Origin of the sequence: Rhodococcus sp. ARC_M6 (genome assembly GCF_022810305.1) — a bacterium.
Taxonomy (GTDB): domain Bacteria; phylum Actinomycetota; class Actinomycetes; order Mycobacteriales; family Mycobacteriaceae; genus Rhodococcus_F.
In genome coordinates, this window is record NZ_JALGQH010000012.1 from 56,225 (window position 1) to 113,895 (window position 57,671).

The 57,671-nt window shown below is 61.7% G+C and carries 52 protein-coding genes (2 of these 52 running past the window's edge); 23 read left to right on the top strand and 29 right to left on the bottom strand.

Translation table 11 applies throughout. The features are described 5' to 3' along the window. The 4 genes from MTX36_RS14790 to MTX36_RS14805 form a co-directional block, all read right to left on the bottom strand. Positions 1–326 carry the beginning of a lytic murein transglycosylase gene (locus tag MTX36_RS14790; RefSeq protein WP_243620494.1) on the bottom strand. Its footprint begins 532 nt before the window's first position, so 326 of the gene's 858 nt are visible here — the first part of the coding sequence; the start codon lies at positions 324–326; the stop codon falls past the left edge of the window. A 147-nt stretch (positions 327–473) separates the two neighbouring features. Continuing rightward, positions 474–1,871 (bottom strand): lytic transglycosylase domain-containing protein, encoded by a 1,398-nt coding sequence (locus tag MTX36_RS14795; protein ID WP_243620580.1) that lies wholly within the window; start codon positions 1,869–1,871, stop codon positions 474–476. 131 nt (positions 1,872–2,002) lie between these two features. Then, positions 2,003–2,545 carry a DUF1003 domain-containing protein gene (locus tag MTX36_RS14800; protein WP_243620495.1) on the bottom strand — a complete coding sequence of 181 codons (543 nt, stop codon included), beginning with the start codon at positions 2,543–2,545 and terminating at the stop codon, positions 2,003–2,005. Next, on the bottom strand, positions 2,542–3,828 hold the full coding sequence (locus MTX36_RS14805; protein WP_243620496.1) for a magnesium transporter MgtE N-terminal domain-containing protein: 1,287 nt from the start codon (positions 3,826–3,828) through the stop codon (positions 2,542–2,544). The genes MTX36_RS14800 and MTX36_RS14805 overlap by 4 nt, the downstream gene beginning before the upstream one ends. A gap of 97 nt (positions 3,829–3,925) precedes the next feature. Here MTX36_RS14805 and MTX36_RS14810 point away from each other — a divergent pair, with 97 nt between their 5' ends. After that, entirely contained in the window at positions 3,926–4,888 is a 963-nt protein-coding gene (locus tag MTX36_RS14810; RefSeq protein ID WP_243620497.1) for a CoA ester lyase, read from the top strand. Positions 4,889–4,995: 107 nt separating this feature from the next. Further along, on the top strand, positions 4,996–5,490 hold the full coding sequence (locus MTX36_RS14815; RefSeq protein ID WP_094274244.1) for a general stress protein: 495 nt from the start codon (positions 4,996–4,998) through the stop codon (positions 5,488–5,490). 46 nt (positions 5,491–5,536) lie between these two features. Here the strand turns inward: MTX36_RS14815 and MTX36_RS14820 are convergent, their stop codons facing one another. Further along, positions 5,537–5,824 (bottom strand): hypothetical protein, encoded by a 288-nt coding sequence (locus MTX36_RS14820; protein ID WP_243620498.1) that lies wholly within the window; start codon positions 5,822–5,824, stop codon positions 5,537–5,539. A gap of 98 nt (positions 5,825–5,922) precedes the next feature. Here MTX36_RS14820 and MTX36_RS14825 point away from each other — a divergent pair, with 98 nt between their 5' ends. Then, positions 5,923–7,287 carry a sensor histidine kinase gene (locus MTX36_RS14825; protein WP_374230488.1) on the top strand — a complete coding sequence of 455 codons (1,365 nt, stop codon included), beginning with the start codon at positions 5,923–5,925 and terminating at the stop codon, positions 7,285–7,287. Positions 7,288–7,306: 19 nt separating this feature from the next. Continuing rightward, complete coding sequence (locus tag MTX36_RS14830) at positions 7,307–8,401, top strand: winged helix DNA-binding domain-containing protein (protein ID WP_243620499.1); 1,095 nt, start codon at positions 7,307–7,309, stop codon at positions 8,399–8,401. Here MTX36_RS14830 and MTX36_RS14835 read toward each other — a convergent pair. Next, positions 8,394–9,257: a chromosome partitioning protein ParB gene (locus MTX36_RS14835; RefSeq protein ID WP_243620500.1), complete on the bottom strand. Its 864-nt coding sequence runs from the start codon at positions 9,255–9,257 to the stop codon at positions 8,394–8,396. The genes MTX36_RS14830 and MTX36_RS14835 overlap by 8 nt on opposite strands. After that, complete coding sequence (locus MTX36_RS14840) at positions 9,247–9,945, bottom strand: metallophosphoesterase (protein ID WP_243620501.1); 699 nt, start codon at positions 9,943–9,945, stop codon at positions 9,247–9,249. The genes MTX36_RS14835 and MTX36_RS14840 overlap by 11 nt, the downstream gene beginning before the upstream one ends. A 97-nt stretch (positions 9,946–10,042) precedes the next feature. On the opposite strand from MTX36_RS14840, the gene MTX36_RS14845 reads away from it, so the two are divergent. Then, positions 10,043–10,627 carry a suppressor of fused domain protein gene (locus MTX36_RS14845; RefSeq protein ID WP_243620502.1) on the top strand — a complete coding sequence of 195 codons (585 nt, stop codon included), beginning with the start codon at positions 10,043–10,045 and terminating at the stop codon, positions 10,625–10,627. A 2-nt stretch (positions 10,628–10,629) separates the two neighbouring features. On the opposite strand, the gene MTX36_RS14850 is transcribed toward MTX36_RS14845, so the two are convergent. Then, a complete protein-coding gene (locus MTX36_RS14850; RefSeq protein WP_243620503.1) occupies positions 10,630–11,082 on the bottom strand; it encodes an SRPBCC family protein in 453 nt (150 codons plus the stop codon). 137 nt (positions 11,083–11,219) lie between these two features. Next, positions 11,220–12,290, bottom strand: coding sequence for a magnesium and cobalt transport protein CorA (locus MTX36_RS14855; RefSeq protein ID WP_243620504.1), 1,071 nt, complete (start codon positions 12,288–12,290; stop codon positions 11,220–11,222). A gap of 116 nt (positions 12,291–12,406) precedes the next feature. Between MTX36_RS14855 and MTX36_RS14860 the strand changes: the two genes are divergently transcribed. From MTX36_RS14860 to MTX36_RS14875, 4 genes are all read left to right on the top strand, one after another. After that, positions 12,407–13,261 carry a PHP domain-containing protein gene (locus MTX36_RS14860; protein WP_243620505.1) on the top strand — a complete coding sequence of 285 codons (855 nt, stop codon included), beginning with the start codon at positions 12,407–12,409 and terminating at the stop codon, positions 13,259–13,261. Continuing rightward, on the top strand, positions 13,258–13,872 hold the full coding sequence (locus tag MTX36_RS14865) for a MarC family protein (protein WP_374230490.1): 615 nt from the start codon (positions 13,258–13,260) through the stop codon (positions 13,870–13,872). The genes MTX36_RS14860 and MTX36_RS14865 overlap by 4 nt, the downstream gene beginning before the upstream one ends. A 2-nt stretch (positions 13,873–13,874) precedes the next feature. Next, the gene (locus MTX36_RS14870; RefSeq protein WP_243620507.1) at positions 13,875–14,273 is read left to right on the top strand and encodes a hypothetical protein; all 399 of its coding nucleotides are present in this window, start codon (positions 13,875–13,877) and stop codon (positions 14,271–14,273) included. Positions 14,274–14,617: 344 nt separating this feature from the next. After that, positions 14,618–15,811, top strand: a complete 1,194-nt coding sequence (locus tag MTX36_RS14875; RefSeq protein ID WP_243620508.1) for an NADP-dependent malic enzyme — start codon at positions 14,618–14,620, stop codon at positions 15,809–15,811. On the opposite strand, the gene MTX36_RS14880 is transcribed toward MTX36_RS14875, so the two are convergent. The 4 genes from MTX36_RS14880 to MTX36_RS14895 are packed head-to-tail and all read right to left on the bottom strand — an operon-like array spanning position 15,808 to position 19,358. Continuing rightward, complete coding sequence (locus MTX36_RS14880) at positions 15,808–16,590, bottom strand: ABC transporter permease (RefSeq protein WP_243620509.1); 783 nt, start codon at positions 16,588–16,590, stop codon at positions 15,808–15,810. The genes MTX36_RS14875 and MTX36_RS14880 overlap by 4 nt on opposite strands. Next, positions 16,587–17,270, bottom strand: coding sequence for an ABC transporter permease (locus tag MTX36_RS14885; protein WP_243620510.1), 684 nt, complete (start codon positions 17,268–17,270; stop codon positions 16,587–16,589). The genes MTX36_RS14880 and MTX36_RS14885 overlap by 4 nt, the downstream gene beginning before the upstream one ends. Before the next feature lie 5 nt (positions 17,271–17,275). Then, the gene (locus MTX36_RS14890) at positions 17,276–18,421 is read right to left on the bottom strand and encodes an ABC transporter ATP-binding protein (protein ID WP_243620511.1); all 1,146 of its coding nucleotides are present in this window, start codon (positions 18,419–18,421) and stop codon (positions 17,276–17,278) included. Positions 18,422–18,425: 4 nt separating this feature from the next. After that, positions 18,426–19,358, bottom strand: coding sequence for an ABC transporter substrate-binding protein (locus MTX36_RS14895; RefSeq protein WP_243620512.1), 933 nt, complete (start codon positions 19,356–19,358; stop codon positions 18,426–18,428). Between the two features lie 173 nt (positions 19,359–19,531). Here MTX36_RS14895 and MTX36_RS14900 point away from each other — a divergent pair, with 173 nt between their 5' ends. After that, positions 19,532–20,422, top strand: a complete 891-nt coding sequence (locus MTX36_RS14900) for an ABC transporter substrate-binding protein (protein WP_243620513.1) — start codon at positions 19,532–19,534, stop codon at positions 20,420–20,422. Here MTX36_RS14900 and MTX36_RS14905 read toward each other — a convergent pair. The 3 genes from MTX36_RS14905 to MTX36_RS14915 are packed head-to-tail and all read right to left on the bottom strand — an operon-like array spanning position 20,416 to position 23,791. Continuing rightward, positions 20,416–21,357, bottom strand: coding sequence for an alpha/beta hydrolase (locus MTX36_RS14905; protein ID WP_243620514.1), 942 nt, complete (start codon positions 21,355–21,357; stop codon positions 20,416–20,418). The genes MTX36_RS14900 and MTX36_RS14905 overlap by 7 nt on opposite strands. A gap of 29 nt (positions 21,358–21,386) precedes the next feature. Beyond that, positions 21,387–22,217: an SDR family oxidoreductase gene (locus MTX36_RS14910; protein WP_243620515.1), complete on the bottom strand. Its 831-nt coding sequence runs from the start codon at positions 22,215–22,217 to the stop codon at positions 21,387–21,389. Further along, positions 22,214–23,791, bottom strand: a complete 1,578-nt coding sequence (locus tag MTX36_RS14915; RefSeq protein ID WP_243620516.1) for an NAD(P)/FAD-dependent oxidoreductase — start codon at positions 23,789–23,791, stop codon at positions 22,214–22,216. The genes MTX36_RS14910 and MTX36_RS14915 overlap by 4 nt, the downstream gene beginning before the upstream one ends. 71 nt (positions 23,792–23,862) lie before the next feature. On the opposite strand from MTX36_RS14915, the gene MTX36_RS14920 reads away from it, so the two are divergent. Next, on the top strand, positions 23,863–24,507 hold the full coding sequence (locus MTX36_RS14920; protein WP_243620517.1) for a TetR/AcrR family transcriptional regulator: 645 nt from the start codon (positions 23,863–23,865) through the stop codon (positions 24,505–24,507). 87 nt (positions 24,508–24,594) lie between these two features. Here MTX36_RS14920 and MTX36_RS14925 read toward each other — a convergent pair whose 3' ends face one another. From MTX36_RS14925 to MTX36_RS14945, 5 genes are all read right to left on the bottom strand, one after another. After that, positions 24,595–28,338, bottom strand: a complete 3,744-nt coding sequence (locus tag MTX36_RS14925) for a multifunctional oxoglutarate decarboxylase/oxoglutarate dehydrogenase thiamine pyrophosphate-binding subunit/dihydrolipoyllysine-residue succinyltransferase subunit (RefSeq protein ID WP_243620518.1) — start codon at positions 28,336–28,338, stop codon at positions 24,595–24,597. A 174-nt stretch (positions 28,339–28,512) separates the two neighbouring features. Then, positions 28,513–32,247 carry an ABC transporter ATP-binding protein gene (locus MTX36_RS14930; RefSeq protein WP_243620519.1) on the bottom strand — a complete coding sequence of 1,245 codons (3,735 nt, stop codon included), beginning with the start codon at positions 32,245–32,247 and terminating at the stop codon, positions 28,513–28,515. 38 nt (positions 32,248–32,285) lie between these two features. Then, positions 32,286–33,059: an ABC transporter permease gene (locus tag MTX36_RS14935; protein ID WP_243620520.1), complete on the bottom strand. Its 774-nt coding sequence runs from the start codon at positions 33,057–33,059 to the stop codon at positions 32,286–32,288. Then, positions 33,056–34,075, bottom strand: a complete 1,020-nt coding sequence (locus tag MTX36_RS14940) for an ABC transporter ATP-binding protein (protein WP_243620521.1) — start codon at positions 34,073–34,075, stop codon at positions 33,056–33,058. The genes MTX36_RS14935 and MTX36_RS14940 overlap by 4 nt, the downstream gene beginning before the upstream one ends. Before the next feature lie 53 nt (positions 34,076–34,128). Further along, positions 34,129–34,890, bottom strand: coding sequence for a hypothetical protein (locus tag MTX36_RS14945; RefSeq protein WP_243620522.1), 762 nt, complete (start codon positions 34,888–34,890; stop codon positions 34,129–34,131). Between the two features lie 131 nt (positions 34,891–35,021). Between MTX36_RS14945 and MTX36_RS14950 the strand changes: the two genes are divergently transcribed. Beyond that, positions 35,022–35,423, top strand: coding sequence for a VOC family protein (locus MTX36_RS14950; protein ID WP_243620523.1), 402 nt, complete (start codon positions 35,022–35,024; stop codon positions 35,421–35,423). Positions 35,424–35,460: 37 nt separating this feature from the next. Here the strand turns inward: MTX36_RS14950 and MTX36_RS14955 are convergent, their stop codons facing one another. After that, on the bottom strand, positions 35,461–36,489 hold the full coding sequence (locus tag MTX36_RS14955; RefSeq protein ID WP_243620524.1) for a glutathione S-transferase family protein: 1,029 nt from the start codon (positions 36,487–36,489) through the stop codon (positions 35,461–35,463). A 69-nt stretch (positions 36,490–36,558) separates the two neighbouring features. Continuing rightward, positions 36,559–37,254: a GNAT family N-acetyltransferase gene (locus tag MTX36_RS14960; protein ID WP_243620525.1), complete on the bottom strand. Its 696-nt coding sequence runs from the start codon at positions 37,252–37,254 to the stop codon at positions 36,559–36,561. Positions 37,255–37,366: 112 nt separating this feature from the next. Between MTX36_RS14960 and MTX36_RS14965 the strand changes: the two genes are divergently transcribed. Beyond that, the gene (locus MTX36_RS14965; protein WP_243620526.1) at positions 37,367–37,990 is read left to right on the top strand and encodes a PadR family transcriptional regulator; all 624 of its coding nucleotides are present in this window, start codon (positions 37,367–37,369) and stop codon (positions 37,988–37,990) included. Positions 37,991–37,992: 2 nt separating this feature from the next. Continuing rightward, complete coding sequence (locus tag MTX36_RS14970) at positions 37,993–39,495, top strand: MFS transporter (RefSeq protein WP_243620527.1); 1,503 nt, start codon at positions 37,993–37,995, stop codon at positions 39,493–39,495. Here the strand turns inward: MTX36_RS14970 and MTX36_RS14975 are convergent. Then, complete coding sequence (locus MTX36_RS14975; protein ID WP_243620528.1) at positions 39,455–40,813, bottom strand: FAD-binding oxidoreductase; 1,359 nt, start codon at positions 40,811–40,813, stop codon at positions 39,455–39,457. The genes MTX36_RS14970 and MTX36_RS14975 overlap by 41 nt on opposite strands. A 41-nt stretch (positions 40,814–40,854) precedes the next feature. On the opposite strand from MTX36_RS14975, the gene MTX36_RS14980 reads away from it, so the two are divergent. The 4 genes from MTX36_RS14980 (at position 40,855) to MTX36_RS14995 (ending at position 44,712) form a co-directional block, all read left to right on the top strand. Further along, positions 40,855–41,655, top strand: a complete 801-nt coding sequence (locus tag MTX36_RS14980) for an enoyl-CoA hydratase/isomerase family protein (protein WP_243620529.1) — start codon at positions 40,855–40,857, stop codon at positions 41,653–41,655. A 91-nt stretch (positions 41,656–41,746) separates the two neighbouring features. Continuing rightward, a complete protein-coding gene (locus MTX36_RS14985; protein WP_243620530.1) occupies positions 41,747–42,940 on the top strand; it encodes a class I adenylate-forming enzyme family protein in 1,194 nt (397 codons plus the stop codon). Positions 42,941–42,978: 38 nt separating this feature from the next. After that, a complete protein-coding gene (locus tag MTX36_RS14990; RefSeq protein WP_243620531.1) occupies positions 42,979–43,740 on the top strand; it encodes a crotonase/enoyl-CoA hydratase family protein in 762 nt (253 codons plus the stop codon). Positions 43,741–43,746: 6 nt separating this feature from the next. After that, on the top strand, positions 43,747–44,712 hold the full coding sequence (locus tag MTX36_RS14995) for an adenosine deaminase (protein WP_243620532.1): 966 nt from the start codon (positions 43,747–43,749) through the stop codon (positions 44,710–44,712). Between the two features lie 8 nt (positions 44,713–44,720). Here the strand turns inward: MTX36_RS14995 and MTX36_RS15000 are convergent, their stop codons facing one another. Further along, entirely contained in the window at positions 44,721–46,034 is a 1,314-nt protein-coding gene (locus MTX36_RS15000) for a D-arabinono-1,4-lactone oxidase (protein ID WP_243620533.1), read from the bottom strand. Positions 46,035–46,112: 78 nt separating this feature from the next. Between MTX36_RS15000 and MTX36_RS15005 the strand changes: the two genes are divergently transcribed. Beyond that, positions 46,113–46,760, top strand: a complete 648-nt coding sequence (locus tag MTX36_RS15005; RefSeq protein WP_243620534.1) for a TetR/AcrR family transcriptional regulator — start codon at positions 46,113–46,115, stop codon at positions 46,758–46,760. 71 nt (positions 46,761–46,831) lie between these two features. Then, entirely contained in the window at positions 46,832–48,007 is a 1,176-nt protein-coding gene (locus MTX36_RS15010) for an alanine racemase (protein WP_243620535.1), read from the top strand. A 24-nt stretch (positions 48,008–48,031) separates the two neighbouring features. On the opposite strand, the gene MTX36_RS15015 is transcribed toward MTX36_RS15010, so the two are convergent. After that, positions 48,032–51,475 (bottom strand): bifunctional RecB family nuclease/DEAD/DEAH box helicase, encoded by a 3,444-nt coding sequence (locus MTX36_RS15015; protein ID WP_243620536.1) that lies wholly within the window; start codon positions 51,473–51,475, stop codon positions 48,032–48,034. An 82-nt stretch (positions 51,476–51,557) separates the two neighbouring features. Between MTX36_RS15015 and MTX36_RS15020 the strand changes: the two genes are divergently transcribed. Further along, positions 51,558–52,199, top strand: coding sequence for an alpha/beta hydrolase (locus MTX36_RS15020; protein ID WP_243620537.1), 642 nt, complete (start codon positions 51,558–51,560; stop codon positions 52,197–52,199). Between the two features lie 18 nt (positions 52,200–52,217). Here MTX36_RS15020 and MTX36_RS15025 read toward each other — a convergent pair whose 3' ends face one another. Next, positions 52,218–52,835: a cysteine hydrolase family protein gene (locus tag MTX36_RS15025; protein ID WP_243620538.1), complete on the bottom strand. Its 618-nt coding sequence runs from the start codon at positions 52,833–52,835 to the stop codon at positions 52,218–52,220. A 114-nt stretch (positions 52,836–52,949) separates the two neighbouring features. On the opposite strand from MTX36_RS15025, the gene MTX36_RS15030 reads away from it, so the two are divergent. Together MTX36_RS15030 and MTX36_RS15035 are read left to right on the top strand one after the other, a co-directional pair. Continuing rightward, positions 52,950–53,651 carry a FadR/GntR family transcriptional regulator gene (locus MTX36_RS15030; protein ID WP_243620539.1) on the top strand — a complete coding sequence of 234 codons (702 nt, stop codon included), beginning with the start codon at positions 52,950–52,952 and terminating at the stop codon, positions 53,649–53,651. After that, positions 53,648–55,018 carry an FAD-binding oxidoreductase gene (locus tag MTX36_RS15035; RefSeq protein WP_243620540.1) on the top strand — a complete coding sequence of 457 codons (1,371 nt, stop codon included), beginning with the start codon at positions 53,648–53,650 and terminating at the stop codon, positions 55,016–55,018. Before MTX36_RS15030 ends, MTX36_RS15035 begins: the two co-directional genes overlap by 4 nt. A gap of 60 nt (positions 55,019–55,078) precedes the next feature. Here MTX36_RS15035 and MTX36_RS15040 read toward each other — a convergent pair whose 3' ends face one another. Together MTX36_RS15040 and MTX36_RS15045 are read right to left on the bottom strand one after the other, a co-directional pair. Further along, positions 55,079–56,866, bottom strand: a complete 1,788-nt coding sequence (locus tag MTX36_RS15040) for a long-chain fatty acid--CoA ligase (RefSeq protein ID WP_243620541.1) — start codon at positions 56,864–56,866, stop codon at positions 55,079–55,081. Between the two features lie 138 nt (positions 56,867–57,004). Beyond that, on the bottom strand, positions 57,005–57,671 hold the 3' portion of the coding sequence (locus tag MTX36_RS15045) for a heme peroxidase (RefSeq protein ID WP_243620542.1). The gene runs 32 nt beyond the window's last position; 667 of the gene's 699 nt are visible here — the last part of the coding sequence; the start codon falls outside the window, past its right edge; the stop codon is at positions 57,005–57,007.

Genomic DNA, 57,671 nt, shown 5'->3' on the forward strand with positions numbered 1-57,671 from the left:
CTGACGCTCGGGATACCGAGAGCGCCCTCTGCCATCGATGCAGGCAGTGGCGGAGTTTCCTGGACCGGTGCGAGCGGAGCAGGCTCCGGAGCTGCGACGGGAGTTTCGGCCAGGTCCGCGATCGGGAGGATCTGGGCCTGCGGTTCCTGCGTGGCCAGGGCGGCTGCGTCGGCAGATTGTGCGGCGCTGGTGTTGAAGAAGGGGATCTCGGATGCGGCGCCGGCAGAGTTGGCTGCTGTTACCAATCCGATAGGAATGAGTCCGGTTAGCGCGATGACCGAATTGCGACGGATGTGCGAATCTGTCTTCTGGTTATGCCGACCCACTGTTTAACGCCTCCTGAACCCCGGATTCGGGGTTTTCCGTCCGCTGACGGAATCGAGGCTACCTGATTTGTTGCAGTTCCGTTACTTAACCGTGATCTTCGAGGTCAGTCCGGTGCACAATGGTGTGGGTTCGTTACTTTTTGTTACCTAGAAGGCCGGCATGAACGGCAGTCCGGGGAACAGTGGTGCCGGAGGCGCAGGGGGTGCCGGCGGAGCCGGAGCGGCTTCGGGGGCGGGCGCGGCGGCCGGAGTAGTGGCGACGGGGGCCTCCGGAGTAGTCGTTTCTGCGGTCCTGTCGGTCGCCTGAGCCAGTCCCGGAGCGTCGGGGGTGGGAACCGCACACGGAAGTGCGATGCCGGCCGGCAAGGCTGCCAGGGCTGCGGGATCAAGAATCGTGCACATGTCGTCGGGCCAACGCCAGCCTTCGGCAGTCAGGAACGGCCAGACAAGGCCGCGTGACGTCATGACCGGGAGCGGGATGACGGGACCCCCGGCGGCGGCGTTGGGAACGGTTGTCGGGCTAGGTAGGAGGCCGGGCGGGATGAGTGCCTGAATCTCTGGCGACAGGGCAGGCATGTCCGGAAGTCCGGGAAGTAGAGGCGGCGTCGTCGGCGTCGTAGTGGCGGCTGCTGCTTCCTTCGCTTTGTCTGTGTCCTTTGCATCCGGTGCGACTGCGGCCGCCGCGGCCAGAATTGCGGAAGTTCCGCCGGCACTTCCGGTGTTCGCACTTCCGGTGTTGTTACCGCCGACGTAGGGAAGAGGTCCGGACGGAACGACGCCACTCTTGTAGGCCGTCGACCACATGATCACGTTCGCGGCGTACGCGGCGGAATTGTTGTATCGAAGAACAGCTTTGGTTTCCTGGTCGAGATTGCGGAGGTCGAGTCCGCCGCTGCAGAGGTACTTTGCCGACGACAATGCAGCGTCGAACACGTTGTTGGGATCGGCTACGCCATCGCCGTTGCCGTCGCTGGCATAGCCCTTCCACGTCGCTGGGATGAACTGCATCGGGCCGACTGCGCGATCATGCGTCGGGTCGCCGTCGACGGCGCCCTTGTCGGTGTCGGTGATGACCTCGTTGCCGGCGAGGCGTCCGTCCAGGACCGGCCCGAGGATCGGGGTCAGTGTTGTGCCGACGGAGTTGGTCCGTCCACCGTTGGCATGACCGGACTCGATTCGCCCGATACCGGCGAGGAGGTGCCAGGGGATCCCACACTTGGGCGCCTCGGTCATCATCACGAGTTCGGCGGAGCGATACGCATTGAGAACGATCTCGGGAATGCCGAGCGATGTCAGCACGATCGCGGCCGCTTCAGGGTTTTGCCCGGGACTGCCGGTGATCGCCGAACTAGGTGGAGCCGATCGTTGGGTGCGCACCGTTCGGGGTGTCGGTAGGAAGTCCGGTAGCGGAGCAGGCTTCGTCGATGCGGAACCTGCCAGGGCGATAGGTATCTGTGACCCGGTTGCGGGCGCGCTACTTGCAGTGAGAGCTGCCGGCCCGGTGACCGCCAACAGTCCCCCTACCAGCGTGGACACTGCAATCATTCCTCGTACGCGCACGATTCCCCTTTGCTGGTTCTCCGGTTCCGGAGTACCCACCGATAAATATATAAACGCCTGTGACTTACGTTACATATCGGTCACGGTGTGCGCACCAAAACTCAGTGAATTCTCAGTTATTGAGACTCGCGTTTCGAGGAACCTGACTCTCGATGCTTCTTCTTGGGTGTCGGTTCGTTGTCGGAGCTGAGCAACGACTTGATTTCGTCGAGTTCCCGGCGCAAGTAGTCGCGAGTTGCGACCTCGCCGAGTGCGATACGCAGAGCGGCCAATTCCCGGGCGAGGAACTCGGTATCGGCCTTGGTCTGTTCGGCGCGCGAGCGGTCCTCCTCCAGGGAAACCTTGTCCCGGTTCTCCTGCCTGTTCTGCGCCAGCAGGATCAACGGTGCCGCGTAGGCAGCCTGCGTCGAAAACGCCAGATTGAGAAGGATGAACGGATACGGATCCCATCGCAGGGCGACGACGAAGATGTTGATCAGAATCCAGACGATCACGATGATGGTCTGAATCGCCAGGTACCGGCCGGTCCCGAGGAACCGCGCAATGCGCTCGCTGACGCGTCCCACCGCTTCGACGTCGAAGTCGAAATGAAAACGACGGTTCCCTCGAGGGGTTTCCAGGCGTTGACGCGCCGAGGTGCTCGAGAATCGATCGCTCATCGTAAGAGTCCTCCGTCGTCCGAGTCGTCCTCGCGCCAGTCTTCGGGGAGGAGATGGTCGAGGACGTCGTCGACGGTTACCGCGCCGATCAGGTGATTCTGGTCGTCCACCACCGGGCCGCACACCAGGTTGTACGTCGCGAAGTATCGCGTCACCGCAGCCAGCGAATCGTCCGCACCGAGTGTCGGCAGGTCGCTGTCCAGAAGTCCGCCGACCAAGCTGGCGGGCGGTTCTCTCAGTAATTTCTGCAGGTGAACACAACCGAGATAGCGTCCGGTGGGTGTTGCGGTCGGCGGCCGCACTACGAAGACCATGCTCGAAAGCGCCGGTGTGACGTCGTAGTTTCGTGCCCGCGCGAGCGCCTCGGCAACAGTCGTCGACGCCGTCAGCACCACGGGTTCTGGCGTCATCAGACCGCCGGCCGTGTCAGGGGAGTGTTCGAGGAGCCGACGCACCGGTTCCGAATCCTGCGGATCCATCAACTGGAGCAGGGATTCGGCTTCGGTTGCGGGGAGCTCACCGAGGAGGTCGGCGGCGTCGTCCGGATCCATCGCCTCGAGGACATCCGCTGCCCGTTCTACTTCGAGGTGCATGAGGAGATCGGTCTGATCGTCGGCCGGCAATTCCTGGACGACGTCGGCGAGACGTTCGTCGTCGAGTGCCGCGGCAAGTTCTCGTCGACGCTTCTCCGGGAGTTCGCGCATGGCATTGGCGACATCGGCCGGACGCATGCCCTCGTATTGGAGAAGAAGGTGCGCGACTCCCTGGCCGGGTAACGAAAGGTCACTCTGTGTTAATCCCGCAACGTATTGCCACTCGACGACGTGGATTGCGGCCCGGCGACCCAGCCGTCCGCGATGGGCACGGACCGCGACCTTCGAGACCACCCAGTCGCGGGTCCGTCTCGATTCGATACCCAGATCGACCACCACCGCGTCGACGCCGTGAAGCTCGGTCAGCTCAGGGTCATCAACGCGCACATGTGAATCGAGCACCTGGGCGAGTGCCAGTACTTCACCGGGCCGTTGGGTGAAGCGACGGATACTGACGTTGCCGGTCGTTAGCGTGACCGCGCTCGGCTCGATGGCTGTCACACGCAGCATCGGTACGAAAATACGTTTGCGCGTGAACATTTCGATCACCAGGCCGAGTACGCGCGGTTGCTGGCGCCCGATACGAACAGTGATCACGACATCACGCACTCGCCCGATCGACTCACCGTCCGGACCGAGGACAACCAGGCCCGCCAGCCTGGCTGCAAATACCTTGCCTGCTGCTGCCATGATTGCAAGGCTAATTCGTCGAACGTAGAAATCTGCAACGGAGCCGTATTACACGTCGCAGAAAGCGCGAGACACCGATCACGAAGGGCACTCCGAGATGACTTCACGCAATCGTTCCCGCCGATCAGTCCTGGCTGTGCCGGGCAGCAGCCGCAAGATGATCGACAAGGCGAAGGGACTGCCGGCCGATGAGATCTTCCTCGATCTGGAAGATGCTGTCGCGCCCTTGGCGAAGCAGGCCGCGCGTGAGGCCGTAGGTGATGCGCTGGCTGAGGACGGGTGGGGCAAGCAGGTCAAGGTGGTTCGCGTGAACGACTGGACCACGGAATGGACGTATGCCGACGTCGTAGAGGTTGTCGGACGAGCCGGCGCGCACCTCGACGCGATTCTGCTGCCCAAGGTTCCCGATGCAAGCCATGTGCAGGCCCTGGACCTGCTATTGACCCAGGTGGAGAAGGCAAACGGACTCGAAGTGGGGCGGATCGGCATCGAACCGCAGATCGAGAATGCCATCGGCCTGACCAACATCGATGCGATCGCGACGGCGAGTCCACGCGTCGAGGCCCTGGTCTTCGGGCCGGCTGATTTCATGGCGAGCCTGAACATGCGCACCTTGGTGGTCGGTGAGCAGCCCGACGGCTACGACCGCGGTGACGCTTATCACCACATTCTGATGACGATTCTGATGGCGGCACGAGCCCACGGCGTCCAGGCAATCGACGGTCCGTACCTCCAGATTCGTGACGTCGAGGCGTTCACCCGAAGCGCCGCACGCACTGCGGCACTGGGTTTCGACGGCAAATGGGTGCTCCACCCGACGCAGATCGAGGCGGCCAACGAGGTGTTCAGCCCGCGTCAATCCGATTACGACAGAGCAGAATTGATCTTGGACGCCTACGCATTTCATACCTCCGCAGCCGGCGGTGGACGAGGCGCGGTGATGCTCGGCGACGAGATGATCGACGAGGCGAGTCGCAAGATGGCACTGGTGATTTCGGCGAAGGGGCGCGCTGCCGACATGGCACGTACCTCCGAATTCACTCCACCCGAACACGCCTGACGTTCGACATGTCGACCAATTCGAGTCGGCAAAGGGCACAATAGAGACCATAGGTATCGCGTTGTTCAGCCGTGGATTACGCGCCCGAAACGAGGAGCACTGTCGCCATGTCCAATCCGCTCGCACAATCGCCGAATGGGTCGCGCCGCGGCGGGTTGCCGACGCCGCCTTCGGGTTGGCCGATCGGCTCCTATCCGACATACGCAGAAGCGCAGCGTGCCGTCGACTACCTGTCGGATCAGGAATTCTCGGTCCAGGACGTCACCATCGTCGGTGTGAACCTCATGCAGGTCGAGCGCGTTCTGGGACGCCTCACCTGGCCCAAGGTGATCGGTGGTGGGTTGGTGTCCGGAGCGTGGCTGGGTGTCTTCTTCGGATTGGTGCTCGGCATCGTCACCGGCGGATTCCTGGCTCCGTTGATCACGGGCATCATCGGCGGCATCATCTTCGGCGTAATCACCACGACCATCCCGTACGCAGCGACGCGTGGTCAGCGCGATTTTGCGTCGACCATGCAGCTGGTTGCCGGTCGCTACGACGTGCTGTGCGAACCCAAAACTGCGGAGGCCGCTCGCGACTTGCTCGCGAAACTTGCTATCTGAGTTCTTCGCCGCGGAGGTGATGGCTTTTGTCGAAAGCTGCAGCAGCTCAGGATAATTCGCTTGCTATTTGGCCGTACTCGGCTGAGATGACGGTGAACGAATATGTTGGTCCCGCAGCGGTGGGAACCTGCACGGGGCCGGGCGCGGTGTAGCCCGGCTCGGGCAGGGGAGCCAGATCGCCCAGATCTTCGTGATGCGTGGTGGCCACCGGGGAGGCATGCGCAGTTCCGGTGATCAGAGCGATCGGGGCAGCCGCCAAAGCACCGGCGAGGGCAAAACGAGTAGCGAAGTGCCGCTTGTCTACTCGGTTCGAAACCTGTGTGGTGGTGTTCATGCCGTCTCCTCAGTTTGTAATGCTGTGCTGTCGGTCTTCACCGTATTCCGGCACCGGGGAAATATTGTCTGTGCGAAGCTGATTCCCAGGGAACTCGGATGATCGGCACAGGAGGACACATGTTCGGATCCGGGCCGTCGACAGACGATCTGCATGCTGGGCCGGAACTCGAACAGATACTGCGTGAACACGCGTACCGGGGCGCGTACCTCCAACTCGGGGTGCGTGGCGTGCTGGTCGTGTTCATAGCGTCGACGCTGATCGTTGTTCCGCCGGCTCACGGTTCCGGGTGGTGCTTTCTCATCCTCGGGTTGTACGTGAGCTGGTGTGTGGGCCTTGCTCTGTGGATCGGGCACACATCTCCCTTCGCTTCGCTCAACCGGCACACATCTCCCTTCGCTTCGCTCAACCGGCACACATCTCCCTTCGCTTCGCTCAACCGGCACACGGGTGCAGGCCCGGTGAACGCGCTCTGGCTCGGTCTTCTCGTCGACCTGGCAGTGCTCGCGACCCTGACCTTGTTGACGGGACTTACCGCGCAGGAAAGCTGGACCGCGGACATCCTCTGCAACGGACTCTTCGTGATTCCCGTTCTGGCCTGCACTCAACTGCGGACCGACATTTGCGCAGCGATCGTCGCCGCCACAATCGCAGTCTTCTTTGCCGCGAGTTGGGCGACGATGGCCTCCAACGAGGAACCGTGGGCGTCGATTCTGCTCAGCACCACGGCTCTGGCAGCACTCGGAGTAGGTGCCGTCGGGTTGACGCGAATCCAACGATCTCGGGTTCTGACAATCGCCGAGTTGGTGGGGCACCGTACAAGCCTTCTCGCGGAGCTGATGAGCCTCGAGCAACGTCAGCGTAGAGCGCTGTCGGAACAGCTGCATGACGGCGCTCTGCAGTACGTTCTTGTCGCCCGGATGGACATCGACGAGCTGGGAACAAGTGTAGATCCCCTTGTCCGGCAACGTGCACTTCAAGCATTGAGCGAGGCAACCACCTTGCTGAGATCCTCGGTTGCAGAGCTACATCCGACGGTTCTGGGTCACGTGGGTCTGGCACGGGCGATCGGAGACGTGGCGCGATCCGTGGAAGGCCGTGGAGGTTTGGCGGTAGCGGTCGAGGCGTCCCGCTGGAGGGACGACTTGCGTACCTCGGCGGACGATATCTTGTTCGGTGCGGCACGGGAGTTGCTGAACAACGTCGTCAAACATGCTGCGGCAGCGAATGTTCGCATCGAGCTTTCAGCGTCGGATCGGATAGCTGTTCTGACGGTGACAGACGACGGTCGCGGCATCAGCAGCGACAAGATTGCGGCCAGTCAGGGACGTGGCCATATCGGTCTTCTGTCACATCAACTGCGGGTTGTCGCGGCCGGCGGTTCATTCTCGATCGGACCGGGGGAGCCAACGGGAACCGTTGCGCGCGTGGAGTTACCGTTCGAAATTGTTGACGACCGATGAAAGGTGCACTGTGGTAGTGATGAACGACCGGGCTCTCGCGCGGGCAACTCTTGCTCGCCAGTACCTGATGGAGCGAGCAGATGTCAGTACGCTCGAAGCGGTCTCCCACCTCGCCGGTTTGCAGGCGCAGGCGCCGGTACCTCCCTATCTGGCGCTGTGGGCTCGGCTGAAAAACTTTGCGGCAGAAGATCTGTCAACTCTCATTGAAAACCGCCATGTTGTACGTCTGGTTGCCATGCGGGGAACGGTCTTTGCCCTCTCGGTTGCTGATGCCGCGACCTTCCGTGGAACGGTTCAGTCGATCATGGAACGAGACCTCCACACCAACACGGCACACCGCGCGGCACTGACCGGAATGGATTTCGAGGCGCTGGCGCAGGCCGGACGTGAACTGGTTTCGGAGGGTCCGCTCACTCAGATGCAGATGAGGCCTCTTCTGGCCGAGTGCTTTCCGGATCGTGCGCCCGAAGGTTTGGCGCATGCGGTTCGTGGATTGTTGCCGATGGTGCAGGTCCCGCCGCGTGGTCTGTGGGGTCGATCCGGCGCGCCCGCGTTGACCACGCTGGAGGACTGGCTGGGAACTGAAGTCGATCTGACGCCGCGGCCCGACGCGTTGGTACTGCGCTATCTGGCGGCTTTCGGTCCGGCCAGTGTGAAGGATGCGCAGGCTTGGTCGGGATTGACCAGACTCGGCGAGGTTTTCGAGCGACTACGCTCGAGCCTGATCACTTTCAAGAACGAGAACGGAACAGAACTGTTCGACTTGCCGGATGCGCCGCGTCCGGACTCGGGAACGCCCCCGGTCCGTATCCTGGCTCCGTTCGACAACATCCTGCTATCGCACGCCGATCGCTCTCGAATCCTGGACAAGCAGTACCGATCACAAGTATTTACCGTCAACGGAATCATCAAACCCGCTGTCCTCGTGCGAGGACAAGTCGCTGGATTCGCAACAGTGTCGACGACTGGCGAATCGGCACGGTTGGCAGTGACTCTCTTTGCGCAGCAACCGAAAACTGTGATCGCGGCGATCGAGAGAGAAGGTCGTTCGTTGCTGAAGTTCCTGCACCCCGCAATTTCGGCTCGGGACGTCTCCCTCGACCGGCTCACGTAGTGGGCTTGTACTTTCGGGGTGCGCGATCACGTAGTTCGGCCACGATCTCGTCGTTCCACATGTGACGCCGCACCAGACGGTATCGCTCACGGGCGATCCACAGATAGGCCTCGGCGTCAGTGTGCTCAGGCAGCATGTCCGCGTTTCTCAACATGCGGACGACGGGCAGAAATTCTTCTCCGAACCACCGGCGCGCCACGCTGTCTCGACCGAGAAACTCGCCCTTCTCCTGCATCAGCCGAAATCCCCACGCCTCCACGCACTCGCTGAGTTCCGCGTACTCCCACGGATCGGTGACTGTCACCGCTTCGCGTTGGGATCCGGTCAACGGAACTCTGGTCAGGAACAGGCGGCGATGATCCTTGATCAGGAGGTCCGCGCGCTGGGTGATGCCCTCCGGTGAGATGCGAGTGAGGATTTCGGTGACGTACGCGTCAATGGTCTTCTGGTGCATGGCACAGGCGATCGAGACCCGGTGATGGCCGTCGAGGACGAAGTGCATCGATCCGATGCGGTACAACTGGACCGGCGGAACAGATTCTCCACGACGTTGAGCGACGGCCAGGCGTTCCCAGCGTTCGCGGCTGTGCGTCGACGTGGGCCGGAAGTATTTGTCGAAATCGTTTGTCCGATCAACACTTCCGACTATCGACTCAACTGTGACCACCTGGAGACCCAAAGGTCGCTCGCCCACCTTGCCGAGAGCTGCGACGACTTCGTCGAAAGGCAGGATCGCATTGACGTCGTCAGGTTCGCGTCGTAGCCAACTGACCAGGCGCGCGACATCGGCGCGTCGACGTTGCCGCGCGAAGTCGTTCTCCGCGTCCGCCGTGGGAAAACCTGTGTCACGAGCCATGTCGGCGCCTCATGATCGTCGGAGGAATACCTGGTGAAATGTCCATCAGCGTGTAGCCGACGGTGTTGAGAACGAGAGTCCTGCCGATCTCCAGATCAGGTGGCGTCCGACCATGCGGGTGGATATGTCCGTGGATCATGACGGCGGGATCGAGCGAGTCGACGAGTGTATGGAAACACTCGAAGCCCCGATGCGGCTGGTCCTCGGCATCACCGACCCCACGGGCGGGGCTGTGTGTCAGCAGGACGTCGACAGCTCGTGTGCGCCCCGGCAACTGCGACTGCCAAGCATTGCCCCAGGCCAGGGAGCGTGCACGTCGACGCTGCTGACGTTCGGAGAACTGATTCGAGCCGGAGTTGTATCGGATCGAACCGCCCAGTCCGGCGATCCGCAGACCCGCTACCGATACTATGCGTCCGTCCGCGTTGACGGCACCGGTGGGCCCCGGCCATTGGGCCGGCATTCCCGCACGAGTCCACCCTGACGCAGATTCCGAATATCCGGACAGGTCGGCGTCGTGATTTCCGGGAACAAAAACACACGGAGCATTCAATTGGTCCGAGAGATATTCCAGATAGGGAAACGGCAGATCACCGGCGCCCAGTACGAGGTCGACGCCCAGATCGCGCACTCGGCTGCTCCACAGGAACTCGACAGTCTCGTCGCTGACGGCGAGTACGTTGACCATGCGGACTGACGCTACCGGTTTGCTCAGGTATCTGCCTGGGTAGCGGCCCGAGGACTCTGGACTGTGGACAAAGACGCCAGGATGATTAGATGGACGCGTGTCAGCCAGTGTTGTCTCCGCCGTCCGCGCTCATCTCGTTTCCAGCATCGAGGGGCCCGAACCGGCCGCTGCATCGGTGACATTCCTGGGCGTCGAGCCTCTGGACGTGCTGCGATTCGAATCACCCGACGGACTGGTTCGCTATGCGAGCGTCGGATGCTCGCGGCATCCAATGGGGGATCCGGGCGACTTGGTTGCCGATCCCACCCGTGGACCGCGCGCCGAGTTGGTGCTGACCTTGCGCGGCGGCACCGGAATCGCGTCGGGCGTCGCCCGGACACTCGCAGTCCTGGCCGCTGCACCGTCAGTCGAGGGAGTGGTACTTCTCGAAGATGCACTGCTCGATCTCGGCGAGCCGTTGTGGAAAGACACGGCCTTTACAGCAGTTCTGCTGGGGGACAGTGGGATCGAGGCATTGGAGCTGCCGGAACCGATGGATCCGGTTCGGTTCCTTGCAGTTGTCCCGATTACGGGAACCGAGGCTGCTTGGGTTCGGTTGCGCGGTGCGGACGCGCTACGCGAAGCCTGGGCTGAGGCCGGCATCGACATCCGAGATCCGCACCGAGCGGCCGCGTCACTCTAATTCTATTGTGATGCTTGGTGATCGAGAAGGTCGGCTAGGTTCTCCAAACTTGCCTGCACCGATCGTCCGTAGATCTTGGCAACAAGCGGGTCTGCCATCCGTCCGAACACTCCGCCGAGTCCGCTCTCCGTATCGAGGCGGTAGAGAACGCGGGTTCCCTGCTCGACTTCTTCGCACTTCGTGCTCAAGGTGAAGTTGATCGGACCGCCCACCGATTTGGCTGTACTTACTTTGGGCACATCGACTTCCGTGAACTCTGATGTCCAGTCGATACGCTTGCCGAGGATCCGGGTGACGCCGCGCCACTGGGTTCCGACGCCGAGGGGGCCATCGGTTGTCTGACGGCACTCGACCATTGAGTTCTCCCAGTTGGGCCAGTTATCGGCGTTGGTGAGGTAGCCCCAGACTTCGGCTACAGGACGTGAAATTACAACTGACTGTTCAACTACAGGCATCGCATTTCCTCCGAATTTGCTTGTGGCAAGGTTAATTTCGGGTTTTCATTCATCGATGCGAGGGGGATTTCGGGTAGCCTCCGAAAAAGTCGCTACCCAGTACTATTGTCCGCTGGCAGCGCGCCTAAGTACAGGCTCTAGAGCCAGTTGTTGCGGCGGAAGAGAAAAAACAGGCCAACGCACACCGATGCAATGAATGCCAGCACCATGGGATATCCGTACTGGGAACCCAGTTCCGGCATGTTCTCGAAGTTCATGCCGTAGATACCGGCAATTCCGGTCGGCACCGCGGCAATCGCGACCCACGCCGAAATCTTGCGCATGTCGGTGTTCTGCTGCACCGCAATTTTTGCCAGGGCAGCATCGACCAGAGAACTGAGAACCTCGTCGTACTCCGAGATGCGTTCGGCGACGATGGTGTGGTGATCGCGGACGTCGCGGAAGTAGCGTCGGATCTCTTTGGGAACCAATCCGCCCGCAGGTTGAGTGAGTTGCAGCAGTGGCAAACCAAGCGGTGTGACCGACCGTCGAAGCTCAACAATTTCACGTTTGAGCAGGTAGATGTGTTCGACCGCGACCGTGTTGCGGGGATTGAACACTAACTCTTCCATTCTGTCGACGTCCTGTTCCACCATCTGGGTCACCGACAGGTAGCTGTCGACGACGTGGTCGGTGATGGCATGGAGGACGGACCACGGACCCATGGCGAGTCGCTCGGGTAACTGTTCGAGCGAGCGCCGGACACTTGCCAGTTCGGAATGGTCGCCATGGCGAACGGTGACCACAAAATCGGGTCCGACAAAAACCATGATCTCGCCGGTCTCGACGATCTCGTTGGCCGTCTCCACCGACTCGTGCGGCACGTAGACGACGGTGCGCAGGACCAAGAACATGACGTCGTCGTAGCGTTCGAGTTTCGGTCGCTCGTGTGCGTGGACGGCATCCTCGACCATGAGTTCGTGGAGGCCGAAAGTTTCTGCCACATCCTGCATTTGGTTTTCGTCCGGTGCATGCATCCCAACCCAGGCAAAGCCGGTGCCGCGCTTTCGGACCTCGGCGAGTGCGGCGCTGTGCGTGTATTTTCCGGGAAGCCGCGCGCCGTCGACGTACACCGCGCAGTCCACGATGGCGCGCGCCGCGGGAATCGGGATCTTCGGGGTCGGGGTCTGCAGCGATTTGCCGTTCGGCCAACTCGGTAATGACGGCATGCGGGGCTCCCTTCGCGACAGGCGAATTGCACTGCTGCTGCGGCGCAATCGTACGTCAGCGTCCGCCGGTGCCACCGGACCGTGATGATCACGCGGATTGCTGACAGACTGTAGCGGTGCGAATAGACCTTCACACCCATTCCAATGCATCCGACGGCACGGACACCCCCGCCGCTCTCGTGCACGCCGCCCGTGACGCCGGACTCGACGTCGTCGCCCTCACCGACCATGACACCACCGCCGGCTGGACGGAGGCGGCCGACGCACTGCCGGCCGGGCTCAGTCTGGTTCGCGGCATGGAAATGTCCTGTGAAGGACGCGGCGAAAGCGGCTGGCCGGTAGCCGTCCACCTGTTGTCCTACCTGTTCGACCCAGCGCACCCCGAGTTCGCGAAAGAACGCGAACGGTTGCGTGGTGAGCGCGTCGAGCGGATTCGGGTGATGGCCTCCCTCATGGCTCGCGACGGCTTGCCCATCGATCCGGACAAGATTTTGGCGGACGCCGGTCCCTCTGTCGGCCGTCCCCATATTGCTGCGGCGCTGTTGAAAGCCGGAGTTGTGTCCAGCATCGGGGAAGCCTTCACCGATCTTCTGTCCACCCGTGGGCGCTATGACGTCCCCAAATACGACACACCGATCGAATATGCCGTCGAATTGGTGGCCGCCGCCGGTGGCGTGACCGTGCTCGCTCACGGACGGGCACGCTCACGCGGTGGTGTCCTCGCACTCGATCACATTCGCGATCTCGCCGGGTTGGGCCTCGGCGGCCTCGAAGTAGACCACCCGGATCATCGCGCTGATGACCGCGTCGTACTCCGCCGTCTTGCCGACGACCTCGGGCTCGCGGTCACCGGATCGTCCGACTATCACGGTGAAAACAAGACGATCGGCCTCGGTGACGAACTCACCGACGAGGCAGAGTTCGACAAACTGATTTCGGTGGCAACTGGCGTCGAGGTGCTTACGCGCTGATGCTCGATACCACGCTCTACCTCACCGTATTCATTACTCTGTTCGTCATCATGGACCCGCCCGGTGTTATTCCGGTGTTCCTGTCCTTGGTCGGACGCAAGAGCCGGGAAGACCGTAACCGCGCGGCCTGGCAAGCCCCAGCAGTTTCACTCGCCGTCATTTCCGTCTTCGCAGTCGGTGGGCAAGCGATCCTGAGCTATCTCCACATCGGCATCCCGGCACTGCAGGGCGCCGGTGGATTGCTGCTTCTGCTGATCGCTCTCGAGCTACTGACGGGCAAGTCGTCGAATCGCCCGGAGGGTGCCGACGACGTCAATGTGGCCTTGGTGCCGTTGGGAACTCCCATGATGGCGGGCCCCGGCGCAATTGCCGCTGTCATCGTCTTCGTCGCTCAGGCCGACGGGGAGGCGGCGTCGTATCTTGCAATCGCCTTGGCGATACTTTCCATTCACTTCGTACTGTTCATCGTTCTACGATTCTCGACAGTCTTGATTCGTGTGCTCGGTGTCGGCGGAATCTCGTTGCTGGCCCGTATCGCCGGTTTGTTGCTCGCTGCCATTGCCGTTCAACTCATTGCGGAGTCGGTCCGCGGATTCATCGTGGGAGCGTAACGATGACAAACAGTAGCGACGGGTATAGCTCGCACGGCGAGGGTGGGTACGAACCGTACGGTGATGATAAGTACGACGCGTACGACTACGACGACTACGACAGTTACCACGATTCCGACAAGCAGTGGGCATTGATTCGTGGTCTCCGCGCACTCAGCGGCACTGTCGCGGCGGGGATCGTGGTGCTCACCATCGTCGTGGCTGCTTCCGCCTATCTGGGAAGTAGCCGAGGATTCCCCGGGCCGGGATCGGCGTCGATCACCGCCCACATTGTGGCGTCAGTGGTGGCAGTGGCTGCGCAGATCATCTGTGACCGACGGCGCGGTATCAGTGCGGTCGCAGCTTCTGTCGTCGTCCTGGTGACGGCCGGGGCGCTCCTGGTGACGCAGTGGTGGGGCTGAAAAGCGCATCGATCGAAATCGGGATTTGATTGTGTTCCGGAACAAGTGGCAAACTGGAGGGGCTTCGTAGGCGGCGCCACAGCCCGGCCACGAGGTACCGGTTTTCTCGACTTGTTTCGAGGAACCAAGATTGCATGGATCTGCCAGGGCTCACCCGCCCAACACCATGACGCTTCGGACGTAATGCGGCCAACTTCTCACGCACCCCGAATGCTCTGCCTTCTCTGTAGTCGTTTGCGGAAGAAACGTTCTCCGACCTTTGTTAACGTCCCGTTTACACAGTCGAATCGCTACTTCCCAGTAACCCAGACCCGAATGCGGCTGGACTAATCAGGAGTGTCATTGTGTCCCTTGTGACTGAAGCCATCAACGTACCCAAGGTCGAGCTGACCGACGAAGAAATCTTTGCCGCTCACGTCGGTGGCAAGCTCTCTGTCGAGACCACCGCGCCGCTCGATACGCAGCGCGCCCTGTCCATCGCGTACACACCGGGCGTCGCCCAGGTGAGCCGCGCTATCGCCGCCGACGCGACCCTCGTGGACAAGTACACGTGGACCAACCGACTCGTCGTGGTTGTCAGTGACGGCACCGCGGTTCTCGGCCTCGGCGACATCGGCCCGCGCGCGTCGCTGCCCGTCATGGAGGGCAAGTCGGCACTGTTCAAGACCTTTGCCGGACTCAACTCCATCCCGCTCGTCCTCGACACCACGGACCCCGACGAGATCGTCGAGACGCTCATCCGTCTGCGTCCGAGCTTCGGCGCCGTCAACCTCGAGGACATCTCGGCACCGCGTTGCTTCGAGATCGAGAAGCGTGTCATCGAGGCTCTCGATTGCCCCGTCATGCATGACGATCAGCACGGTACCGCGATCGTGGTGCTGGCCGCGCTCATGGGTGCTGTCAAGGTCCAGGACCGCGACATCACCGCGCTGAAGATCGTTATCTCCGGCGCTGGTGCAGCCGGCGTGGCCTGCGCGAACATTCTGCTGGCCGCGGGTATCAAGGATGTCATCGTGCTCGATTCCAAGGGAATCATCTCGAACGAGCGTAATGACCTCAACGACGTCAAGGCCGAGTTGGCTGCTCGTACCAACCCCCGTGAGGTGCACGGCGGCTCCGCCGCTGCTCTCGAAGGTGCAGATGTTTTCCTCGGCGTTTCGGCCGGCAAGATCCCCGAAGAGTTCATCGCTTCCATGGCTGCCGATTCGATCGTCTTTGCACTGTCCAACCCGGACCCGGAAATCCACCCGGAGACCGCGGCCAAGTATGCGGCCATCGTCGCAACGGGCCGCAGTGATTTCCCGAACCAGATCAACAACGTCCTTGCCTTCCCCGGCGTGTTCCGCGGTGCGCTCGACGCCGGAGCCCGTCGCATCACCGAAGGTATGAAACTTGCTGCCGCCGAGGCGATCCTGTCGGTGGTCGGCGACGAGTTGGCCGTGGACAAGATCGTCCCCAGCCCACTCGACCCTCGCGTGGCACCCGCAGTAGCGGAAGCCGTCGCGGCCGCAGCGCATGCTGAGGGCGTGACCAGCTAAGAGGGACTACGGAAACCCCGATCGACCGCCCGCACACTTTGGCTGTCGATCGGGGTTTTTATGTTGGGGCGCTTGGCTTCTGGTATCGCCGACAGGCGGGCGAGATCCGGAGTGCGACGCAGTCGCCCGGTTCCCGGCACGGACGCCCACACGACAAGTGCAAGTAGGCCGTCGACGATCAGTGCGAGCACGGCGACGAGGATTGCCCCGACCATGACGCGGTCGTATTTGTAGAGAGCGATCCCGTCGAAGATGTATCGGCCGAGGCCCCCGAGATTGACGTACGCGGCAACCGTTGCGGTGGCGATGACCTGCAATGTGGCGTTGCGCAACCCACCCAGAATCAGTGGCAGGGCATTGGGAATTTCGACACGGAAGAGTACTTGCAGTTCGGTCATCCCAACTGCGCGCGCGGCCGAGGTGACGTCGCTGTCGACGTTCGCGATGCCGGCATAGGTTCCCGCGAGTAGCGGCGGAATACCGAGAATGACCAGCGCGAGAATCGGCGGCATCACGCCGAGTCCCATCAGCAGGACCAGGAAGGTCAGCAGACCCAGCGTGGGGATTGATCGCAGTGCATTGACCAGGCTGACGACAACGATCTGGCCACGGCGCCGATGCCCGATGATCAGCCCGGCGGGTACTGCGATCACCGCCGAGAGGGCAACCGCCAGCACGCTGTACCAGAGATGTTGGAGTATGCGGGTACCGATTCCGGTGTCACCACTCCAATTTGCGGGATCGGCTATGTAGTCCCAAGCGCCGGTGAAGATACTCATACCGGGTCTCCCTCCGCTGCGATGATTGCGGGTACCTTTGCCGCGGACGTTGTTCTGGTCCACGGGGTCAGCAGCCTGCCGACTAGGTACAGGATCAGATCGAGGGCCAGAGCCAAGGCGACAATCGCGATGATGCCGGCGATGATCTGATCGGGATAATCGCGGTCGTAGCCCTGTTTGAACAGAACACCCAGACCGCCGATCCCGATCAGTGACCCCACCGAAACCAGTGAAATGTTTGTCACCGCTATCACTCTGATGTTTGCGATCATCACTGGAAGTGCCAAGGGTAGTTCGACGGTCAACGCTCGTCGCAGCGGTGTGAATCCGACCGCAATGGATGCGTCGATCACGCTGGCCGGCACCGAATCCAAGGCCTCCGGGACAGCTCGAATGAGCAGTGCCGTGGAGTACACACTCAGAGCGATCACGACATTGAGCGGATCGAGAGTCTTGAGGCCGAAGACTTGGGGGATCGTGACGAACAGCGCGAGTGAGGGAATCGTGAAGGCAATACTCGCCAGAGTCAACGTGATTCGGCGCAGCCACTTGATATTGCGGATCACGGTTCCGATAGGAATCGCGATGATCAAGCCGATCAGCAGTGGAAGCAACGCCAGATACAGGTGAGTCTCGGAGTAGTCGACGACCGTCGAAAAATTGTCGATGAGCCAGCGCATTCCGCCTACGCCCCGAATCCCTCGGCGAACGCGACTCGGTTGCGTTCTTCGTCCTCGCGTCGACGTTGCTCGGCCAATTTGGCTACAACCTCGGAGCCGAAAATTCCGCCGATGACCGCGCCGTCGGCATCAACGGCAACCCCGATCCCGGAGGGAGACGAGATTGCCGCGTCGAGTGCCTGACGCAGATCGCCACCGGGTGCAAACAGGGAACCTCCCGCCGACGTCGATTGGGCGAGTGTCCGTCCCGCACGCAACCCCTCGACACCGGTGACGTCGATCCATCCTTTCGGCACACCGGAATCGGTGACGACGAGTACCCATTCACCCAACTCGAGTCGCAGAGACTTCAATTCGTTCTCGGTGGCAGTGCGGACGGAATGCACCGGCACTTCGTCGGCCGCGCGGAACGACAATCCGCGGTAGCCGCGATCGCGTCCGACAAATCCGGCCACAAAATCTGTAGCCGGAGCGGCCAGAACGTCACGCGGCGCAGCAACCTGTTGTAGGCGTCCACCGGGACCGAACACTGCGATGTGATCGCCGAGTTTGACTGCCTCGTCGATGTCGTGGGTGACAAAGACGATGGTTTTCTTCAATTCACTCTGCAACCTGAGCATCTCGGTTTGCAGATCCTCACGGACCACCGGATCGACTGCGCTGAAAGGTTCGTCCATCAACAGAATGGGGGGATCGGCAGCAAGAGCCCGAGCCACCCCCACACGCTGCTGCTGCCCGCCGGACAACTGGCCCGGATAACGCGTAGCGAGTGAGAGATCCAGACCCACCCGTTCCAGGACACCGAGCGCGGCTTTGCGTGCGGCGCGACGAGATTCGCCTCGAAGCACCGGAACGGTCGCGACATTGTCGATGACCGTGCGATGCGGAAGTAGCCCGGCATTCTGAATGACGTACCCGATGCCGAGCCTCAATTTCACCGCATCGGTCTGCGCGATGTCCCGGCCGTCGACAAGGATCTTTCCCGCTGTGGGTGTGATCATGCGATTGATCATGCGCAGGGACGTCGTTTTGCCACATCCGGAGGGGCCGACAAAAACCGTGAACGACTCGGCCTCGATTGTGAGGTCGAGTCGATCCACGGCACTGGTGCCGTCGGGATACTGCTTCGTGACACCTTCGAAGGTGATCACGTGGCTACGCGACCGGCTTGTCGAGGCCCTGCGCTGCTAGCCACGCCTTGGCCGCAGCAGCGGGCTCCGTCTTGGAATCACCCGACACCGACACATTGAGCGCCAACAACTCTTCGGTGGTCAGTTTCGCCGAAACTGCGTCGAGAACTGCGGCGAGCTTGTCCGAGGATGCCGAGGCGCGTAGGACCGGCACTACATTTTGTGCCGGAAAGTTGTTCTTGGGATCTTCGAGAACAACAAAATTGTTGGCCGGAATGGATGCCGACGTGGTGAAGATGTTTGCGGCGGTGATGTCGCCCGATGCTAGAGCCTTGACTGTTGCGGGGCCGCCGCCGTCGGCGATCGGAACAAAATTGGAGGCCGAGATGTCGAGTCCGTAGTTGGCCTTCAAACCGGGCAACCCGACAGGCCTCTCCTGGAACTCCGCGGGAGCACCGAACTTGACCTCGGCAGAGTGCGGCGCAAGATCGGCGATCGTCTTCAGATTCCACTTGTCCGCGGTTTCCTTGGTGACGACGACGGCGTCCTTGTCTTGTGCCGAGGCAGGTGTCGTGATGACCAGTTCGTTGCCCAAAGCTGCCGGGAGCGCTGCCAGGACATCCTCAGAACTGGTTGCGGTTGCACTGGTATCGAGATACTGAAGAAGATTGCCCGTGTAATCGGGGATGAGAGTGATCGACCCGTCCTTCAACGCCGGAATGTACGCCTCACGACTGCCGATGTTGAAGGAAGTCGACACGTCGAAACCGTTGACTCGCAGCGCCTCGGCATAGATATTGGCGATGGTTTCCGACTCCGTGAAGTTTGCCGAACCCACCACAATGCTGTTGGGATCGGAATTGCTGTCGCTACTGCCGCACGCGGTGAGAGCAGCGAGTGACAGTACTGTTGCCGCTGCTACGAGCAGGCGGCTGGAACGAAATCGTGAGGTGCGCATGTGCGTCCTTCCATGTTTCGGGCGTCGACAACCACTCCCGTCGCGACGAAGCCAACCGAGTGGCCACATCAGGACTGGTTACCGCGCATCGCCTGGCAAGTGTAACGATAGGTACCGACACGGCACGGGTTTCGATCAGTGAGATAAGAAATGTGAGGTTTTCGGTGGCGAGCATGCGCACGAAGTTTTCGACTGTTGTTGCAGCAGTGCTGGTCCTGCCGATTCTGAGCGGGTGTACCGACAGCAGTTCGGTGACGGAGAGCGGGGAAAGTGCAGCTTCGCAGTCGATCGTCGTTGCGTCGGGGGCGTCGCCGGAGAGTTCTGTGCTCGCGGAAGTGTATGCAACCGTGCTCGCGTCGTCGGGGGTGCCCAGCCGCGTCGAGATGCTCGGAGGAGATCGAAACGAATCACTCGCAGCCCTCGATGCTGCCCGTGTGACGTTGGTGCCTGAATTCACAGGTTCATTGCTCGCTCACTACGATCCCGCGAATACCGCGCGGGCCGCCGACGACGTCTTCGAGGCGCTGAGTCGTTCTCTGCCCGAGGGTCTTTCGGTATCCGACTACGCGAGCGCGGAAGACCGAGCCGTCGTGGCGCTCGAACACGATTCGGCAGCAGCCACCGGAGTACGAACGCTCGAGGCATTCGCACCGTCCTGCGCCGAAACCGTTGCGGTCGTATCGCCGCGATTCGTGGAAGACCGTGCGCCCGAACAGTTGGCAGAAGGTGTGGACTGCACTTTTGCGCGTGTCGACGTCTCTGAATCTGCGGACGCGCAGGAAACTGCCGTATCGGGAACCACAGCGTTCGGAACCACAACGCTGTCGCCGCTCGCGCAGTCCCACGACGTCACAGTCCTGGCTGATGCGGATCACGTTCTGGCAGCACAGAATGTGGTTCCGCTCTTTCGCACCGGGGCCTTGGACGATACTGCCGTCAAAGCGTTGAGTGTTGTCGCGGGCGAGCTGTCCACAACCGACCTGGCCGCCATGATCGAGCAGGTCAGAAGTGGTCAGGCTACGGCTAGCGCCGTTGCTCGAACGTGGTGGGATACACGTCAGTGAGGCGTAGCGTCAGCTGACGCGGTTGAACTTCCTTCGGTGTGACCAAGTTTCGATTCCAGGAACTGTCCGAGGTCGGCCACGGCATCTGCGGCTTCCTTGACGAGCGACGCCTGCGCGTGCGCGACGTGCCACAGTTTTGCGTATTCGACCAGTGAAACGTCGACACCCGCAGCGACGAGTTTATCGGCGAAAGCCACTACCTGCGGATACAGGACTTCTTCGGAACCGATGTGAATTCTTGTGGGCGGCAATATTTCGAGGTTGCCGTGCATTGGTGCATATCCCGGATCGGTCCGATCGCCGGTTCCGAGGTAGGCGTCGGCGGCATCGAACGACCAGGCGGTGTTGACCACCAGGTCGGCCTTCTTGCCGGCACTTCGATCACCAGGGTCGACCCACGGTGAGATCAGAGCGAGCGCACCGGGATGCACGCCGTGTCGTTCGATCAATCGAAGCGCGGTGGCCACAGCCAAACCCCCGCCGGCGCTGTCGCCGGCGATGGCGACACGCTGCGGTTCGTAGTCGAACTCAGTGACCAGTTGCATGTAGGCGGAGACTGCGTCGTCGAGAGCCGCGGGATACGGATTCTCCGGCGCCAGGCGGTAGTCCAATGTGTAGACAGCACTGGAAGATTCGCGGGCGAGATGAGCGGCAAGAGATCGATGGGTGTTGGGGGAACCCAACGTGTAGGCGCCGCCGTGCAGGTAGAGCACAGCCGTCGGGCGTTCGGTTACGCCCACCGTGATCTTTTCGGCGGGTCGGCAGGCCAGTTCCAGCGGGCGCACTACCGCGCCCGCCGGAACCTGCTGCAGTGGAGCGCCGGCCTCGAGCAAGATTCTCTGAATCCGGTATGGCAGCCGCGAATTGAAAGCGAGACGAAAATACGGCTTCAACAAAAATGCGACCACGGGCAGTGGAAGAGTGAACGTGCTCACCGGCAAGGCTCCTGATTTCTGTGAAAGTTCTAGCTGGACTTGGGCATCACGCGGCCGGCCACAAGGGCGACGATGCGCTGGTAACCCGAACCCACGAGCCGTACCCAGGCATCGAGAGCAATTGCGTCCATACCGATCAAGACCCGTGCCTTGCTCTTGCGGACACCATTGACGATGGTCTTGGCAGCGTCCTCCGGCGTGGTTCGCGCGAGCTTACGGTCGAAGAACTCGGAGAATGCAGCAAGATCCTCGCCGGGACCCGCAGTGGCGTTGCGGGCAATAGCGGTCTTGATTCCGCCGGGATGCACGCATGTCACCTTGACTGGATGCTTCGCGATCAACATTTCCTGACGCAGAGATTCGGTGAAGCCGCGCACCGCGAACTTGGCTGCGTTGTAGGCACTTTGGCCCGGCATCGACAGGATTCCGAACAAGCTGGAAACATTGACGATATGGCCGTCGCCCGAAGCGATGATGTGCGGCAGGAATGCTTTGGTGCCGTTGACAACTCCCCAGAAATCGACGTCGATGACGCGCTCGAAGTCCTTGAACTCCGACTTCTCGAAGGTGCCGTGGTAGGCGATACCCGCATTGTTGTAGATCTGGTTGACCTTGCCGTAATGAGCGACAACCGCGTCGGCATAGGCCAGGACCGCTTCGCGCTGCGTGACGTCAAGGTGATCGGACTTGACCTCTGCGCCAATGGCTTCCGCCAGGCGAGCAGTCTCGGCGAGGCCGACGACGTCGACGTCGGAGATCGCCAATTTGGCACCTTGGCCGGCCAGATTGAGTGCCAGTGCCCGGCCGATTCCCGAGCCTGCTCCCGTGATAACTACAACCTTGCCAACAAATTCGCTCACTGTGCTACTGCCTTCTCGTCGTCGATGTCGATCGTGGAGGTGATGGTGGTTCCGGTGACCACCGGAAGGTCCGAGGTGCTGACACTACGGTACGCCGCCAAGTCGAAATACTGTGTGGCCTTGCGGAACTGGAAGGTGAAGCCTGGCCACAGTGTGGTGTTGTTGCCGTGCTTGTCCATGTACCAGCTGGCGCAGCCGCCGTTACTCCAGACGCTCTTGGACATCGCAGCCTGCAGGTCCTTGTTGTACTTGTCCTGCTTGTCCTTGCGAACCTCGACGGTGCCGATGTCGTACTTGTCGATGGTGGCGATGGCGTCGACGAGGTAATTGATCTGCGACTCGATCATGAAGACCATGGACGAATGGCCGAGGCCGGTATTGGGGCCGACGAGGAAGAACATGTTGGGGAAGTTTGCAACCGCGGCACCCTTGTAGCCCTGCATGCCGGTCTCGTCGAAGACCTCGGCGAGCGAGCGGCCGTCCTTGCCGAAGATTCCGGCGAAGGTGGGGGAGTCGGTGACGTGGAAGCCGGTGGCCACGACGATCGCGTCGATCTCACGGGTGGTGCCCGTTTTGGACACGATGCCGTTGGCGGTGACTTCCTCGATGCCTTCGGTCACCAGGTCGACGTTGTCCTGAGCGAGGGTCGGGAAGTAGTTGTTGGAGATCAGCATGCGCTTGCAGCCGATCTGGAAGTTGGGCGTGACCTTCTTGCGAAGCGCCTTGTCTTTGATCTGCGCTTTGAGATGACGCTCGGCAGCAAACTGCAGAGGCTTCATGAAAACCGGAGCTTTGGCGAGTCCGACTACCTGTGTCTCACGCATCCAGTAGATGCCCGTGCGGCACAGCTTCTGGAATCCGGGGACGTACTTGAAAGCGAGGTGCTCGAGCTTGGTGTACTCGCGGTCTGCGCGAGGCAGGATCCACGGTGCGGTGCGCTGGTACACGTCGAGACGGGCGACCTTCTTGCCGATTGCCGGCACGATCTGGATTGCCGACGCGCCCGTACCGATGACGGCGACGCGCTTGCCGGTCAGATCGGCGTCGTGGTTCCACCGCGAGGAATGGAAGATCTCGCCCTTGAATCCTTCGATGCCCTTGATGTCCGGCAGGGACGGCTCACACAGTGCGCCGACGGCCGAGACGACGATCTTGGCGACGAACTCACCCTTGGTGGTGCTGACATGCCACTGCGACGATGCTTCGTCCCAACGGGCCGCGACGACATCGCAGTCGAAGATGTGCTTGTCCAATACCTTGTAGCGGTTGGCTACGGATTGGATGTACTTGTAGATCTCGGGCTGGGTGGAGAAGGAGCGCGTCCACTCTGGGTTGAGCGCAAACGAGTACGAATACAGATGCGAGGGCACATCGCAGGCTGCACCGGGATAGCTGTTGTCGCGCCAGGTACCGCCGACATCGCTGCCGCGCTCGACGACGACGTAATCGGTGATGCCGGCCTGGGCCAGTTTGATCGCCGCACCGAGGCCTGCGAAACCGCTGCCGATGATCAGTGTGTTGACGTAGCGCGTGTCCGCGGCAGATGCTGAAGTATCTGTAACTGGGAGACTCATGTAGGGAACGATAGGCGCTTATTGAGGAACGGTCAATAGCTTATTGACCAGTATTCAGTAGTCTGTCAATCATGGACGCAGCCAAGCGCACGCGACTGAGCCCCGACGAGCGTCGAGCTCAACTGATCGACCTCGGCGCTCGTATGTTGGCACAGCGACCACTCGAACAGATATCCGTCGAAGATATTGCCGACCAAGCCGGTGTCTCCCGGGGCCTGCTCTTCCACTACTTCGCGTCGAAAAGTGAGTTTCATCTGGCAATCGTTCGGCACACCAGTGGGCAGATGCTCAGCCGAACCGAACCCCCTCGGTCCGACAATCCGATGTCCGACAATCCGATCACGACACTGCGATCAGTCCTGGCGTCGTACGTCGACTACGTGAGCGAGAACCGAAACACCTACGTCTCGTTGTTGCGGGGAACTGCCAGCGGCGACCCCCAGATGCGTGAGGTGTTCGAGCAGACCCGCGATGTCATGGCGGCGCGCACACTCGAACAGTTGCCCAAGATCGGACTCACCAGCACCCCACAAGTGGAGCTTGCCGTGCGCGGCTGGATCGCCTTCGTGGAGGAAGCAACTATCAGCTGGCTCCGGGCGCCCGCCATCACCCGTGAAGAACTCATCGAACTCACAGTTCAAGCGCTACCCGCACTCGCGGGGGCTGCCCTCGGATTTGCTGCCGTGGCAGATCACCTTCCGCTGAGTGCAACCTGACACAGTGCACAACCTGACGTAGTGACAGAAAAAGCCGGGCCCCACACTCCTCGCGGAATGTGGGGCCCGGCCCCTTCTTGCAGAGAATCAGTTGGTCGGCAGGAACGCCTCGTCCAAAATCTCCTGCTGCTCAACGGCGTGAACCTTGCTCGAACCCGAGGAAGGTGCCGACATCGAACGACGCGAAATACGCTTGATACCGCTCAAGGTGTCAGGCAGCATTTCCGGCAGTGCCAGGCCGAGGAACGGCCAGGCGCCCTGGTTGGCCGGCTCTTCCTGGACCCAGCGGAACTCGGTCGCGTTCGGGTAGCGGTCCAGAGTTTCCTTCAGACGACGCTTCGGCACCGGGTACAGCTGCTCGACGCGCACGATCGCGACGTCGTTGCGGTTGTCCTTGTGCTTCTTGGCCAGCAGTTCCCAGTACAGCTTGCCGCTGACCATCAGAACGCGCTTGACCGGATCGCGTGACTCTTCGCCGCTCTCGATGTTGGGCTCTTCGAAGACCGAACGGAACTTGCCCGTGGTGAAGTCTTCGATGTTGCTGACTGCAGCCTTGTTGCGCAGCATCGACTTGGGGGTGAAGACCACCAGCGGACGACGGATGCCGTCCAGGTGATGGCGACGCAGCAAGTGGAAGTAACTTGCCGGCGTGGACGGAACGGCAACCGTCATCGAGCCCTCGGCGCACAGCTGGAGGAAACGCTCGATACGACCGGACGTGTGGTCCGGGCCCTGGCCTTCGTGGCCGTGCGGCAGCAGCAGCACAACGTCGGAAAGCTGACCCCACTTGGCTTCACCCGAGCTGATGAACTCGTCGATGATGGTCTGCGCGCCGTTGACGAAGTCACCGAACTGCGCTTCCCAGAGCACGAGTGCATCCGGATTACCGACGGAGTAGCCGTACTCGAAGCCCAGGCCTGCGTACTCGGTGAGAGCCGAGTCGTAGACCATGAACTTGCCGCCGTTGTCGGCGTTGGCCGCGATCTCCGCGATCGGGCTGTACTCGTTGCCGGTCTTGCGGTCGATGAGCACGGCGTGACGCTGCGTGAACGTGCCACGCTTGGAGTCCTGACCCGCAAGGCGGATCAGTGCGCCCTGCTCGGCCAACGAGCCGAATGCGAGCAGTTCGGCGAACGCCCAGTCCACGTGACCCTCGCGGGACATATCGCGACGCTTTTCCGCGACAGGCTTGACACGTGGGTGGGTGGTGAAGCCCTCCGGAACGTTGACAAACGCGTCGCCGATCCGCGCGAGAACCTCGGGAGCGACAGCCGTAGTCAGGCGAGCCGGGGGAGTCTGGTCGAGTTCGACGGACTCCGACGGTTCGGGCTGGAACTTCTCGAGCTCACGGACCTCGTTGAAGACCCGCTCGAGCTGGCCCTGGTAGTCGCGAAGTGCGTCTTCGGCTTCCTTGAGCGAGATGTCACCGCGGCCGATGAGGGACTCGGTGTAGCTCTTACGGACACTGCGCTTGGTGTCGATGACGTCATACATCGCCGGCTGGGTCATCGAGGGGTCGTCGCCCTCGTTGTGCCCACGACGGCGGTAGCAGATGAGGTCGATGACAACGTCCTTGCCGAACTTCTCACGGAAGTCGACAGCCATCTGAGCAACCCAGACACAAGCCTCGGGGTCGTCGCCGTTGACGTGGAAGATCGGTGAAGCGATCATCTTCGCGACGTCCGTGCAGTACTCGGACGAACGTGAATGTTCAGGCGCGGTGGTGAAGCCGACCTGGTTGTTCACGACGATGTGGACGGTGCCGCCGGTGCGGTATCCGCGCAGCAGCGACAGGTTGAGAGTCTCGGCAACAACACCCTGACCGGCGAATGCCGCGTCACCGTGAAGCATGAGCGGGAGAACGGTGAAGCCCTCTTCGCCCTTGTCGAGGATGTCCTGCTTGGCGCGAACCAGGCCTTCGAGAACCGGATCGACGGCCTCGAGGTGCGACGGGTTGGCCGTCAACGACACAGCAATGTCGTTGTCGCCGAACATCTGGATGTAGGTGCCGCTGGCACCGAGGTGGTACTTCACGTCGCCGGAGCCGTGGGCGGCCGCCGGGTTCATGTTGCCCTCGAACTCGGTGAAGATCTTCGAGTACGGCTTACCGACGATGTTCGCCAGAACGTTCAGGCGGCCGCGGTGCGGCATGCCGATGACGACCTCGTCGAGCTGATGCTCGGCAGCCTGGTCGATCACGGCGTCCATCATCGGAATGACGGTCTCGGCGCCCTCGAGAGAGAAGCGCTTCTGACCGACGTACTTGGTCTGCAGGAAGGTCTCGAAAGCTTCTGCAGCATTGAGCTTGCTCAGGATGTACTTCTGCTGAGCAACGGTCGGCTTGGGGTGACGAGCCTCGACGCGGTCCTGGATCCACTGGCGTTGATCCGTCTCGAGAATGTGCGTGTACTCGACACCGATGTGGCGGCAGTACGCATCGCGCAGCACGCTGAGCACGTCGCGAAGCTTCATCTTGTCTTTGCCGTGGAAGCCTCCGACCTTAAACTCACGATCAAGATCCCAGAGCGTCAGGCCGTGGCTGATGACGTCGAGGTCGGGGTGGCTGCGGAACTTGTCCTTGACGAACTGCAAGGGGTCCGTATCCGCCATGAGGTGGCCACGGTCGCGGTAGGCAGCGATCAGTTCGAGAACACGGGTGTTCTTGTCGACTGAGCCTTCCGGCACGTCCTTGCGCCAACGAACCGGCTCGTACGGGTTGTTCAACGCGTGGAAGATCTCGTCGTAGAACTCGTCGCTGATCAGCAGGTTGTGGATCGTGCGAAGGAAATCGCCCGACTCGGCACCCTGGATGATGCGGTGATCGTAGGTCGACGTGAGCGTCATCAGCTTGCCGACGCCCATCTCGGCGAGCTTCTCGTCGCTCGAACCCTGGAATTCTGCCGGGTACTCCATCGCGCCGGCACCGATGATGGCGCCCTGACCCTTCATCAGACGCGGCACGGAGTGAACCGTTCCGATTCCGCCCGGGTTGGTCAGTGAGATGGTGACGCCGGTGAAGTCTTCGCCGGTGAGCTTGCCTTCACGTGCACGGCGGACGACGTCCTCGTACGCGGCGTGGAACTGCACGAAGTTCATCGACTCGGTGTTCCGGATGGCAGCGACTACGAGTGAGCGGCTGCCGTCTTTGCCGGGAAGGTCGATTGCGAGCCCGAGATTGGTGTGCTCGGGTGTGATCGCGTTCGGCTTGCCGTTGACCTCGGCGAAGTGCCGGTTCATGTTCGGGAAGGCGTTGACGGCCTGAATGATCGCGTAACCCAGCAGGTGGGTGAACGAGATCTTGCCGCCGCGTGTGCGCGCGAGGTGGTTGTTGATGACGATGCGGTTGTCGAACATCAGCTTCGCGGGGATGGCGCGAACGCTGGTTGCCGTCGGAATCTCGAGCGACGACGACATGTTCTTGACGACGGCTGCTGCCGCGCCGCGAAGGACCTTGGCCTCTTCGCCACCGACCGGTGCAGCCTTGACCGGGGCCGCTGGTGCAGCCTTGGCCGGTGCTGCCGGTGCGGCAGCCTTGGGGGCGGGTGCCGCGGGTGCCGCGGCCTTCGGCGGAGCCGGGGGAACGGGTGGGGCGGATTTCGGAGCAGCCGGCGGGGCGAGCGTAGCTGCGGGTGCAGCCGCGTTGCCGTTTGCGGCAGTCCCGTTTCCACCTCCAGCCGTTCCACTACCCGGATTCGCCGACTCCGGCGAGTAATCGGTCAAGAATTCGTGCCAACTGGGATCCACGGACGACGGATCGTCCTGGAAGCGTTGGTACATCTCGTCAACCAGCCACTGGTTCTGTCCGAATTGGGATGTAGAACTGCTGCTCACGGCAGGTGTTCGCCTCGTTTCTATTTCGGTACCCGATCAGAGCGCCTATATACATGAGATTAGCCCGAGCGTGTGACAAGCAAATGTCCGGCACACGATTTGTGATCTGACTCACGGCAGTGTGTGATCTTTCGATCACCCATCACCTCTCGGCTGACAAATCTGCTCCATCTGTCATACGACGGGGTTTCCTTCGATGACAGTTCTCGCTGACAGATTATTCCCTTCGCGCGCCTGCGATGCATCCCAGAGTCGCGAGTAGTGACCACCGGCATACCGCAGGTGCGCGTGCGGGCCGCATTCAACGATACGTCCCCGGTCAACTACGACAATCAGGTCGGCACGGGCAGCCGTCGCGAGGCGATGTGCAACGACGACGGAGGTCCGTTTCCGAGTGACCGACCGGCTTGCCTCGAGGACCATCCGTTCGGTTGCAGGATCGAGTGTGGCTGTCGCTTCGTCGAGCAGCAGAATGTCTGGATCGACCAACTCGGCGCGTGCCAGCGCGATGAGTTGACGCTGTCCGGCGGATAGTCCTTGGCCACGCTCGCCGACCGGATGATTCATGCCGCCGCGCATCTCGGCGATCGAGAGCAACGCGCCGACGGACCGGGCCGCTTGCTCGATGAGCTCGTGGGAGGCATCCGGCTTTCCGAACGCAATGTTTTCCGCAACGGTGCCGGTGAACAGATGCGCTTCCTGCGGTACGACGCCCAGGCGGCCTCGGTACTGCGAGAGGTGGAAGTTGCGAATGTCGTTTCCGTCGACTCGGACGCAGCCGCTGCTCGGATCGTAGAACCGGGCGAGCAGTTTGACGACGGTGGACTTTCCGGCACCGGTTCGCCCGACGAGCGCGACGCTCGTCCCGGCGGGGATATGCAGTTCGACATCGGCGAGGGCGTCGACGTCGGCGCCCGAGTACCGGAAGCCCACCTCGCTCAGATGGACGTCACCGTCGAGGCGTCCCTCCAGCGGGATGAGGTTGTTGCTGTCGGCGGTTTCGATGGAACTCCGGGTGCGGAGCAGATCGCCGATCCGCTTCAGTCCGACATTTGCCTGTTGGTAACCGTCGAACACCTGCGAAAGCTGCTGGATGGGTCCGAACAGCAAACCCAGATACAGAACGAACGCGATCAGTACACCGACCGACGTCGAACCGTCGGCTACCTGCCGGGCTCCGACGAAGACGACTCCGGCAAGCGCGATGTCCGAGAGGAAGGCGATGAACGGGAAGTACAACGAGATCGCACGTTGCGAGCGCATACGTGATCGGCGATAGCTTTCGGACCGTTCCGCGAATCGTCGTGCCGCTCCCTCTTCGCGTCGATAAGCCTGGGATGCCCGCAAACCCGTGACGTTCTCCTGGAAATCCGCATTGACGACGGAAATCCGCTCACGAGATTGGGTGTACGCCACCGAGGAGATTTTGCGGAAGATCACTGTCGAGACGATCAGCGGGGGAATGACGGCCAGCGCGACCAACGCCAGAGTCACATCAGTGACCAGGAGCGCGATCGAGATGCCGCCGACCGTCAGGACGCTCACGATTGCCGTCGACATTCCGGTTTGGATGAACGAGGACAGTGCGTCGACGTCGGTGGTCATCCGCGTCATGATGCGGCCGGAGAGTTCACGTTCGTAGTAGTCGAGTCCGAGTCGCTGAAGGTGTGCGTAACTGCGGACGCGAAGTCCGAACAGGACGCGTTCACCGGCACGAGCGGTCAGAACTGTCATCGCTGCGACTATCGCCCAGTCCGCAGCCACCAACACGGCGCCGAGTACTGCCGCGATGGTCAGTGTCGAGGGGTTTTCGGTGACCACCCCGTGGTCGATTGCGTATCGGACCAGTGACGGGAACGCGATGGTTGCAGCCGAGTCGAGTGCCAGAGCAGCGACTACTGCCAGGAGGATCCAGCGGACCGGCCGGAGGATGCGTAGGAGGGAGAACTCCGAATCGGATTCGCGCAGGCTCTCGGTTGCAATTGCGGGAACTTCCCGAGCGGGCGGTAATGCATCTACCGCGGCTTGCAATGAGGGCGTGATTGCGAGACCGGATTCGACGCTGGAATTCCCGGAGTCCGATACGGCCGGCCATAGCTGCTCGGCGGTGGGTTCGTCGTGGTTGTTTTCAGGCGCGGCTCCGTTGCCGTCGATGTCGACGGGTGTATCGCCGAGAGCCGAGAACAGTGTCCGAAAGAGTGCACAGCGGGTTTCCAGTTCGTCGACAGTGCCCGAGTCGATGATCCGTCCGCCGTCGAGTACCGCGACCCGATCGGCGAGGGTGAGGGTTGATCGTCGGTGCGCGAGGATCAGCGTCGTTTGCTTGCGACGGGCTCGGAAAGCGTCGAAGATCGCGGCCTCGGTCGCGGCGTCCACAGCCGAGGTGGCATCGTCGAGGACCAGAATCCGGGGGTTCACCAGCAGTGCTCGGGCAAGCGCGATGCGTTGGCGTTGGCCGCCGGAGAGTGTCAGGCCACGTTCACCGACAACGGTGTCGTAGCCGTCGGTCAGCGCTTCGATGAAGTCGTCGGCATGCGCCATGGCTGCCGCTGCCCGGATGTCGTCGTCGGACGCGTCGCTGCGGCCCAATGCGATGTTGGACGCAATGGTGTCCGAGAACAGAAATGGTTCGTCGAAAGCGAGGCTGACCGCGGAGCGGATTTGATCGCTTCGAAGGTCACTGATCGGTAGTGATTCCATAGCTGCATCGAGCCGGATCGAGCCTGATTCGGGTGCGTAGAACCGGGGGAGCAGGAGCGCAAGCGCAGTCTTTCCGGAACCCGCCGGCCCGACGACGGCGACGGTTTCGCCGGGTTCGATACGCAGGTTGAATCCGGACAGGACTTGGCGGTCGGAATCGAATCCGAAGGTGACGTTCTCGAAGGTGACGCCGAGGGGACCTTCGGGAAGTTCGCGGGGATGCGGGGGATCGGCAATATCGGGTTGCGCGCCGATGACGTCGTAGACCCGTTCGACGGCGGCGCGCGCGAGTTGGGCCATCACGACCACCGAGGACAGTGTGCGGGTCACCCCGGTCATGGTCACGATGTAGGTCGCGAACGCGAGGAACGTTCCGATGGTGATCCGGTCGTGGAGTGCGAGATAGCCGCCGACCGCGATGACGGCGACTTGCCCTAGTTGGGGCAGTGCAGCCATCGTCGGAGTGAATTTGGCGTTGAGTCGTGCGACGCGCATTCGTTCGCCGTAGAGCGTTCGGCTGTGGGTCTCGAGCTGATCGATTGCCAGCTCTTCCTGGCCGAACCCCTTGACGACGCGGACTCCGGTGACGGTTTCCTCGACGTGCTGGGCGAGATCGGCAGCGCGTTGCTGGGCAGACCAGGTGGCGGCGTAGAGCGTCGGGCGCATCAGGAAGACGACCAGGCCGACGGCCGGAATGATCGCCAGCGCGATGAGCGTCAGCAGCGGAGAGAGCCACGCCATGATGCCGATGGCCAGCACGAATTGCAGCAATGCGCCGGCCGACATGGGAACCATTGCGAGCAGACCCTGGACGAGTTGAAGATCGGAAATCGAGCGCGAGACAACCTGGCCGGTGCGTATCTCGTCCTGCCCGCGGCCGTCGAGGCGCTGGAGCGAGCCGAGTAACGCGAGCCGTAAGTCATGTTGAACATTGAGGGAGAGTCGACCGGCCAGCATGCGTCGGCCGTACTGACAGGTGAAGCGCACGATCGCTAATGCGACGATAGCCAGGGCGGCGATCGCGATGACCTTTTCGGCGTTCTGGTCGTCTGCGGCATCGATTGCGTAGCGAGTGAGCAATGGAAAGGAAATGTCGATGGTTGCTGCCACCACCGTCACGGCGAGCGCGCCGATCACCGTCCCGCGGCTACGCCAGCAGGCGTGTACCAGTCGGCGTATCCAACCTGGGTGTTGCGCGCTCGTGTTCATCGCGATCCACGGTAGACCCGGGTGCAGACAGGCTTCGCTCAGGTGATGTCGCGGGTCCTCGTGCGCAGCCAGCCGGCGCCGGCGAAAGCGACAACCCAGGCGACCAGGACCATCGGCGCATTCGGCCAGGACGTAAACCAATCGAGCTCGACCGACGGTCCCGCATTGACGATGGTGCCGACGGCCGCCGATCCTGGCAATGCGGTTCCGATTCCGTCGGCGCCGACAGCGCCGAGCAGTGCTCGGAGAATCCACTCGCCGACCAGGAACCACAGCGTCACCGACAGAACGCCGGCCATCGAGGAACCTGTGAGCAGTGTGAAGCCGGCTCCGATCAGTGCCCACAAGGCGCAGGCGAGAATTCCCGCACCGCAGATAGCGAATAGGTCGGTTGTGAAACCGAAGTCGCGATTGAACAAGAACATCGCGCCGATGCCCACGACTTGTACAGCGAGCGCGTAGCCGACAGCGAAGGCCGCGATGACACCCAGCTTGGCGGCAATCACGCCGTCACGCCCGTGCGCGGTGAGGAACGTGGTGGCGAGAGTTTTGTGCGTGAATTCGTTTGCAACAGTGACCGCGCCGAGGATCGTCGCGAAGACGAGGGCGACGACCGAGGATCCGCCGAGCACGATTGCCGTCGACGCAAGATTGACGTCGAAGGAGGCGTCAGCTGAATCGGCAATGGACTGGACGAGCGGCCGAGTGATCGATCCGGAAAGGAAAGCGATGCCGACAGGCGCCAGTGCGAGCGCCCACCAGGTGCGCAGGGTCAGGACCTTCTTCATTTCAGCCTGAACGAGAGTCGTCATCGTTGCCCTCCCGAGGGTCCGTATCCGGTTGGCCCGAAGTATCCGGACGGGGGACCGTACTGCCCCGAAGGTGGGCCGTAGCCGACAGGGGCGACGGAAAATTGTGGTGTGGTCATCGAAATGAACAGTTGCTCGAGATCGCCGTGATCGGTAAAAACGTCGAAGATGGTCACGCCGGAGGCAGCCGAAACGGGCACCAGCGCGGAACTGTCGGTGCCGCTGACCGCCAGTCTTCCGTCCTGCATGATCTGTACGTCGGTGATTCCGCGGGCCGCCAGGGCCGTCGCGAACAGCGGCGGGTTGGAGCAGGCGACGACGAGTCGGCTTCGACGCGACGCGCGGAGGCTGTCGATGCTTCCTTCGTAGACCAGGGAACCGGAGCTCACGATGACCACGTGGTCGATCATCGCCTCCACTGCGCTCAGGGTCTCGCTCGATATCAATACTGTTCGCCCGGATGCGGCGAACGTCTGTAAGAACTGACGCAGCCAGACGATGCCTTCGCGGTCGAGTCCGTGGACGGGTTCGTCGAGTACCAGAATCTCTGGATCACCGAGCATTGCGGTGGCAAGTGCGAGTCGTTGCTTCATGCCCAGCGAGAACAATGCGGTTTTGCGATCGGCGGACGACTCGAGCCCGACCAACGCGACAACCTGCGCGACGCGCGTTGCCGGCATTCCGATAGCCGCGGCGTAGATCTCGAGATGTGCGCGCGGCGTCCGCGCGGGATGGATACCGCTGTTGTCGAGAACTGCTCCGATGGTGCGGGCCGGCGACGGTAGTCGCGACAGGGGCAGGCCGTTGACGGTCGCGGAACCTTCGGTGGGTGACACCAGACCGAGCAGCATGCGCAGGGTGGTGGTCTTTCCCGCACCGCCACGCCCGAGGAAACCGGTGATGGAGCCCGCCGGGGCATCGAAGCTGAGGTCGTTGACTGCCCGCACCGTCTTGAACGTCTTGGTCAACCCTCGAATTTCAATGGGCGCGGAGACTCGCCCCGATGCAGTTCTGGTCAAAGCTGCTCCTGCGTCGACGGCTGTTATCTGTTCCGAGCGTACGGCCCGCGAGGTTATCTGCGGAGTACCCGTGCGGTGTCGGCGCCGTCGGAGGTAAATGGATCGTCGGCGGGCATGACGATCAGATGATCGGTCCACCTCGTGGGTGCCGGACCGAATGCCTCGCGCGCATTCTTGACGACGCCCTTGCCGATCACGCGGTTGCCGGCGCCACCGATGACGGCGCCGATGCCGGCGGGAATCAACTTGCCGAGGATGAGGGCACTGCGCTTCGCAGCGTATTTTGTCACGAACTTGCGCACCAGAGTGCTGTTCATTCCTCGCATGGTGGAACCGGGGATCTTGCTGGTGATGGCCGTGCCCCAGTTCTTGGCAGTCACACCGGTTACTTTCTGGACGATCTCCATGCCCGATTCACCGAGCGCGACGGCCAGTACCAGGGCCCGTCGTTGCTGGTGATTTTCGACCGAGATGCCGTGGACCGAGGCAACTGCGAGAGTGAGGAGCGCCGACGCTTCGAGGAAGAAGGCGGACTCTGCTCCGACAGCGGCGATAGACGCAACTGTGCCGACTCCGGGGACGGCCGCGGTGGCTCCGACGGCGCTGCCACTGCCGGTCACGGCGAGGAGGAACATCTTTTCCATGCGGGCAACGATCTGAGCCGGGGTTTCGTCGGGATGTGACCTACGGACGTGATTTACGTACTTGGCGACGGCTGGAGCTTGGAGTCGGCTGCCGTTGTCGAGAACGGCGACGAGGATCTTCTCGATCCGTCCGGCGTCGTTGCTGATCACGGTGTTCGTAGACTTGGCCATCGCACTGCCCCCTCCGCAGGTGTCCCACTCGGAATCGAGGTGGACTTCGCCTTCGAGAATAGGGGAAGTTTCCGTAGCAGAGCGGGTGGTACTTGTCATACACACATATCTGAAACTACGAGGAGATGACAATGAGCGAGACTTCGAGAACATCGAGCGCAAGAATCTGGCCGACGTTGGTGTACACCGATGCGCGTGAGGCTATTCGGTTTCTCGTGAGTGCCTTCGGATTTGTGGAGAAGGCCGTGTACGGGGACGGTGATGTTGTTCATCATGCGCAGCTCGATTGGCCCGGCGGCGGCGGGATCATGCTGGGTTCGCCGCGCAAAGATTCTGCGATCTCGGGACTTCCGGCCGGCGTGGGATCGGTGTACATCGTCGTAGATGACGCCGACACACTCCATGATCGAGCCGCCGCTGCCGGGGCCACGATCACGCAGGGGCTTCGTGACGAGGACTACGGCTCACGAGGCTTTACGTGTCGTGATCCGGAGGGTGTGTATTGGAGTTTCGGAACGTACACGGGGGAGTAGATCTCGAGATTGCTCGATGTGTCGCGTTGCCCAGTGTTTATCGAGTGGCCCAGTGCTCCGGCGGCACGATTTCCGATGGAATGGGCGGATGCGGCGCGGTGCCGTTCCCGAACGGGCGGCCGCCTAGCTGTTCGCGGCCGTGCGGTTCGAGCCAGTGCGTCAATTCCGGTCCCTTGGGCACGATCTGGGTGGGATTGATGTCGGAATGAACGATGTAGTAGTGCGCCTTGATCTGGGCGAAATCGATGGTGTCGCCGAAGCCGGGGGTTTGGAAGAGATCGCGGGCGTAGTCCCACAGCACCGGCATTTCGGTGAGTTTGCTTCTGTTGCACTTGAAGTGGCCGTGGTAGACGGGGTCGAACCGTACGAGCGTGGTGAACAGCCGGACATCAGCTTCGGTGATGGTGTCACCAACCAGAAAGCGTTGCTGTGCAAGACGTTCCGTTAGCCAGTCCAGCCGGTTGAACAGCTGGTCGTAAGCCTTGTCGTAGGCTTCCTGTGACCCGGCGAAACCGCAGCGATAGACACCGTTGTTGACGTCGCGGAATATGAGGTCGGCTACTTCGTCGATCTCGGCGCGGAGCGCTACCGGATAGAGGTCGGGTGCCCCCTCGCGGTGGTACTTCTTCCATTCGGTGGACAGATCCAGAGTTATCTGCGGATAGTCGTTGGTCACCACTTTGCCGGTGGCGACCTCCACCATGGCGGGTACCGTGATGCCGCGAGGATACTCGGGATCGCGTGCCAGATAGGCGTCTTGCAGCCGGGGGATTTTCAGGACCGGATCGATACCGCCGGGGTCGAGATCGAAAGTCCAACTGCGCTTGTCGTGGACGGGGCCGCAGATCCCCATCGACAGAACATCTTCCAGGCCGAGGAGTCGGCGGACTATGATCGCGCGATTTGCCCAGGGGCATGCGCGCGCGACGACCAGTCGGTAGCGCCCCGGTTCTACGGGGTACCCGTCGCGGCCGTCTTCGGTGATCCGTGTCGGGATGTAGTTGGTGTCGCGCTTGAATTCGCGGCCACCTTCGGCGTTCGTGGCACTGGAAGATTCGGATTCCATGAAAGGCTCTTTTCCTCGGCGGTATTGACGGCCGACTCCGCGTAGAACTGTGCCAGCGTGTTTTACACGCTACGCGGAAAGGATCGCCACTGTTGCGTGTATTCCGAGGATTGTGAAACCTAATTCCCGGGCGATTGCCGCGCCGCCGCGGTGCCCGTCGGGGATGCGGAGTTGTGGTACGAGGCCCGCATCGAGGGCGTCCTCGGTGGCGAGAAAAGTTGTGCCGCAAGCTAATTTGTGTCGACGATGTGCCGGAACCGTGAGCATCGTGAGGTCTGCGACAAACCCTTGGAACTCTCGGTAAGCGGCGCAGGAGAGGGGTTGGTGGTCATCGTTCAAAGCGGTGAACCAGCGTTCGCGGTCATCCAGATCAGCAACAACAGCGTCGTCCGGTGGGCAGGCCTGCGCGACCGCGAGTGCGTCGGCACGCTCGTGGGAGATCAGAAGTTGTTCTGTGGGAACGGTGTCCGTGTAGTCGGAGAGGAAGGCGAGATCGGTGTGCGATGCGATCCGGCCGCCATGATCCTTGGTCAGTTCGAGCAGGAGTGGCGGTTCCAACAATGTGCCGATGTCCGCATCGGCGGTGCGTTCCATGAACCATCGCGGCCCGACGACGGCGTCGGCGTCGGCAAGTCGAAGTATGTGGATCACTTCGGTGGTGTCTTCGATGACCCTGGCGGTATGGGTCGCTCGCAAGGCCGAATCGCCCAGTCCGAGGTGCCTGGCCCACGCGAGTCGAATGATGTCGAGGTGATGTTCGTCCACGACGGAGAACGCTATCGCATTCTTCGGGTTGATTCAGGTGGTGCATGGCCGTATATTCCGTACCGACTATTTGGCGTGGAATAATTGAGGATCTCAACCCGGGAGGGTAATCATGGACGATGTTTCTCTGACCCCTCTGGGCATCGTCATTCTCGGTTTGCTGGCTGAACGGCCGATGCACCCCTACGAGATGTACCAACTGGCCTCGGTGCGACGTGGTGATCAGTTGGTCAAGATCAAACCCGGGTCGCTCTATCACACGGTCGGTCGACTCGAGCAGCAGAAGCTGCTCGCTTCCATCGGTACGGACCGTGAAGGAAATCGGCCGGAGCGAACGACGTACGCGATCACAGCTTCGGGTCGGGCAGCGCTCGAGCATCAGTTGCGTGACATGTTGGCCGTTCCGGTTCGTGAGTATCCGCGCCTGCCGCTCGCGTTGGCCGAGATGCACAATCTGTCGGCCGAGACGGCGTGCGAGATGCTGCGTTTCCGGATCGGTCACCTCGATGCCACGATCGCTGATTTCGACCGGACCCATTGCCAACCACCGGCAGTCGAGAAGCCTCGAATCTTCACGGTGGGTGGCGACTACGTCCGGGCGATGACCATCGCCGAGCGTGAGTGGCTGAGCGCGTTGGTTGCCGAAATCGAGACCGGTGAATTGCCTTGGCTTTCACAAGAACTCCTCGACCGCCATGTCGGCTTCGCAAGCCCTGGCACACCTACTAAGGACTGAAGATGGAAAAGCAGGTCAATCCCTGGCACGCGCTCTGGGCGCTGTGCATCGGATTCTTCATGATTCTCGTGGACAGCACGATCGTCGCGGTCGCAAACCCCGCAATCATGGAGGATCTCGGATCCGACATCAACAAGGTCGTCTGGGTCACCAGTGCGTACCTCTTGGCGTACGCGGTCCCGCTGTTGGTGACCGGCAGGCTCGGTGACCGGTTCGGCCCCAAGAACGTCTACATGATCGGCCTCGTGCTGTTCACCGGCGCTTCGCTGTGGTGCGGATTGTCCGGCAGCATCGAAATGCTGATCGTCGCCAGGACCTTCCAGGGTCTGGGAGCGGCGATGATGACACCGCAGACGATGGCTGTCATTACTCGTACCTTTGCACCCAACAAGCGCGGCGCGGCCATGGGCCTGTGGGGCGCGGTTGCCGGTGTCGCGACGTTGGTGGGACCCCTCGCCGGTGGCGTCCTCGTCGATACTCTCGGCTGGCAGTGGATCTTCATCGTCAACGTTCCCGTCGGCGTGATCGCATTCGCGCTCGCGTGGAAGCTGGTTCCGTCGTTGCCGACGAGCCAGCACAAGTTCGACATCCCCGGCGTGATCCTCAGCGCGGCCGGCATGTTCCTGCTGGTCTTCGGCATTCAGGAAGGCAGCTCCTACGACTGGAACGGCTTTGTCTGGAGCCTCATCGGTGCCGGCATACTGCTGCTTATCGTGTTCGTGTTCTACCAGTCGCGCAACAAGAACGAACCATTGCTGCCGCTCGGACTCTTCAAGGACCGCAACTTCTCGCTCGCCAACATTGCCATCACCGCAATGGGTTTCGCGATTACGGCAATGGTTCTGCCACTGATGTTCTACGCGCAGGCCGTACGTGGACTCTCGCCGACCCAGTCGGCACTGTTGATGGTTCCGATGGCAGTGCTGACCGGCATTTTTGCGCCGATCATCGGCAAGCAGGTGGACAAGACCCATCCGCGCTACATTGCGGGCTCGGGCTTCCTGCTGTTCGCCATCGCGCTGGGCTGGCTGGCGTTGGTCATGTCGCCGCACGTCGCGATCTGGGAACTGCTTCTGCCGATCGGCCTGATCGGCTTCGCTAATGCGTGCATCTGGTCGCCCCTTGCCGCCACTGCGACGCACAATCTCCCGCCCATGCAGGCGGGTGCCGGAGCCGGCGTTTACAACACCACGCGTCAGGTGGGTGCCGTACTCGGCAGCGCGGCTATCGGAGCGCTGATCACCGCACGGTTGTCAGCGCAGGGACTCAGTGGCGGCAGCTCCGAAGGCGCCGTGGGAGACCTCCCCGAATTCGTTCGCGAGCCTTTCAGCACCGCCATGTCTCAGTCGATCTGGCTGCCGGCCGGTGTACTCCTCGTCGGGTTCGTTGCATCGGTTTGCTTCGCCCGTCCGCAGCGTGGCGACGCCCACGACGAAGCTATGGCGGTCGGTGGAGCCGGAGCGCTCACCGACGAAGAGCGTCAGGAAACATCACTGCGCGATTGAGATAGTCGCCGGGGTCGAAGGCTCGCTTGATCGCCCACATCGCACCGATATCCTCCGGTGAGAGGGCCATGTCGAGATAGTTGCGTTTGAGCGAGCCGACCCCGTGCTCGGAACTGATATTTCCGCCGCGGCGCCGAACTAATTCGAGAACACGGCGGTACACACCGTCGGCATCCGGGCAGTTCAGCACATTGAGATGGATGTTTCCTTCGGCGATGTGGCCGAACAGCACCGGTATCGCGGCCGGAGCGGCGGCCGCGATGGCGGCAACCGCGTCCTCTGCGAAGCCGGCAAGTTCATCGAGGGGAAGGGCCGCGTCGAACTTGAGCGGCGGCCCGAACAGACCCACCACCTCGGCGAAACATTCACGCGCGGCCCACAATCGAACAGAACCGGCCGCGTCGACGGCAACCGCGGGAGCATCGGGCGGAGCGATCCGATCCAGGACGGAAGCCAATTCCTCGAGTGGGTCATGCGCACCCGACACCTCCGCCAAGAGGTACCACCGTCGCCTCGTCGGCACCGCGGCACCCAGCTTGCCTGCTGCCAGTTCCAGCCCACGGCCGTCGAGCAACTCCAGCGCGTCGACGCCCTCCAGTGTGCGCAGTGCTCGACCGGCGTCGACGACGGCAGTGAGTGAATCGAAACCCGTCAGAGTGGTGACTCGATGTTTCGGTATCGCCCGTAGTGTCAGATCGACGCGTGTGATCACGCCGAGGGTTCCTTCGCTGCCCACCCACAGTGAGGGGAGGTCGTATCCGGAGTTGTCGGAGCGGACCTTCGGAGACCGGTGCACGGTGGAACCGTCGGGCAGAACCACCTCGAGTCCGGTCACCTGGTCGGCCATGTTTCCGTAGCGAACCGTATGCAGCCCACCGGCATTGGTTGCGGCCATCCCGCCGATAGTTGCGGAATCCCGGGATGCGATATCGACCCCGAACTTCAACCCGGCGTGCGCTGCCGCTGAATGTACCTGCGAGAGTGTGACTCCCGAGTCGACGCTGATGCGCATCGACTCTCGGTCGACGGTTCCGATGGTGGTCAGTCGCTCGGTCGAGAGCAAGACGTCGTCGTTCTCGGGCACTGCGCCGGCCACCAGACCGGTACGGCCACCTTGCACGGTGACGGGCGCTCCGCGGGTTCGGCAGACATCCAGTACGGCTGCCAATTCTGCAGTATCGGCCGGTCGGACAAGAGCGCGTGCCCGCCCACGGTATCGGCCGGTGTGATCGGTTGACCGGGCAGCGAGGACATCGGGATCTTCGGTGACGAACCGTTGTCCCACAACGTCGGTTAGCGCTCTTCTCAGTCCGTCCACCTTTCGATCGTATGTCGAAGCGGTGTGGCAAGGTGACCGCCATGACTGCTTCCGAATCGCATCCCACTCGTCTCGAACGATTCACGACAGCGGCAGGCGCCGAGGTGGCTGTGCTGACATTCGCGCACGGCCCGCTGAATCTGTTCGATCAAGCCATGTTCGATGCCGTGATCGCAGATGTTGCGGAGCTGACCGCCGCGCCGCCGCGCGCGGTCTTGCTGCGGGCAGAGGGCAAGGTCAATTCCGCCGGCGTCGACGTCCATGTGTTCGACGGTCTCGATCCGGAACAGGGGGCCGATTTGTGGCGAGATTTGTTCGCACAGATCTGTCATCCGCTCGAGGCGCTGCCGTGCCCGGTGGTCTATGCAGCCCACGGCCTGACGTTGACGGCGGCGTTCGAAATCTCGTTGGCTTGCGACATCATTCTGGCGTCACCGAAAGCCAAGTTCGGACTGGTGGAGACAGTGGTCGGCCTGACGCCGTCGATGGGTGGGCCGCAGCGATTGGCGGAACGCGCGGGTTCCGGCCGGGCCCGCGAGCTCGTGATGACGGGCGATGTGTACGACGCGTCGACGTTGGCTTCGTGGGGCGTGGTCAATGCAGTCCACGACGACGTGGATACGGCAGCGCGGGCACTGGTGAACCGGCTGGCCGACGGACCCACCCGTGCCCATGACGCGACCAAGCAGATTGTGGCGGCGTGGCGTTCCGGTGGCATTGCGCATGCGGATGCTGTGACGCCGGCGGTGTCCGGCGCCTTGTTCGATACCGATGATCTCCGTGGTGCCGTGCGCAGTTTCCTCGACGTGGGGCCGGGAAAAGCTGTCTATGCAGGCAAATAAGTAGGAGTTATCGCCAGAGTGCTCCACTAAATGTGATCTACATCATATAGTCGAATGACCGGTGTGGGTTGTCAGTTCAGTGGAGGTACCAATGCGGTCGACGCTTGTCGAGTATCCCTGTTCGAATCAGTTGCTCACGGATGGGCGGGTAAGTCGAGCGACGGACGGATTGCTGCGCTACCGCCAATTGGATCCATCGCTCTCGGAGTTGCTCGATGTCGCGGTGCACCGCTTTTCGGTGCGCGTTGCCGTGGAGGAAGTCGACGGAAATCAGGTCACCTTCGCAGAGCTGTGGGCGGACGCCTCGCGGGTGGCCGGTGGGCTGAAATCCCGAGGTATCGAGATCGGTGACCGCGTTGCCATTCGGTTCGCTGCCGGTATCCGGTGGATGGAAGCGTGTCTCGGGGTGATCCTGGCGGGTGGCGTTCCGGTCTCGCTCGGTGCCGCGTGGGCCGACGCCGACGTGGATTGGGTGATCGCGGACAGTGGTTCGGTGCTGGTGCTGGACGGGGAACTGCCCGCGGGGCTTCCGTTCATCGACGACGGCGCTGCCCCGGAAGAGCTGGCGGTCCTTGCATACACAACAGATTCTTCGGGCGTGATGCTCGGTGTCGAGTTGACCAATGAAAATTTGCTCTCGGCCATCGAGGCGCTGCTGCATTCGCGGGACTACGGTGTCGAAGGTGTTCGAAATCTTGTGGTGGACAGTGATTTCAGGTCTATCCGGCAGTTGGTTCATGTTCTGGCGACGCTGGTGGTGGGCGGTACCGTCGTAGTGGCGGGTGATTTTTGGCGCGAGAGAGCTCATACCGTCGACATCATCACGGGGCGTCCCGAAGATCTTCTCGAACCTCGCCTTCTGGCGGCGGGGCCGGCAGCGCGGGCCGGTTCGAGGTCGGTGCGGTGGATCGACTGCAGCGGATCGCCGATCACAGCGGAACAGGAAGCGAAGTTGTTGTCCGCGTTCCCGTCGGCGCAGCACGTGATCGGATGGGGAAAGACCGAGACGTGTGGTGCCGGCCTGATTCTGCCGATGGAATCGGCGTCCACTCATTTCGGAAGTGTGGGAATCGCTTTCGGCGGAATGGAAGTCGCGTTGTTCGGTCCGGACGCACCCGAAGGATACGGTGAACTGTTGTGCCGGGGGCCGAGCGTCGCACGCCGGTACTGGAACTCGCCGGAACTGACATCGACGCGATTCACTCGCGGCTGGTTCTGCACTCACGACACCGCGCAGATCGATGCGGAAGGCTTCGTCCGTATTGTCGAGCGAAACGTCGCGTAATCCTCCGGCGGCGTCGAAAGACTACGAGAGGGACATTCATGGCAGACGAGGTTCTCACCGAACGTCGCGGGCGGACGATGATCATCACGATCAACCGGCCCGAGGCACGCAACGCGATCAATGCTGCGGTCAGTCACGGATTGGCAGCAGCAGTCGAGGAACTCGATGCCGACGACGAGTTGTCATTGGCCGTCTTGACCGGCGCCGGCGGAAATTTCTGTGCCGGAATGGATCTGAAGGCTTTTGTGGCCGGAGAGAACGTCGTCGTCCCGGGTCGCGGTCTCGGCTTCACCGAGGGGCCGCCGCGTAAACCGATCATTTCAGCGGTCGAGGGTTTTGCTCTTGCCGGCGGAACTGAGTTGGTGTTGGCCACAGACCTGGTGGTTGCGTCCCGGGAAGCCAAGTTCGGTATTCCGGAGGTCAAGCGAGGTTTGGTTGCCGGCGGCGGAGGCTTGTTGCGTCTGCCCAAGCGAATTCCCTATCAGAAGGCGTTGGAATTTGCGTTGACCGGCGATACTTTCACTGCCGAGGAAGCGCACAGTTACGGCTTCGTGAATACCCTCACCGAGCCGGGGAAGGCTCTGGAAGGTGCACTCGACCTCGCCGACCGCATCACGCGCAACGGTCCGCTCGCCGTCGCTGTCACCAAGGAGATCATCGGCGCGGCAAGTGGTTGGTCGGACGACGAGGCTTTCTCCAAGCAGATGCAGTTGATGGCACCGGTTTTTGCGTCCGAGGACGCTCGTGAAGGTGCGACCGCATTTGCCGAAAAACGGGCACCAGTCTGGAAGGGGCGGTAACACCACATGGCTACGCCAGTTGCCGAATTGCACATGCACATCGAGGGTTCGCTCGAGCCCGAGCAGATCTACCGGTTGGCCGAGCGCAATCGAATGGACTTGCCCTACAAGGATATCGATGATCTGAAGTCACGGTACGAGTTCTCCGACCTGCAGTCGTTCCTCGATCTGTACTTTGCCAACATGGCTGTGTTGCGCACAGCCGAGGACTTTGCGGACCTGACGCGGGCCTACTTTCGCCGGGCCGCAGCAGCAGGTGTCGCGCACGCCGAGTTCTTCTTCAACCCCCAGGCTCACGTAGTCCGTGGAGTTCCGTTGACCGAGGTGCTCGACGGCATCATGGACGCGGTGGCGTCCAGTGAGCGTGAATTCGGACTCAGCAGCGCTGCGATTGCCGCGATTCTTCGCGATCAACCGGTCAAGGACGCCGAAGAGATGCTCTCGGAGATCATCAGGTTGCAGGCGCCGATCGTCGGCCTGGGCTTGGATTCGGCGGAGGTGGGTAATCCGCCGTCACTCTTCGAGGACGTCTTCGCGCGTGCTCGCGCCGAAGGACTCCATGTGGTTGCGCATGCCGGCGAAGAAGGTCCACCCGAGTACATCTGGCAGGCCCTCGACATCCTCGGTGCAGAACGTATCGACCACGGAGTTCGTGCGCTCGAAGATCCGGCGCTCGTGGAACGGTTGGTGGACGAGGAGATTCCGCTGACGGTCTGCCCGCTGTCGAATGTCCGTCTGCGCGTGTTCGACAAGCTCGAGGATCACCCGCTGCGGGCAATGCTCGAGATGGGATTGATCGTGACGGTCAACTCCGACGACCCGGCATATTTCGGTGGGTACGTCGACGACAACTTCGCAGAGTTGGGTCGAGCAATCGGATTGACCGAGTCCGAACGTGAGACTCTTGCCCGCAATTCGATCAAAGCATCGTTTGCGAGCGATTCGCGGAAAGCGGAGTTGCTACGTCAATAGCGCGGTAGTCACTCTCCGAGGACTTGATCGAGGTACGCGTTCCGGAAGATGCGATCCGAGTCGTACTTGTCCCGGATCGCGATGAAATCGTCGAGTCGTTTGTAGGTGGGACGGAGGTCGTCGACGGTTCGGTTGTGCATTTTTCCCCAGTGCGGCCGGCCGTCGACGGCGCGGGCGATAGCTTCGACGGCGGCAAAATACTCGGCTTCGTCGCGGCGGTGATATTGATGCACGGCAATGTAGGCGGTGTCGCGGCCGTTGGCTGTCGAGAGCCAGATGTCGTCGGCTGCGGCAAATCGAACCTCGACGGGGAATGCGATCCTTGTTTCCGACTTGTTCAACCATTTATCGATTTCGCGGAGTACGTCCTTGACGTGTTCCACCGGAACGGCGTATTCCATTTCTTTGAATCTCACGCGGCGTGCCGACGCGAATACCTCGTAGCTGCGGTTGGTGAATTCGCGAGCACCGAGCATTCGCGAGGAAAATTGGTTAATGGCGGGGATGGCGGCCGGCACGAGAGACGCGATTCGGTTGACGCCTTCGAAAAGGGTATTCGACATGAGTTCGTCATCGAGGTAGGCGCGGACCGAATTGACAGGCTTCAGCGGTGAGTCACCGGGGAGTCTGGTGTTGCGTTTGGTGAGTACTCGGTCGGTATGGGGGAACCAGTAGAACTCGAAGTGGTCGACGTTGCGGCATTCGTCTTCCAGGGTGTCCAGAATGTGAGACAGCGTGTCGGGTTTTTCGACGGCGCGCAACGTGAATCGAGGGGAGCAGGCGAGCGTGAGCTTGGTGATGATGCCGACCGCGCCCAGGCCGATTCGTGCCGCTTCGTACAGTTCCGAATTTTGATCCGCGTCGCACGTGACGATCGAGCCGTCGGCGGTCACGATTTCGATGCCGCGGATCTGAGTTGCGAGTCCGCCGAAGCGTGCGCCGGTTCCGTGAGTACCGGTGCCGAGTGCGCCGGCAATGGATTGGACGTCGATGTCGCCGAGGTTTGTCATGGCGTACCCGCGATCCCATAATGCCTCGTTGAGGGCATGCAGGCGGGTCCCGGCAAGTACTGTGACGAGGGCGCCGTCGTCGGTCGGGACGATCGATTCGATCCCGGTGAGGTTGTCGAGGCTGACCATAATGCCGTCGGTAACAGCCACTCCGGTGAATGAATGTCCGGCGCCGACCGCCTTGACGTGAAGCCCGCGAGACGCGGCATCCACGACGAGAGCGGCGAGCTCGCGCGCGTTTCTCGGGGTTGCGAATTGTCGCGGTGTGGCGCTTTGAGTGCCAGCCCAGTTCTGCCATGTGTCCGAAACCATCGCTCAATAATGCACTTGGACGCTCGTCCAGGCAAGCATTGCGCGTAGATTCGTCTCGCTCCGTTCTACGATCAGTGGATGCTCAACAGGCTTCCGGCGGACGAACGCCGCATACAATTGGTTGAATCTGCGATGTCCATCGCTGAACAAAGAGGCGTCAGTTCGGTGACTGTGAGAGCGGTTGCCGAAGAGGCTGGTGTGTCGCTCGGCGTTGTTCACTACTGCTTCGAAAGTAAAGAAGCGTTGATTGCGGCGATGGGTGAAACCCTAATCCTCCAACTCAGCGAATCGATGCAGCATGCATTCGGACAGGTTCGGCATGCTCCGGATCTGAGCGGAATTCAAGGACTCAAGGAACTGCTGCATATCGGGTTGACCGGAATGTGGCCACTTATCGAGGCGACGCCGGATCGGCAATTGCTGACCTATGAGATCACCGCTCAGGCGTTGCGTAGTCGTAATCTCGGCGCAGAACGCGCGGGCGCTGTCGCGGATGATCAGTATCGAATCATGGACGAGCATGCCATTGCTTTTCTCGAGGAATGTGCCACTATCTCCGGCACTGTGTGGACCGAACCGTTGCCGTCGCTGGCCCGCTTGAGTCTCGCACTCATCGACGGCCTGGTGCTGCGATGGCTCGTCGATCGAGATTCGGATGCCACCATCGCGGAATTCGGTGAAATGGTTCGGGTAATCGCCAACAGGGCGATCGAAGTGCCGAAGTAACCCACCAATTCCTGGACATTCGTCCAAGTCGAGTGGTTGACTGACCACAACGCCGCGACGATTGGACACACGTGACTACAACTCTGGATCGACTCACTGCAGCTACCCGCGAACTCGACCCGCCACTTGCTGCCCTCGACCTGACTACTCTGCGCAGCAATGCCGCAGATCTGGTGCGAAGGGCCGGCGGAACTCCCGTGCGGGTGGCCAGTAAGTCCGTTCGCTGCCGCGCAGTGCTCGAAGAAACGCTCGGAAGTGGGCTGACCGCAGCAGGCGGATTTCGCGGAATCATGACCTATTCACTTCGTGAAGCGCTATGGCTGGTCAGTCTTGGTGCCCGCGACGTTCTGATGGGGTATCCCACGGTCGACCGTGGCGCCTTGGCTGATCTTGCAGCCAACCCTGTTGCGATCCAATCGATCACACTCATGATCGACGACGCCGCTCAACTCGACGTCGTCCGGTCGTCTTCTTCGGGTACGCCGCCGATCCGAGTGTGTCTCGATGTGGATGCCTCACTGCGGTTCGGCCCGGTCCACATCGGGGTGCGACGCTCACCGCTGCGTGAACCCAGTGCTGTCGCCGCGCTGGCATCCGTTGCGCGTGCACGCGGATTTGCCGTCGTGGGAGTCATGTTCTACGAGGCGCAGATAGCGGGTCTGCCGGACGCGAGCGCCGCGATTCGTTTGATCAAGAAGGCGTCGGCGCGCGAGTTGTCCGAACGGCGTGGCGCTGTTGTCGCAGCAGTCACGGATGCTGTGGGCACTCTCGAAATCGTGAACAGTGGGGGTACCGGATCGCTCGAAGTCAGTGCCGCAGATTCGGTAGTCACCGAAGTGACCGCTGGTTCGGGCCTGTACGTACCGACATTGTTCGACAGGTACCGGGCCTTCCGGCCTGACCCAGCCCTCTTCTTCGCGCTCTCAGCGGTCCGTAAGCCGACGCCTAAGGTCACCACGCTGTTCGGTGGCGGCTACATCGCCTCCGGCCCGGCTGGTCCTGCCCGCGTTCCGACGCCGATGAGCCCGCGCGGATTGAAACTCCTCCGAAACGAAGGTGCCGGCGAAGTCCAGACGCCTGTCACCGGACGGGTTGCCGGTGACATCGCGATCGGTGATCGGGTGTGGTTCCGTCACGCGAAGGCCGGTGAGCTGTGTGAGCGGTTCGAAAAGGTAAATGTGGTCGAGGCCGACGGCACCGTCACCGCGGTACCCACCTACCGCGGTGAAGGGCAGTGCTTCGGCTGAACCCAGGGTTGCGCCTGGCCCGTCCTAACCGGTCAGGCGCATGAATGCGCCGAGTTCCATCAGCCCTGCCGGGGTACTCGGCATGTACTGCGTCAACGCGTGTGACCGAACGATGATCGCGCACCACTTGCCACGGGAGACTGCGACATTGAGGCGGTTACGCGAAAGCAAGAACGACATTCCTCGCGGAACGTCTTCGATCGCGGAGGCCGCCATCGACACTATGGCAACAGCGGCTTCCCGCCCCTGGAACTTGTCGACGGTGCCCACCTCGACGTCGGTCAACCTGGCCGCGGTCAGATCGTGCTCGATGGTGCCGACCTGCGCGTTGTAGGGCGCGACGACCAGGATGTCGGACTGATCGAGGGGGCGGGTGCCGTCGAATTCGCTGGGGTCGGTCCAGGGGGTGCCCAGGAGTTCACGGATCTGGGTGACAATCTCCTGCGACTCTTCGGGTGAGTAGGTTGAGTTGCCGCGATGATCGACGAAGACGGTGTGAACTCCGGCCGCGAGACCGTCGAGTTTCCGTGCACCAGTGACAGATTCCTGCGAATGTAATTTTCCGTCGTAGGACAAAGCGGAGACCGGCGCACACAGGTCGGGATGCATGCGCCAAGTCTTCTCGAGGAAGTATCCCAGTTTCGGGGGCAGTGCGCCGTGTCCTTCGGCCAGCCAGCCGAGTGCGGATTCGTCGACTGGTTCGGGGTGAGTGCCCTGACTGACCTGGGGTAGCTGCTGCGGGTCGCCGAGCAGGAGCAAATTGCGGGCGGCGATTGAGACGGCGATCGTGTTGGCCAGTGCAAACTGGCCTGCCTCGTCCACCACGAGGAGGTCCAGGCTGCCGGCCGGTACACGATCTGTATTCGCGAAATCCCAAGCGGTACCGCCGATCACGCATCCGGTTCCTTCGGCTTCGGCGATAAAACCAGGGTACTGCTCGGATGGGATATCCATCCACTCAGCGGTCCGGCTGCGCTTACCTTTCTTTGCTACCAGCGCCGGGTCCACGCCGGCCTTCACGATGCCGCCCAGCATGTTCTCGACCACTGAATGCGATTGTGCGACAACGCCAATTCGCCAATGATGTTGCTCCACCAGGGCTTTGATCACTCGCGCACCGGTGTATGTTTTGCCGGTGCCGGGAGGCCCCTGCACGGCAACGTACGAGTCGTCGAGGTCCAGGACGGCAGCGGTGATCGCCGAGGCGTAGTCGTTGCTCGCGTTGACCGGGGGAAGGGCGGCACCGGACAGGGTTCGGGGAGTGTGGCGCCGCAGAATGTCGACCGCGGCGTTTCGTGGCAACTCAGGCAGGATTTCGCAGGCCTTGGACGCGGCGGCAGCGATGGACTTCTCCATCCGACCTGTCGGGATCGGGCGTCCGGGAGCCAAAGCAACCGGGGCATCGGTGTATTCGTCGCCGTTGAGCAATTCTTCGATGGTCACGACGTCGTGGCCGTCAACTTTGGTTACAGCGGTCACCTTCGCGTTGCTGGTGCCGCGCTGTCCGGAGGTTTCGCCCGCCACAGCGCTCGGCGCCGGTGTCTCGTAGAGGGCAAACAGGTCGGTCCCCAGGTTGACTGTGCTTCCCGTTCCGAAGTTTCCGGTCAGCTGAATATGTCGTCGCCGCTTCTTCTGTCGGGGAGTGCTTGTATGCCAGTCTGTTTCGACGTTCGAGACATCGACGATCATGACGTCGCGAACGTCGACGAGATCGTCGATCGGTACCATCAGACGGTCGAAATGCGCCCACCAGTAGGGCTTTCGTTCCCGGTTGTGATAGCTGACGGCCGCTGCGAGGAGTGCTGCGGCCTGTTGCTCGGGAGTGCGTGTCGAATCCGCTTTGTGTCCGGCGAATTCGCGCAGAACAATTTCGGTTTCGGTGAGTTCTTCTATCGGCATGGAGATTTGGCCGGTGGGCTGGCGAAGGGTAACCCCATGTTCTGCGGCGCGCTCGGCCAGCCAATTGCGCAGTCGGAGAGTAGATTCGCAATCGTACTCGTTGTAGTCGGAAATTCCTTGGAGGAGTTCGCGAGCCTCGTCGGCTTTTCCGGCGTCGCGTAATGTGCAGTAGTCGGCGTACGCCACCACTGACGCTGCCGCATTGGTGACATCGCCGCCGCGGCCGTGCTCTCCCATGTACAGCGGTTCGAGTTTCTTGATGCTGTACGAGCGTGCGCCGATCTGCACCGACTGACGAACTAGTGGGTAGAGGTCCACCAGAACGTTTTCTCGGAGCAATGTGTCGACTACCTGCTCGCCGACACCATGACGGGCGGCCAGACGAAGCAGTGCGGACTTCTCGTAGGCCGCGTAGTGATAGATGTGCATCCCGGGGTAGGCATCGCGTCGTGCCGTCACGTAGTCGAGGAAATCGATCAGCGCTTGGCGTTCACCGGCCCGGTCGTGTGCCCAGAACGGTGTGAACACGTACGTCTCGGCCGGACCTTCGACCACGCCGAACAGATATTCCAGGCCCCACTCCGACGAGCCGTCTTCGGCCCACAACGGATCACCTTCGAAGTCGAAGAAGATGTCGCCCTCGTTCGGAACCGGGAGTCCGGCGAGCACGTCTTTGTTGAACACGGTGAACTCGGCGTTGCCGGACTGTTCCTGGCGCACTTGAAGAGCAGCCTGAGCGCGCAACTTGTCGAGAGTTTGGGTGCGGATACCGTCGACGGGGCCCTCGCTTACGGCAAGTTTGTCGATCGAAGTGATTCCCGACGCGATCAACTGAGCTCGTTGATTGCCACGAACTCCGGCCACTAAGAGCAGGTCACGATGGTTTTCCACCTCGACACTGCACGTATCGCAACGGCCGCACCGCAGGTAGCGATCGTCGAGCCACTCTGCGGGCTTGCCCTCCGCTCGGTGCTCGTCAAGGACCAGCTCGAGTGCCGCCCGGCGGGCGGCAAACACCGGTGCGATGTCTCCGATGTCGTGAGACGACGTGCTGCCGTCGCCGAGCAACAGGTGCACCTGATCCGAAGCTGCGATGGCGTTGCGGTCCAGTGCGTCGGCATAGGCAGCCAACTGAAGGAGAGCAGAGACTTTGGCATGCCGCGAAAGCTTGCTGTCGTAGACCGCGTACCGATCGCCCTCGCGGACCAGGAAATCGCAGAACCCCAGGAATCTGCCGTCGAAGAAAGTTCCCTGATAGATGACGGGCGCCCCGGCGCGTGCCGCCTCGACGGTGGCAAGTGTGGCCGCGGTCAGTCCGGCACGGGTGTGCTCCGGCCGCTCCATGACAACAACGGCGTCGCCGTGTTCGGCGATGAAACGCTCCAACTGCTCGCGCTCGTGGGTATCGCCCAGCGCGGACGTCCGTTCGAGCATCGGATCTGCGTCGACACCATCGGCCGTGATCAGCCCCGTCCTCGTGTCGAGTCGTCTCAGGAGACCGAACTCGCACGTTGCGGCTGCCGAGAGGTCACTGGCGCTGTAGACGATCTCATCGTCGAGGAGGAACACCTACGCGATTGTGCCAGTGTGGTCCGACAAAAGCGGGCTTCAGACATACCGGGCGCTCAGGATGTGAGGTGAGCCGTGCAGAATGACGGCCATGCCCTTTTTCGACGGTCGAACCGGTCAGGTGCACTTTCGACGCTGGTCGGTGTCCGGCGACGCGACGCCGCGGGTGTCCTTGGTGTTCTTGCACGGGCTAGGGCAACACAGCGGTCAGTACCACCGCTTTGCGGGCGCGCTCACGTCCGTCGGTATCGAGGTCTGGGCGGTCGACCACACCGGGCACGGATTGTCGGAGGGCGAGCTGGGGGCTTCGGCGCCGTTATCCGATCTGGCTGCGGATGCCGCTACGTTGGCGGACATCGCACGGGCCGCGTTGCCCGGTGTCGCGCAGGCAGTCATGGGACATTCCCTGGGTGCTGTAACCGCATTGACAATGCTGGCACACCGGGACCACGATTTTACGTCGGCGGTGCTGTGTGGAATTCCGCGAAGCGCTGTTGCACAAGCAGGTTGGGGTGAGCTGGCAGATTCGCGGATTCCGGTTCTGGTGGTTCACGGGGTCGACGATCGGATAGCGCCGATCGACCCGGTGCGTCAGTGGGCGGCGACGCTTCCGAATGTGGAAATGCGTGAGTTCGAGGACGCCGGGCACGATCTGTTGCACGAGAAGGTTCACGCCAGCGTGAGCGTCATGAGCCGTGAATTCCTTCTCGCGCACAGTCGATGAGCTAGAACAGGCGGCGAGCTAGGCAAGCGCGTCCAGTACGTCCTTTGATGTCACGGGGTGGGAAAACATCGGGTAGTCGTAGGTGATGGCGTTCTCATGTTCCGCGACCGAGGTTCCGGCGACGCAGTCGGTGAGAGTGATGACGCGGTAACCATTTTCGTATCCGGTGCGCATGGTCGATTCGACGCAGCAGTTGGTCAGGAAGCCGCCGAGGATGATCGTTCGAATTCCTTTGCTGCGCAGAATGAAATCAAGGTTGGTGCTGGCGAAGGTGTCGAGTCCGCGCTTGCCCTCGATGAGGATGTCGCCGTCCTGTGGGGTCAGCTCGTCGACAATCGCGGCTCCCCAGGATCCCTTCACGAACGCCTTTCCGTCGACAACGCCTTTGAGGATTCCGTAGGGATGCGAGGTTATTTCGTTGTATCCCTCGGCGAAGGTAATGGGTGCGTGCATCACCGTGACGCCGGCCGCGCGGGCGGCGTCGACCAGTGTGGTGGTGTTCGCGAGTAGCCCGGTCGATTCCATGACGGGGGCGACGGCGTCGTGGAGAACACCGCCTGCGGTGGTGAAATCGTTCTGGTATTCGATGAGCACGACTGCGGTTGTTGCGGGATCCAACTCGAGCTTTTCGGTCATGTTCGACACCTGTCTACGTAGTTGTAGGTGACGCTCACGCGCACCTGTAGGTCACGAATCATCTCCATTAAACAGTTTGTCAGACAAGCAGGCAAGGGGTGGTAGCGTCGCGGTATGGATACAACTCCGTTGTCTCGAATGCCGTTGGCCCTTGCGGTCTCAGGAAGAATTCGAGCCGCAATTCTCGACGGAACATTGCCAGTGGGTGAGTCACTGCCTACGGAAGCAGAACTGGCACAGACATTCTCGGTAGGACGATCCACCGTCCGGGAAGCTCTCCGCGTGCTGCAAGCTCAGGGTTTGGTGACCGGCGCAGATACCGTGTCGACGGCCCGGCCGCGGGTCACGCACGAGAATACTGCCGATTCCGCAGCGACGGCGTTGAGTGCGGCCGTTCAGGTCGGCGCTGTCCCGCTTCGCGATCTCGTCGAATTGCGGGTACTTCTCGAGGCTGCTGCGCTGCGCGGTGTATCCGTTGTTCCGGAGGCTGCGTATGTTGCCGTCGAACGTATGCGCCAGGCCGCTGCTGTTGACAGCGCTGCCGAGTTCCATGACGCGGATGTCGATTTTCATGTCGCACTCGCCGGTGCCGGCGGGAACAAGGCGTTCGGGTTGGTGATGACAGTGCTGCGCGACGGTATTGCGGGCTATCTGATGCGTGAACTCGACGCTCTCGAGGATTCGGCCACCACATTGGCTGTTCTGCTCGCGGAGCACGAAGCCATCGTCGATGCGATCGTGCGTGGTGAATCCGACTATGCGGCAGAGCTTGTCGAGAGGCATGTGCGCGGTTTTTACGAAGGTCGAACGCAATGACCACTTCTGTGGATGTGCTTGCCATCCGGTTGCAGGAAGCCTTGGGGGAGAGGGTGACTACCAATCCCGATCGAATGGGCGCCTACCTTCGTGATCAATCGCTACTGACTGAGGCGGGTGTCCCGGCAGCCCTCGTCAAGGCTACGTCCGCCGTCGACGTCGTGGCAACGATGAAGATTGCTCACGAGTTGTCCGTCCCGGTTGTGACGCGCGGCGCCGGAACCGGTTTGGCGGGTGCCGCCAACGCGATCGACGGTTGCATCATTCTTGGTGTCGCGGGTATGAATCGCATTCTGGCGATCGACGCGGCTGCTCGGACGGCGACAGTGGAACCGGGTGTGATCAACGGTGACCTGGCAGATGCAGCTCGGGCGCAAGGGCTTTGGTATGTTCCCGATCCTGGTAGTCGGGCCATCTCCAGTATCGGTGGCAACGTGGCGACCAATGCCGGTGGAATCTGTTGCGCCAAATACGGAGTTACAGGCGATCATGTCGCGGAGCTCACTGCAGTTCTTGCTGACGGGCGGGTGATTCACACCGGGGCGAAGACGCGTAAGAACGTGGCGGGTCTCGACCTCACGCACCTGCTTGTCGGTTCCGAGGGGACCCTCGCAGTCATTGTCGAAGCGACCATGCGATTGCGGACCGCGCCTAGTGCGGCAACCACAGTCGTGGCCTTCTTCGCCTCGGCCGAGCTGGCGATCGACGCAGTCCTGGCTGTAGCTGCAATTGCAGAGCCGTGTCTGATGGAGTTGATGGACGACGTCACCATTGCAGCCGTAAACCGCTTCACGAGAATGGGTCTCGATGAAAGTGCGGGGGCAATGCTCCTCATTCAATGTGACGGTCGATCGGCGGCGGAAGAGGCGGCGGAGTGTGCGACCGCCTGTGAGCGTGCCGGAGCGAGTGAGGTGTTCCATACCGACGATCCTGAGGAAGGGGAGGCGTTCACGGCGGCAAGGCGGATGGCGCTACCGGCGCTCGAGGCAATGGGAACAGTTTTGCTCGACGACGTTGCCGTGCCCGTACCGGCGCTACCGCGCATGCTCGATTGCATTCGAACAGCAGCCGAGATGCACGGCGTCACCATTGGTACCTTCGGTCACGCTGCCGACGGAAATCTTCACCCCACCATTGTTTTCGACGCAACGGAGGCTGGAGCGCAGGGTCGTGCGAGGCGCGCGTTCGACGACATAGTCGCGGGGGCACTGGAATTGGACGGGACGATCAGCGGTGAGCACGGCATCGGTGTTCTCAAAGTGCCGTACATGGAGGACATGGTGGGTTCTGTCGAGCGGGAGTTGATGCTGTCAGTGAAGGCCGCGTTCGATCCGAAGAACATCCTTAACCCGGGTCGCGGGATCTGACGCTAACGGCTGTGGCCCGGTTCGCGTTCGAACCGGGCCACAGTCAGAAGAGCTGATCGGTCAGGAATACAGACCCGTGATCGCACCCTTGTGAGCTTCGTGAATGATGTTGCGCTTGAGCTTGAGCGTCGGCGTCAACTCGCCGGTCTCCTGAGTGAAGTCGACCTCGAGGATCGTGTACTTCTTGATCTGCTCGGGGTTCGAGACCTTCTTGTTGGCATCGGCGACGGCAGAATCGATTTCGGCGATCAGATCGGGGTTCTTGATCAGATCGCCGATGGGAGTTCCGGCCGACAGACCGTTTCGCTGCACCCAACCCGGCAGAGTTTCCAGATCGAGTGTGATCAGTGCACCGATGAACGGTTGTCCGTCACCGACCACGAGGCACTGGCTGATCAGGACGTGTGCGCGAAGTGAATCTTCGAGACCGGCCGGAGCGACGTTCTTGCCGCCGGCAGTAACGATGATTTCCTTCTTGCGGCCGGTGATCGAAACAAAACCCTCGTTGTCGATCGAGCCGAGGTCTCCGGTGTGGAACCAGCCGTCGATGATGGACTCTTCGGTGGCCTTGTCGTTGTGCCAGTAGCCGCTGAAGACTACGGGACCTTGGACCAGGAGTTCGCCGTCTTCGGCGATGCGTGCGGCATGGCCGTTGATGGGCTTGCCGACGGAGCCGACGCGTTGTGCGGCAGCGGTGTTGACCGTCACGGCGGCGCTGGTTTCGGTGAGGCCGTAGCCCTCGTAGATCGGGATGCCGACGCCGCGGAAGAAGTGACCCAGGCGTGCTCCGAGGGCGGCGCCGCCGGAGACTGCGCGTTCACATTCGCCGCCGAGTGCCAACCGCAGCTTCGAGTAGACCAGCTTGTCGAAGAGGGCGTGCTTGAGCTTGAGCGCCAGTCCGGGGCCGTTCTTTTCGAGTGACTCGCTGTACTCGATTGCTGTGGCAGCAGCCTTGTCGAAGATGCCGCCCTTGCCTCCGTCGACGGCCTTCTGGCGTGCCGAGTTGAAGACCTTCTCGAAGACGCGGGGAACGGAGAGGATGAAGTTCGGTTTGAACGCTGCGAACTGATCGAGCAGTGTCGTCAGGTCAGAAGTGTGCGCAACCGTGACCTTGTTGTCGAAGGCTCCGACCGAGATGGCGCGAGCGAAGACGTGAGCCAGGGGGAGGAACATCAGAGTCTTCTTGCCGGGAACCAGGGATTCCGGCATAGCCAGGCTGCACGCCGTGGATTCGGCGTACAGGTTGGAGTGTGTCAGCTGGACACCCTTGGGGCGCCCGGTGGTGCCGGAGGTGTAGATCAAGGTTGCCGGTGAGGCGGCCGTGACCTGGTGGCGACGGGTTTCGAGTTCTTTGTCGGTGACCGCAGCGCCGCGGCTCGTCAGCTCTTCGATGGCGCCCGATTCGATGACCAGGACCTCGCGGAGGGCCTCGGCAGCCTCGGTAACTTCCTTGATCTTCGCTGCCTGGTCAGGGGTCTCGATGAGAAGCATAGTGGTAGCGGAGTCCTCGAGGATCCACTGTGCCTGATGCGGGGACGACGTCTCGTAGATAGCGACGGTGCAGCCGCCGGCACTCCAGATCGCGTAGTCGATAACGACCCATTCGTACCGTGTTGCCGAGAGGATAGCGACGCGGTCACCGAGCTCCACTCCGGATGCGATCAAGCCTTTGGCTACCGAGGAGACCTGCTTGGCGAATTCAGCGGCCGTGACGTCGACCCAGGAGCCGTTGACATTGCGCTTGAATGGCACAAATGTGGGGTCTTCTTCGGCGTGACGGAACACAGAATCGGCCATGGAAGCATTCTCCGGAATTGAGAATGACTGTGGAACTGAAAACTCACGCACTTTGACCCCTCCAGTGACAACTGACATTTCTGATGTGCATTGCATCACATTAGTCGGTATTTTGCACTGTCGTTACTATTCGGTAGACCGAATTGCGCGTCGACCTGGGGTTTAGTGTTACTGGTTGTTTACAGTTACCTAGGCTGCGTGGTCCAGGGACCGTCCGTGAATCGAGAGCCAGCGCCTGATTGCGTAGTCCAGTCGGTCAGGTTCGACGCCGAGTTGCTCAGCGGTTGCTGCAAGGATCTCTGCGGTGTCCGCGGGGCGTTCGGCAGAGCCCAAGGTCGTGCCGATGAACGTGTCGGCGGCGGTGCCGAGGTCGGTGTGCGGAATGCCCGCCAACATCAAGAGGTGTGCCCAGGTCACTTCTGCATCGTCGCCACAGGCGTCGGCCCAGGCCCGGCGAACCGCGTCGAGTGAATGATCGGAATTGGCGGCCGAGAGAAGGTCCTCGACGGATTCGATGTGGAGGTAGTGAAGTTTCTCGGCAACCTGCTGAATATGGCGCGCCTCGATCGGAACACCGGTCGCGCTGTAGCGCCGTTTGTACGAGCCGATCTTGCCGGCCCACTGGTCCGAACTCCCGGCCTCCTCGAATGTTCGCAGGAGTTCGCGGGAACCGTCGGTGACGGGGTTCTGGTTGTGGGCCTGGCGGTAGGCCAGGTAGCGATCGACGACAGCAACTTCGCTGTGTCCGCTGCTCGACTGCACCGATTCGATGATGCACAGCGCGAGACTCGCTCGGTACGCATCCGAAGCCACCCAGGCGGAGGGGTCGCCCAGTCGGTTGCGGCAGGCTGCTGCG

Coding starts and splice junctions, on each gene's coding strand:
- MTX36_RS14795 (WP_243620580.1), bottom strand. CDS start 1,871: ATGATTGCAGTGTCCACGCTGGTAGGGGGACTGTTGGCGGTCACCGGG.
- MTX36_RS15025 (WP_243620538.1), bottom strand. CDS start 52,835: ATGACCGAAAAGCTCGAGTTGGATCCCGCAACAACCGCAGTCGTGCTC.
- MTX36_RS14945 (WP_243620522.1), bottom strand. CDS start 34,890: ATGGCCAAGTCTACGAACACCGTGATCAGCAACGACGCCGGACGGATC.
- MTX36_RS14915 (WP_243620516.1), bottom strand. CDS start 23,791: ATGAGTCTCCCAGTTACAGATACTTCAGCATCTGCCGCGGACACGCGC.
- MTX36_RS14820 (WP_243620498.1), bottom strand. CDS start 5,824: ATGAACACCACCACACAGGTTTCGAACCGAGTAGACAAGCGGCACTTC.
- MTX36_RS14930 (WP_243620519.1), bottom strand. CDS start 32,247: ATGAACACGAGCGCGCAACACCCAGGTTGGATACGCCGACTGGTACAC.
- MTX36_RS15035 (WP_243620540.1), top strand. CDS start 53,648: ATGACCACTTCTGTGGATGTGCTTGCCATCCGGTTGCAGGAAGCCTTG.
- MTX36_RS14935 (WP_243620520.1), bottom strand. CDS start 33,059: ATGACGACTCTCGTTCAGGCTGAAATGAAGAAGGTCCTGACCCTGCGC.
- MTX36_RS14835 (WP_243620500.1), bottom strand. CDS start 9,257: ATGGCTCGTGACACAGGTTTTCCCACGGCGGACGCGGAGAACGACTTC.
- MTX36_RS14920 (WP_243620517.1), top strand. CDS start 23,863: ATGGACGCAGCCAAGCGCACGCGACTGAGCCCCGACGAGCGTCGAGCT.
- MTX36_RS14985 (WP_243620530.1), top strand. CDS start 41,747: ATGCGGTCGACGCTTGTCGAGTATCCCTGTTCGAATCAGTTGCTCACG.
- MTX36_RS15030 (WP_243620539.1), top strand. CDS start 52,950: ATGGATACAACTCCGTTGTCTCGAATGCCGTTGGCCCTTGCGGTCTCA.
- MTX36_RS14855 (WP_243620504.1), bottom strand. CDS start 12,290: ATGCCGTCATTACCGAGTTGGCCGAACGGCAAATCGCTGCAGACCCCG.
- MTX36_RS14870 (WP_243620507.1), top strand. CDS start 13,875: ATGACAAACAGTAGCGACGGGTATAGCTCGCACGGCGAGGGTGGGTAC.
- MTX36_RS14995 (WP_243620532.1), top strand. CDS start 43,747: ATGGCTACGCCAGTTGCCGAATTGCACATGCACATCGAGGGTTCGCTC.
- MTX36_RS14950 (WP_243620523.1), top strand. CDS start 35,022: ATGAGCGAGACTTCGAGAACATCGAGCGCAAGAATCTGGCCGACGTTG.
- MTX36_RS14805 (WP_243620496.1), bottom strand. CDS start 3,828: ATGGCAGCAGCAGGCAAGGTATTTGCAGCCAGGCTGGCGGGCCTGGTT.
- MTX36_RS15020 (WP_243620537.1), top strand. CDS start 51,558: ATGACGGCCATGCCCTTTTTCGACGGTCGAACCGGTCAGGTGCACTTT.
- MTX36_RS14810 (WP_243620497.1), top strand. CDS start 3,926: ATGACTTCACGCAATCGTTCCCGCCGATCAGTCCTGGCTGTGCCGGGC.
- MTX36_RS14885 (WP_243620510.1), bottom strand. CDS start 17,270: ATGCGCTGGCTCATCGACAATTTTTCGACGGTCGTCGACTACTCCGAG.
- MTX36_RS14970 (WP_243620527.1), top strand. CDS start 37,993: ATGGAAAAGCAGGTCAATCCCTGGCACGCGCTCTGGGCGCTGTGCATC.
- MTX36_RS14800 (WP_243620495.1), bottom strand. CDS start 2,545: ATGAGCGATCGATTCTCGAGCACCTCGGCGCGTCAACGCCTGGAAACC.
- MTX36_RS14895 (WP_243620512.1), bottom strand. CDS start 19,358: ATGCGCACCTCACGATTTCGTTCCAGCCGCCTGCTCGTAGCAGCGGCA.
- MTX36_RS14955 (WP_243620524.1), bottom strand. CDS start 36,489: ATGGAATCCGAATCTTCCAGTGCCACGAACGCCGAAGGTGGCCGCGAA.
- MTX36_RS14825 (WP_374230488.1), top strand. CDS start 5,923: ATGATCGGCACAGGAGGACACATGTTCGGATCCGGGCCGTCGACAGAC.
- MTX36_RS14840 (WP_243620501.1), bottom strand. CDS start 9,945: ATGGTCAACGTACTCGCCGTCAGCGACGAGACTGTCGAGTTCCTGTGG.
- MTX36_RS14965 (WP_243620526.1), top strand. CDS start 37,367: ATGGACGATGTTTCTCTGACCCCTCTGGGCATCGTCATTCTCGGTTTG.
- MTX36_RS14990 (WP_243620531.1), top strand. CDS start 42,979: ATGGCAGACGAGGTTCTCACCGAACGTCGCGGGCGGACGATGATCATC.
- MTX36_RS14850 (WP_243620503.1), bottom strand. CDS start 11,082: ATGCCTGTAGTTGAACAGTCAGTTGTAATTTCACGTCCTGTAGCCGAA.
- MTX36_RS14880 (WP_243620509.1), bottom strand. CDS start 16,590: ATGAGTATCTTCACCGGCGCTTGGGACTACATAGCCGATCCCGCAAAT.
- MTX36_RS15005 (WP_243620534.1), top strand. CDS start 46,113: ATGCTCAACAGGCTTCCGGCGGACGAACGCCGCATACAATTGGTTGAA.
- MTX36_RS14815 (WP_094274244.1), top strand. CDS start 4,996: ATGTCCAATCCGCTCGCACAATCGCCGAATGGGTCGCGCCGCGGCGGG.
- MTX36_RS14980 (WP_243620529.1), top strand. CDS start 40,855: ATGACTGCTTCCGAATCGCATCCCACTCGTCTCGAACGATTCACGACA.
- MTX36_RS14830 (WP_243620499.1), top strand. CDS start 7,307: ATGAACGACCGGGCTCTCGCGCGGGCAACTCTTGCTCGCCAGTACCTG.
- MTX36_RS14900 (WP_243620513.1), top strand. CDS start 19,532: ATGCGCACGAAGTTTTCGACTGTTGTTGCAGCAGTGCTGGTCCTGCCG.
- MTX36_RS15000 (WP_243620533.1), bottom strand. CDS start 46,034: ATGGTTTCGGACACATGGCAGAACTGGGCTGGCACTCAAAGCGCCACA.